Origin of the sequence: Pseudomonas sp. SMV71, assembly GCF_052042015.1 — a bacterium.
Lineage (GTDB): Bacteria > Pseudomonadota > Gammaproteobacteria > Pseudomonadales > Pseudomonadaceae > Aquipseudomonas.
Map to the genome: position 1 here is coordinate 1 of NZ_JBKGGU010000026.1, position 55066 is coordinate 55066.

53 protein-coding genes and 1 pseudogene (1 of these 54 cut by a window edge) are annotated in these 55066 nt (G+C 62.3%); 23 read left to right on the forward strand and 31 right to left on the reverse strand.

Translation table 11 applies throughout. From position 1 onward, the window contains the following. Window positions 1-75 (reverse strand): annotated as a pseudogene (locus tag ACLEJQ_RS22540) (carbon starvation CstA family protein); the annotation flags it as partial. 158 nt (window positions 76-233) lie between these two features. Between ACLEJQ_RS22540 and ACLEJQ_RS22545 the strand changes: the two are divergent. Continuing rightward, window positions 234-590, forward strand: coding sequence for a PilZ domain-containing protein (locus ACLEJQ_RS22545; protein WP_440798600.1), 357 nt, complete (start codon window positions 234-236; stop codon window positions 588-590). A gap of 168 nt (window positions 591-758) precedes the next feature. Here ACLEJQ_RS22545 and radA read toward each other — a convergent pair whose 3' ends face one another. The 3 genes from radA to katB all read right to left on the reverse strand — a co-directional run bounded on the left by radA (window position 759) and on the right by katB (window position 4444). Further along, on the reverse strand, window positions 759-2126 hold the full coding sequence (radA, locus tag ACLEJQ_RS22550; protein ID WP_440798602.1) for a DNA repair protein RadA: 1368 nt from the start codon (window positions 2124-2126) through the stop codon (window positions 759-761). A 42-nt stretch (window positions 2127-2168) separates the two neighbouring features. Next, window positions 2169-2720 (reverse strand): ankyrin repeat domain-containing protein, encoded by a 552-nt coding sequence (locus ACLEJQ_RS22555; RefSeq protein WP_440798604.1) that lies wholly within the window; start codon window positions 2718-2720, stop codon window positions 2169-2171. Window positions 2721-2902: 182 nt separating this feature from the next. After that, window positions 2903-4444, reverse strand: coding sequence for a catalase KatB (gene katB, locus ACLEJQ_RS22560; protein ID WP_440798606.1), 1542 nt, complete (start codon window positions 4442-4444; stop codon window positions 2903-2905). A 283-nt stretch (window positions 4445-4727) separates the two neighbouring features. Here katB and mscL point away from each other — a divergent pair, with 283 nt between their 5' ends. Next, window positions 4728-5141, forward strand: coding sequence for a large-conductance mechanosensitive channel protein MscL (gene mscL / locus ACLEJQ_RS22565; protein ID WP_440798608.1), 414 nt, complete (start codon window positions 4728-4730; stop codon window positions 5139-5141). Between the two features lie 160 nt (window positions 5142-5301). On the opposite strand, the gene ACLEJQ_RS22570 is transcribed toward mscL, so the two are convergent. Then, window positions 5302-6078 (reverse strand): ferredoxin--NADP reductase, encoded by a 777-nt coding sequence (locus tag ACLEJQ_RS22570; RefSeq protein WP_440798610.1) that lies wholly within the window; start codon window positions 6076-6078, stop codon window positions 5302-5304. Window positions 6079-6330: 252 nt separating this feature from the next. Here ACLEJQ_RS22570 and ACLEJQ_RS22575 point away from each other — a divergent pair, with 252 nt between their 5' ends. Together ACLEJQ_RS22575 and ACLEJQ_RS22580 are read left to right on the forward strand one after the other, a co-directional pair. Then, window positions 6331-7071, forward strand: a complete 741-nt coding sequence (locus ACLEJQ_RS22575; protein WP_440798612.1) for an autoinducer binding domain-containing protein — start codon at window positions 6331-6333, stop codon at window positions 7069-7071. A gap of 182 nt (window positions 7072-7253) precedes the next feature. Further along, the gene (locus tag ACLEJQ_RS22580) at window positions 7254-8378 is read left to right on the forward strand and encodes a methyltransferase (protein WP_440798614.1); all 1125 of its coding nucleotides are present in this window, start codon (window positions 7254-7256) and stop codon (window positions 8376-8378) included. A gap of 83 nt (window positions 8379-8461) precedes the next feature. On the opposite strand, the gene ACLEJQ_RS22585 is transcribed toward ACLEJQ_RS22580, so the two are convergent. The 3 genes from ACLEJQ_RS22585 to ACLEJQ_RS22595 are packed head-to-tail and all read right to left on the reverse strand — an operon-like array spanning window position 8462 to window position 11097. After that, window positions 8462-8632: a DUF2474 domain-containing protein gene (locus ACLEJQ_RS22585; protein WP_440798616.1), complete on the reverse strand. Its 171-nt coding sequence runs from the start codon at window positions 8630-8632 to the stop codon at window positions 8462-8464. Window positions 8633-8646: 14 nt separating this feature from the next. After that, window positions 8647-9654 (reverse strand): cytochrome d ubiquinol oxidase subunit II, encoded by a 1008-nt coding sequence (gene cydB, locus ACLEJQ_RS22590; RefSeq protein ID WP_440798618.1) that lies wholly within the window; start codon window positions 9652-9654, stop codon window positions 8647-8649. Between the two features lie 3 nt (window positions 9655-9657). Next, the gene (locus tag ACLEJQ_RS22595; protein ID WP_440798620.1) at window positions 9658-11097 is read right to left on the reverse strand and encodes a cytochrome ubiquinol oxidase subunit I; all 1440 of its coding nucleotides are present in this window, start codon (window positions 11095-11097) and stop codon (window positions 9658-9660) included. A gap of 475 nt (window positions 11098-11572) precedes the next feature. Between ACLEJQ_RS22595 and ACLEJQ_RS22600 the strand changes: the two genes are divergently transcribed. Beyond that, window positions 11573-12823, forward strand: coding sequence for an MFS transporter (locus ACLEJQ_RS22600; RefSeq protein ID WP_440798622.1), 1251 nt, complete (start codon window positions 11573-11575; stop codon window positions 12821-12823). 138 nt (window positions 12824-12961) lie between these two features. On the opposite strand, the gene ACLEJQ_RS22605 is transcribed toward ACLEJQ_RS22600, so the two are convergent. Genes ACLEJQ_RS22605 through ACLEJQ_RS22615 form a run of 3 tightly spaced genes read right to left on the reverse strand, consistent with a single transcriptional unit; the run spans window position 12962 to window position 16682 of the window. Further along, on the reverse strand, window positions 12962-15163 hold the full coding sequence (locus ACLEJQ_RS22605) for a xanthine dehydrogenase family protein molybdopterin-binding subunit (protein WP_440798624.1): 2202 nt from the start codon (window positions 15161-15163) through the stop codon (window positions 12962-12964). Continuing rightward, window positions 15163-16152 (reverse strand): FAD binding domain-containing protein, encoded by a 990-nt coding sequence (locus ACLEJQ_RS22610; protein WP_440798626.1) that lies wholly within the window; start codon window positions 16150-16152, stop codon window positions 15163-15165. The genes ACLEJQ_RS22605 and ACLEJQ_RS22610 overlap by 1 nt, the downstream gene beginning before the upstream one ends. After that, window positions 16149-16682, reverse strand: coding sequence for a (2Fe-2S)-binding protein (locus ACLEJQ_RS22615; protein WP_440798628.1), 534 nt, complete (start codon window positions 16680-16682; stop codon window positions 16149-16151). Before ACLEJQ_RS22615 ends, ACLEJQ_RS22610 begins: the two co-directional genes overlap by 4 nt. A gap of 200 nt (window positions 16683-16882) precedes the next feature. Here ACLEJQ_RS22615 and ACLEJQ_RS22620 point away from each other — a divergent pair, with 200 nt between their 5' ends. Both ACLEJQ_RS22620 and ACLEJQ_RS22625 read left to right on the forward strand, forming a co-directional pair. Beyond that, window positions 16883-17161 carry a type II toxin-antitoxin system RelE/ParE family toxin gene (locus ACLEJQ_RS22620; protein WP_440798723.1) on the forward strand — a complete coding sequence of 93 codons (279 nt, stop codon included), beginning with the start codon at window positions 16883-16885 and terminating at the stop codon, window positions 17159-17161. A 15-nt stretch (window positions 17162-17176) separates the two neighbouring features. Then, window positions 17177-17464, forward strand: coding sequence for a HigA family addiction module antitoxin (locus ACLEJQ_RS22625; RefSeq protein ID WP_440798630.1), 288 nt, complete (start codon window positions 17177-17179; stop codon window positions 17462-17464). A 6-nt stretch (window positions 17465-17470) separates the two neighbouring features. Here the strand turns inward: ACLEJQ_RS22625 and ACLEJQ_RS22630 are convergent, their stop codons facing one another. Both ACLEJQ_RS22630 and ACLEJQ_RS22635 read right to left on the reverse strand, forming a co-directional pair. Next, on the reverse strand, window positions 17471-18037 hold the full coding sequence (locus ACLEJQ_RS22630) for a DJ-1 family glyoxalase III (protein ID WP_440798632.1): 567 nt from the start codon (window positions 18035-18037) through the stop codon (window positions 17471-17473). Window positions 18038-18284: 247 nt separating this feature from the next. Then, entirely contained in the window at window positions 18285-18731 is a 447-nt protein-coding gene (locus ACLEJQ_RS22635) for a DUF4879 domain-containing protein (protein ID WP_440798634.1), read from the reverse strand. A 214-nt stretch (window positions 18732-18945) separates the two neighbouring features. Here ACLEJQ_RS22635 and ACLEJQ_RS22640 point away from each other — a divergent pair, with 214 nt between their 5' ends. The 4 genes from ACLEJQ_RS22640 (at window position 18946) to ACLEJQ_RS22655 (ending at window position 22922) form a co-directional block, all read left to right on the forward strand. Continuing rightward, window positions 18946-20241, forward strand: a complete 1296-nt coding sequence (locus ACLEJQ_RS22640) for an NCS2 family permease (RefSeq protein WP_245139705.1) — start codon at window positions 18946-18948, stop codon at window positions 20239-20241. Then, window positions 20238-21317, forward strand: a complete 1080-nt coding sequence (gene trmA, locus ACLEJQ_RS22645) for a tRNA (uridine(54)-C5)-methyltransferase TrmA (protein ID WP_440798636.1) — start codon at window positions 20238-20240, stop codon at window positions 21315-21317. The genes ACLEJQ_RS22640 and trmA overlap by 4 nt, the downstream gene beginning before the upstream one ends. Window positions 21318-21624: 307 nt before the next feature. Beyond that, window positions 21625-22065, forward strand: a complete 441-nt coding sequence (gene aroQ / locus ACLEJQ_RS22650; protein WP_245139699.1) for a type II 3-dehydroquinate dehydratase — start codon at window positions 21625-21627, stop codon at window positions 22063-22065. 5 nt (window positions 22066-22070) lie between these two features. Then, a complete protein-coding gene (locus ACLEJQ_RS22655; RefSeq protein WP_440798638.1) occupies window positions 22071-22922 on the forward strand; it encodes a shikimate dehydrogenase in 852 nt (283 codons plus the stop codon). Between the two features lie 154 nt (window positions 22923-23076). On the opposite strand, the gene ACLEJQ_RS22660 is transcribed toward ACLEJQ_RS22655, so the two are convergent. Together ACLEJQ_RS22660 and quiC are read right to left on the reverse strand one after the other, a co-directional pair. Next, on the reverse strand, window positions 23077-23754 hold the full coding sequence (locus ACLEJQ_RS22660; protein WP_440798640.1) for a TetR/AcrR family transcriptional regulator: 678 nt from the start codon (window positions 23752-23754) through the stop codon (window positions 23077-23079). A gap of 102 nt (window positions 23755-23856) precedes the next feature. Then, entirely contained in the window at window positions 23857-25758 is a 1902-nt protein-coding gene (quiC, locus tag ACLEJQ_RS22665) for a 3-dehydroshikimate dehydratase QuiC (RefSeq protein ID WP_440798642.1), read from the reverse strand. Between the two features lie 270 nt (window positions 25759-26028). Here quiC and ACLEJQ_RS22670 point away from each other — a divergent pair, with 270 nt between their 5' ends. After that, on the forward strand, window positions 26029-27366 hold the full coding sequence (locus ACLEJQ_RS22670; protein ID WP_440798644.1) for an MFS transporter: 1338 nt from the start codon (window positions 26029-26031) through the stop codon (window positions 27364-27366). Between the two features lie 139 nt (window positions 27367-27505). Here ACLEJQ_RS22670 and ACLEJQ_RS22675 read toward each other — a convergent pair whose 3' ends face one another. Together ACLEJQ_RS22675 and ACLEJQ_RS22680 are read right to left on the reverse strand one after the other, a co-directional pair. Beyond that, complete coding sequence (locus ACLEJQ_RS22675; RefSeq protein WP_440798646.1) at window positions 27506-28384, reverse strand: DMT family transporter; 879 nt, start codon at window positions 28382-28384, stop codon at window positions 27506-27508. A gap of 73 nt (window positions 28385-28457) precedes the next feature. Then, the gene (locus ACLEJQ_RS22680) at window positions 28458-28607 is read right to left on the reverse strand and encodes a hypothetical protein (protein ID WP_440798648.1); all 150 of its coding nucleotides are present in this window, start codon (window positions 28605-28607) and stop codon (window positions 28458-28460) included. Between the two features lie 79 nt (window positions 28608-28686). Here ACLEJQ_RS22680 and ypfJ point away from each other — a divergent pair, with 79 nt between their 5' ends. Both ypfJ and ACLEJQ_RS22690 read left to right on the forward strand, forming a co-directional pair. Continuing rightward, window positions 28687-29571, forward strand: coding sequence for a KPN_02809 family neutral zinc metallopeptidase (ypfJ, locus tag ACLEJQ_RS22685; RefSeq protein WP_440798650.1), 885 nt, complete (start codon window positions 28687-28689; stop codon window positions 29569-29571). After that, the gene (locus ACLEJQ_RS22690) at window positions 29572-30519 is read left to right on the forward strand and encodes an alpha/beta hydrolase (protein ID WP_440798652.1); all 948 of its coding nucleotides are present in this window, start codon (window positions 29572-29574) and stop codon (window positions 30517-30519) included. It abuts the gene before it with no gap. Between the two features lie 143 nt (window positions 30520-30662). On the opposite strand, the gene ACLEJQ_RS22695 is transcribed toward ACLEJQ_RS22690, so the two are convergent. From ACLEJQ_RS22695 to ACLEJQ_RS22705, 3 genes are all read right to left on the reverse strand, one after another. Continuing rightward, window positions 30663-31256 carry an HAD family hydrolase gene (locus tag ACLEJQ_RS22695; protein WP_440798654.1) on the reverse strand — a complete coding sequence of 198 codons (594 nt, stop codon included), beginning with the start codon at window positions 31254-31256 and terminating at the stop codon, window positions 30663-30665. Further along, entirely contained in the window at window positions 31253-32122 is an 870-nt protein-coding gene (tesB, locus tag ACLEJQ_RS22700) for an acyl-CoA thioesterase II (RefSeq protein WP_440798656.1), read from the reverse strand. Before tesB ends, ACLEJQ_RS22695 begins: the two co-directional genes overlap by 4 nt. A 106-nt stretch (window positions 32123-32228) precedes the next feature. After that, window positions 32229-32798 (reverse strand): GNAT family N-acetyltransferase, encoded by a 570-nt coding sequence (locus tag ACLEJQ_RS22705; RefSeq protein ID WP_440798725.1) that lies wholly within the window; start codon window positions 32796-32798, stop codon window positions 32229-32231. Between the two features lie 72 nt (window positions 32799-32870). Here ACLEJQ_RS22705 and ACLEJQ_RS22710 point away from each other — a divergent pair, with 72 nt between their 5' ends. Both ACLEJQ_RS22710 and ACLEJQ_RS22715 read left to right on the forward strand, forming a co-directional pair. Beyond that, window positions 32871-33791, forward strand: a complete 921-nt coding sequence (locus ACLEJQ_RS22710) for a histone deacetylase family protein (protein ID WP_440798658.1) — start codon at window positions 32871-32873, stop codon at window positions 33789-33791. Window positions 33792-34073: 282 nt separating this feature from the next. After that, window positions 34074-35318 (forward strand): TIGR03862 family flavoprotein, encoded by a 1245-nt coding sequence (locus ACLEJQ_RS22715; protein WP_440798660.1) that lies wholly within the window; start codon window positions 34074-34076, stop codon window positions 35316-35318. A 106-nt stretch (window positions 35319-35424) separates the two neighbouring features. Here the strand turns inward: ACLEJQ_RS22715 and ACLEJQ_RS22720 are convergent, their stop codons facing one another. Together ACLEJQ_RS22720 and yedA are read right to left on the reverse strand one after the other, a co-directional pair. Continuing rightward, window positions 35425-36762 (reverse strand): DEAD/DEAH box helicase, encoded by a 1338-nt coding sequence (locus tag ACLEJQ_RS22720; protein WP_440798662.1) that lies wholly within the window; start codon window positions 36760-36762, stop codon window positions 35425-35427. Window positions 36763-36821: 59 nt separating this feature from the next. Then, a complete protein-coding gene (gene yedA, locus ACLEJQ_RS22725; protein WP_440798664.1) occupies window positions 36822-37724 on the reverse strand; it encodes a drug/metabolite exporter YedA in 903 nt (300 codons plus the stop codon). Window positions 37725-37886: 162 nt separating this feature from the next. Between yedA and ACLEJQ_RS22730 the strand changes: the two genes are divergently transcribed. Beyond that, complete coding sequence (locus ACLEJQ_RS22730; protein WP_440798666.1) at window positions 37887-38339, forward strand: Lrp/AsnC family transcriptional regulator; 453 nt, start codon at window positions 37887-37889, stop codon at window positions 38337-38339. Between the two features lie 127 nt (window positions 38340-38466). Here ACLEJQ_RS22730 and ACLEJQ_RS22735 read toward each other — a convergent pair whose 3' ends face one another. From ACLEJQ_RS22735 to ACLEJQ_RS22745, 3 genes are all read right to left on the reverse strand, one after another. Next, window positions 38467-39078 (reverse strand): 3'-5' exonuclease, encoded by a 612-nt coding sequence (locus ACLEJQ_RS22735; RefSeq protein WP_440798668.1) that lies wholly within the window; start codon window positions 39076-39078, stop codon window positions 38467-38469. Between the two features lie 22 nt (window positions 39079-39100). After that, complete coding sequence (locus ACLEJQ_RS22740) at window positions 39101-39580, reverse strand: LabA-like NYN domain-containing protein (protein ID WP_440798670.1); 480 nt, start codon at window positions 39578-39580, stop codon at window positions 39101-39103. 126 nt (window positions 39581-39706) lie between these two features. Beyond that, window positions 39707-40474, reverse strand: coding sequence for a DUF2076 domain-containing protein (locus ACLEJQ_RS22745; protein WP_440798672.1), 768 nt, complete (start codon window positions 40472-40474; stop codon window positions 39707-39709). Window positions 40475-40648: 174 nt separating this feature from the next. On the opposite strand from ACLEJQ_RS22745, the gene ACLEJQ_RS22750 reads away from it, so the two are divergent. Together ACLEJQ_RS22750 and ACLEJQ_RS22755 are read left to right on the forward strand one after the other, a co-directional pair. Then, window positions 40649-41311, forward strand: a complete 663-nt coding sequence (locus tag ACLEJQ_RS22750) for a YciC family protein (RefSeq protein WP_440798674.1) — start codon at window positions 40649-40651, stop codon at window positions 41309-41311. Between the two features lie 82 nt (window positions 41312-41393). Beyond that, complete coding sequence (locus ACLEJQ_RS22755) at window positions 41394-42473, forward strand: endonuclease/exonuclease/phosphatase family protein (RefSeq protein ID WP_440798676.1); 1080 nt, start codon at window positions 41394-41396, stop codon at window positions 42471-42473. A gap of 140 nt (window positions 42474-42613) precedes the next feature. Here ACLEJQ_RS22755 and hrpB read toward each other — a convergent pair whose 3' ends face one another. Further along, window positions 42614-45130, reverse strand: a complete 2517-nt coding sequence (hrpB, locus tag ACLEJQ_RS22760) for an ATP-dependent helicase HrpB (RefSeq protein WP_440798678.1) — start codon at window positions 45128-45130, stop codon at window positions 42614-42616. A gap of 96 nt (window positions 45131-45226) precedes the next feature. On the opposite strand from hrpB, the gene ACLEJQ_RS22765 reads away from it, so the two are divergent. Together ACLEJQ_RS22765 and ACLEJQ_RS22770 are read left to right on the forward strand one after the other, a co-directional pair. After that, the gene (locus ACLEJQ_RS22765; protein ID WP_440798680.1) at window positions 45227-45646 is read left to right on the forward strand and encodes a polyribonucleotide nucleotidyltransferase; all 420 of its coding nucleotides are present in this window, start codon (window positions 45227-45229) and stop codon (window positions 45644-45646) included. Between the two features lie 28 nt (window positions 45647-45674). Further along, a complete protein-coding gene (locus ACLEJQ_RS22770) occupies window positions 45675-46568 on the forward strand; it encodes a cation diffusion facilitator family transporter (RefSeq protein ID WP_440798682.1) in 894 nt (297 codons plus the stop codon). Window positions 46569-46730: 162 nt separating this feature from the next. On the opposite strand, the gene ACLEJQ_RS22775 is transcribed toward ACLEJQ_RS22770, so the two are convergent. Beyond that, window positions 46731-47741: a DUF6515 family protein gene (locus ACLEJQ_RS22775; RefSeq protein ID WP_440798684.1), complete on the reverse strand. Its 1011-nt coding sequence runs from the start codon at window positions 47739-47741 to the stop codon at window positions 46731-46733. Between the two features lie 415 nt (window positions 47742-48156). On the opposite strand from ACLEJQ_RS22775, the gene ACLEJQ_RS22780 reads away from it, so the two are divergent. Both ACLEJQ_RS22780 and ACLEJQ_RS22785 read left to right on the forward strand, forming a co-directional pair. After that, complete coding sequence (locus tag ACLEJQ_RS22780; RefSeq protein ID WP_144929880.1) at window positions 48157-48636, forward strand: Lrp/AsnC family transcriptional regulator; 480 nt, start codon at window positions 48157-48159, stop codon at window positions 48634-48636. A gap of 244 nt (window positions 48637-48880) precedes the next feature. Continuing rightward, window positions 48881-49090 carry a DUF2788 domain-containing protein gene (locus ACLEJQ_RS22785; RefSeq protein ID WP_003228500.1) on the forward strand — a complete coding sequence of 70 codons (210 nt, stop codon included), beginning with the start codon at window positions 48881-48883 and terminating at the stop codon, window positions 49088-49090. Here the strand turns inward: ACLEJQ_RS22785 and ACLEJQ_RS22790 are convergent. From ACLEJQ_RS22790 to ACLEJQ_RS22805, 4 genes are all read right to left on the reverse strand, one after another. Continuing rightward, entirely contained in the window at window positions 49085-49651 is a 567-nt protein-coding gene (locus ACLEJQ_RS22790) for a pseudouridine synthase (protein ID WP_440798727.1), read from the reverse strand. The genes ACLEJQ_RS22785 and ACLEJQ_RS22790 overlap by 6 nt on opposite strands. A 149-nt stretch (window positions 49652-49800) precedes the next feature. Continuing rightward, window positions 49801-51300, reverse strand: a complete 1500-nt coding sequence (gene amn / locus ACLEJQ_RS22795) for an AMP nucleosidase (protein WP_440798687.1) — start codon at window positions 51298-51300, stop codon at window positions 49801-49803. Between the two features lie 347 nt (window positions 51301-51647). Then, window positions 51648-53297, reverse strand: coding sequence for an acyl-CoA dehydrogenase family protein (locus ACLEJQ_RS22800; RefSeq protein ID WP_440798689.1), 1650 nt, complete (start codon window positions 53295-53297; stop codon window positions 51648-51650). Window positions 53298-53371: 74 nt separating this feature from the next. Further along, window positions 53372-55066, reverse strand: the 3' portion of a protein-coding gene (locus ACLEJQ_RS22805; protein WP_440798691.1) for a hybrid sensor histidine kinase/response regulator. The gene runs 690 nt beyond the window's last position; the window shows 1695 of its 2385 coding nt (coding positions 691-2385); the start codon falls outside the window, past its right edge — the gene reads right to left on this strand; the stop codon is at window positions 53372-53374.

Consider the following 55066-nt stretch of genomic DNA (forward strand, 5'->3'; position numbering starts at 1 on the left):
GCCCAGGGCGCACGCTCCCAGGACGGCCAGCAAGAGCCAGGGAATATGGCGCAGCAGGCTATTATTGTTTGTCATTTTTATATTCCAGCCAGGGTGGACAAGAAGGTTAGCCACCGGAGTTTAGCGCTAACCGTCGCAAAGGCCATACCCGACATTCGTCTGCCACCGGCCGAACGGTGCCGGTGACGCGCCAGTTGGGTCTATAGTCAATGAATCTCCGGAGGGAATGCGTAATGAGCGAACGTCGCCGCTTCGTACGAATCGAATTTCATGCACGGACTGAACTGAGCCAGGGGCCCTATATCTGGCCGGTGAAACTGCTGGACCTGTCTCTCAAGGGCCTGCTGATCGAAAAGCCCGAGCCCTGGCTTGGCAACCCTGAAGAACCCTTCATGGCCGACATCCACCTGAGCAATGAGGTGGATGTGCAGATGGAGGTTCGTCTGGCCCACGACGATCACGGCCACCTGGGTTTCGTCTGCGAGCATATCGACCTGGACTCCATCGCGCATCTGCGTCGGCTGGTGGAACTGAACCTGGCCGATCATGACGAACTGGAACGGGAGCTGGCGGCGTTGATCCAGATTTGAATCGCCAGAGCTTCCGTGGCGAAGGCGCTTGCTCCCGCTGGGCTGCGCGACAGCCCCAAGTCCAGCAACACCAAGCCCAGCAACCCGGTGTGTCAGAAAAATTGAGTGAAGTTTCCGGGCCTGCTTCGCAGGCCAGCGGGAGCAAGCTCCCTCGCCACGGGGAACGCGTTACTCAAACAACGCATCCAACGCCTGTTCCAAACGTGTCACCGCGATGATCTGCAACCCCACCGGTGCCTCCTTCGGCGCATTGCCCTTGGGCACGATGGCGCGTTTGAAACCGTGCTTGGCCGCTTCCTTGAGCCGCTCCTGCCCGCTGGGCACGGGGCGGACTTCGCCCGACAGTCCCACTTCACCGAACACCAGCAGGTCATGGGGCAATGGACGATTACGCAGGCTGGACATGACCGCCGCCATCAACGCCAGGTCAGACGCGGTCTCCAGCACCTTGACCCCGCCCACCACGTTCAGGAACACGTCTTGGTCGTGGGTCGGAATGCCGCCGTGCCGATGCAACACGGCCAGGAGCATGGCCAGGCGATTCTGGTCCAGGCCCAGCGTGACCCGGCGCGGGTTCGCCAGGTGGCTGTCGTCCACCAGCGCCTGCACTTCCACCAACATCGGGCGAGTGCCTTCCCACGTTGCCATGACCACACTGCCCGGCACTTCTTCCTGGGCACGTGTCAGAAAGATCGCCGAGGGGTTGGAGACTTCTTTCAGCCCCCTGTCGGTCATGCCGAACACGCCCAGCTCGTTGACGGCGCCGAAACGGTTCTTCACTGCCCGTAACAGACGCAGGCGCCCATCGGATTCACCTTCGAAATACAACACGGTGTCGACCATGTGCTCCAGCACCCGCGGGCCCGCCAGCGCGCCTTCCTTGGTCACGTGGCCCACCAGGAAAATCGCCGTGCCGCTCTGCTTGGCGTAACGCACCAGCAACGCCGCACTTTCGCGAACCTGGGACACACCGCCCGGGGCCGACTGGAGTTGCTCGGTGAAAATCGTCTGGATCGAGTCGATCACCATCACCTTGGGTTTTTCCAGGCGTGCCGTGGCGATGATGGTTTCAATGCAGGTTTCGGTCATGACCCGCAGCTGGTCCTGGGGCAACCCCAGGCGTCGGGCGCGCATGGCGACCTGTTGTTGCGACTCTTCACCGGTGACGTACAGCGCCGGCATGCGCGTGGCAATGTTGCACAAGGTTTGCAACAGGATGGTGGATTTACCAATGCCCGGGTCCCCGCCGATCAGCACCACCGAACCGTCCACCAGACCGCCACCGAGCACGCGGTCCAGCTCGCCGGAGGCGGTGGAGAAGCGCGGGATTTCCTCGACGCTGACTTCGGCCAGGGTCTTGATCTGCGCCTGCTGGCCGGCCCAGCCCGTGCGCCCGGTGGGCGCCGCTGCGCCGCCGCTTTCCACCATGGTTTCGGTCAGGGTGTTCCAGGCCCCGCACTCACTGCACTGGCCGGCCCATTTGGGAAAGGTCGAGCCGCACTCGGTGCAGCCGTACATGCGCTTTGCCTTGGCCATCTGAACCCCCGGGAAAAACCGCGATGATAGCCCAGGCGGAGGTCAACGAGGGGCCGGCATTCTGATTTCACCCTTGGCCAGATCCGTCGCGGTATTGCCCAGCGGGTCGGCGGCATCCAGGTCAGCGCCTTTGGCTTTCAAGGCATCCAGCAGTTCGACACGCTTGAACAGCCCGGCGTACATCGCTGCGGTCTGCCCTGCCGCGTTGCGCTGGTCGGGACTGCACTCGGTGGATAACAAGCGGCGGGCGATCTGCACCTCGCCCTTGAAAATGGCCCCCATCAGCGCTGTGTTACCGCGCTTGTCCTGGGCACAGGCATCGGCGCCGGCCGACAGCAGCCGCTCCACCGCAGGGCCCTGACCGTGATAAGCCGCCAGGATCAACGCGGTGTAGCCCTTTTCATCCTGGGTATCGAGGGCGTAGCCGGCCTCGATAAAGGTGTCGAGCATCGGCACGTCGCCCCGGCGGGCGGCGTCGAAATAATAATTTTGCAGTTGTTCCCGTATGGCAGCCGGGTCGGCCGGCACAGGCTGGTCGGCCAGCACGCCCGCCGACCAGATCGCAACTATCGATAATAGAAACCTGACCTTCATGAAATCTCCTTAAACGCGCTCCCACAGGGAATCGGGGGTGAGCAAATCCTCAGACCACACAAAGCCAATGTGGGAGCGAGCTTGCTCGCGATTGCGGTCTGTCAGCCGAATCTTCGCCGACTGGCCCACCGCTTTCGCGAGCAGGATCGCTCCCACAGGGTTAACCCCCTGCTGGCAGTCGGTCAATCGGTCAGTTTTTCCGCCAGTGCCTTGACCCGGGACAGGTCGCCCTTGGCGACACGGGCCACGCCAGTGCCGTATTCAGGATCAGCCTTGTAGAGGAACGACAGGATGATGTGCTTGCTTTCATCATCGGTGGTCGCCAGGGAGCCGCCGAAGCTTTCGATCAGATCGTTGCGTTCTTTCTGATTGAAGGAGCGGTACAGGTCACCGGCCTGCTTGAAGTTCTGCTCGCGCTGAATCTTCGCCTGCTGGGTACTGCCGCTCAGCGCGGTCTGGCTATAGCGGGCCGCCGGCTGTTCGTCGCGGGGCTCCAGCCGGCTCGGCTGGTAATTCACGCCGGTGCTGGTGCTGCCGGGGTTCATCGCACCATCCTGGTTACCGTTGTTCACCGCGACCTTGGGCGCGTTGATCGGCAACTGCAACGCATTGGCGCCCAGCCGATACATTTGCGTATCGGCATAAGAGAACACCCGGCCCTGAAGCAGCCGATCTTCCGAAGGCTCGATGCCCGGCACCAGATTGGCTGGGGCCATCGCCACCTGTTCGGTTTCCTGGAAAACATTCGCCGGGTTGCGGTTCAGAACCATCTGCCCGACTTTGCGCTCAGGCACCCCCGGCCAGATCTTAGTGGCGTCCAATGGATCGAAGTCGAACTTTGCCAACTCTTCAGGCTTCAATACCTGAACGTACAGATCCCACTTTGGAAAGTCCCCCTTGTTGATATGGCTGACCAAGTCGTTAGTCATATGACTGTAATCTTGCCCTTGAACTTTCACGACTTCTTTCGGATCGAGGTTTTTCAGCCCCTGCAAACTTTTCCAATGAAATTTCACATAGTGAATATCACCCTTGGCATTCACTAACTTGTAGGCGTGTACACCATTGCCATCCATTTCGCGGTAACTGGCCGGCGTACCGGAGTTGGAATACAGCTCGGTCAGAGTACGTGTCGCCTCTGGGACATGGGAGAAGAAGTCGAAACGACGTGAATCGTCGTCCAGATTGGTCCGCGGGTCCGGCTTGAAAGCGTGGACCATATCGGGAAACTTGATGGCGTCGCGGATGAAGAAGGTCGGGAAGTTGTTCCCCACCAGATCCCAGTTACCGTCGGCGGTGTAGAACTTGGTGGCAAAGCCACGAGGGTCGCGCAGGGTCTCCGGTGAATGGTTGCCATGCACGACCGCCGAAAAGCGCACGAACACCGGTGTGGTCTGGCCTGCGGCGAAGACCTTGGCCTTGGTCAGGTCGCTGAGGTCGTCGGACACCGTGAAGGTACCATGGGCGCCCGTGCCCCGGGCATGTACCACGCGCTCGGGAATGCGTTCACGGTCGAAGCGCTGGAGCTTCTGAATCAATTGCACGTCCTGCAGCAAGGTCGGGCCGTTGGGCCCCGCTGTCTGCGAGTTCTGGTTATCGCCGACCGCGGCACCGTTATCCCGGGTCAAGGTCGCGGCGTTGACGGAAAAAGACAGCAGGCCCGCCGTCAGCGCAAAAAGGGCACGACGGTGGGAAAACGTTCCGCCGCCAAGGGAAGTATTCATAGAAATTTCCTCTGATGTTATAGAGCGCATCCGTGTGCGCCCTTCAGAGGCTAGTGCTCGAAAATCCAAAACCTAAATAGAAAAGCCGTACCGCTTCGATAGAAAAAACGTTGTGGGGGATCGGTACTGAACCCAGTATCACGCGCGATTGATGGCACTTTGTAAACTTTTCGGCAGGCACTGGGTCGATAACTGAAGCTTTGTAAGCGGGCGTTTCAAGCGGGACGCGTCTGGCTGAATTACACTGCCACTCAAACTCATCTGTCACAAGGAACAATAACTCATGGGCGTGCTAAGCGAGTTCAAGGCCTTCGCGGTCAAAGGCAATGTCGTCGACATGGCCGTCGGGATCATTATCGGTGCCGCTTTCGGCAAAATCGTCTCGTCCTTCGTCGGTGATGTGATCATGCCGCCCATCGGTCTGCTGATCGGCGGAGTCGATTTCAGCGATCTGGCAATCACGCTCAAGGCCGCCCAGGGGGACACGCCTGCAGTGGTGCTGGCCTACGGCAAATTCATCCAGACCACCATCGATTTCATCATCGTGGCGTTCGCGATTTTCCTGGGCGTGAAAGCCATTAACCGCCTCAAGCGCGAAGAAGCCGTGGCGCCCAGTGCCCCTCCGGTTCCGAGCAAGGAAGAATTGCTCCTGACCGAGATCCGCGACCTGCTCAAGGCCCAGAACGAGCGGCCCTGAGCCCTCGTCAGAAGCAAGCTGGGCCGCTCAGATCTGTGGCGAGGGAGCTTGCTCCCGCTGGGCTGCGGAGCGGCCCCGGCTCTTTGCGATTGCTGCGCAATCGAGCGCGAGCAAGCTCCCTCGCCACAGGGGCGCGCGCTGAACTCCTGGGCGCACTCTCCTACCAATAGTTTTCCACCGCCACTTGGCCCGGCCGACGCGTAAGGCTCAGTTGCAACCCCCTGGCCTTGAGCAGCTTGCGCGTGTCGTCGATCATCTGCGGATTGCCGCACAGCATCACCCGTGAATGCTCCGGCGTCAGCGCCACACCGGCCGCACGTTCAAGTTCGCCGTTCTCGATCAACGCAGTGATCCGCCCATTGAGGGTCCCCGGATGCGCCTCGCGAGTCACGGTCGCAATGAAGCGAAGCTTGTGGGCGTACTCCGCCAGGTACTCGCGTTGGGCCAACCCTTCGATCAGCGCCTGATACGCCAGCTCACGGGCCTCGCGGACGCTGTACACCAGGATGATCCGCTCGAATCGTTCCCAGGCTTCGAAATCCTGGAGGATCGAAAGAAACGGCGCGACGCCCGTCCCGGTGGACAACAGCCACAGGTCCCGGCCGTCGACAAAACGATCCAGTGTCAGGTAGCCGAAGGCCTGGCGCTCCACCAGCAGGCTGTCACCCGGCGCCAGGCGACTCAGCTCGCTGGTGAACTCACCCTGCGGGACCACGATGGAAAAGAACTCGAGGAATTCGTCGAAGGGTGAAGACACCATCGAATAGGCCCGCCAGACGGTGGTGCCATCCGCCTTTTCCACACCCAGCCGAGCGAACTGGCCGGCGCGAAAGCGAAAGCCGCGATCACGGGTGGTGCGCAACGTAAACAGATGAGCGGTCACTGGTTGAACGTCGAGCAGGGTTTGGCGGGTGAACTTTTCTTCGCTATCGGTCATGGGCCACTCCAACAAAACTAGGCCTGTAGTGTCCCGCAAAGCGTGTATTTTAACCACCGAACAATTAGTGGCGGTTTAATAGCAATCGCCGCATTTTCGCGCCATAAATCAACAAAACTTATACAATTCAACACCATTTGTAATGCCTGATGATTCAAGATATATCTACCCCCGACCAAATCTGTTCAAAAAAACCTACGCGAAGTTAGGAATGGTCCTACACTGAATTTTCGCATCATGGATTGGATCCGCATGGACGAATCAACCCAGGAGAAAGCGATGGACAAGTGGAAGGACTTGCAACTGAAGAAGTTATCCTGCGAAAAAGATTTGCAGGCGGCTTATCGCCTGGTCCTTAATTTCTTTAACAATCAAGGCTTTGAATATTGCGCGTTTGCCACTTACCTCGGCAGCCCTGACAAGCACACCGGTAAGGTCAACCTGAATAATTACCCTTATGGATGGGACAGGTTCTATGAACAGAACGGTTACGCTTCAAACGATCCAGTAATAGCACATTGCAATCAATCAACGTTGCCGATTTTATGGAACGAGGGTGTTTTTGCCCGAGCCCCCAAGTTATGGCGCGAACTTAATCGACAGGGACTCAAACACGGCTGGACTCAGGCCATCCATGATGAGCACGGTATCCATTACATTCTGTTCAGCCTCGCAAGGACCCATTGCCCAATCGATATAGAGGAGCATTATGGCAACCTCGGCTACGCCATCTTCGCCAGTCAGCGTCTGCATGCCCTGGCCAGCAAGAAGCTGTCGGATGCCAACGCTGTCACCCACAAATATCATTTATCACCCAGGGAAATCGAAGTGCTGCGCTGGTCTGCCGAAGGCAAGACGGCCTCGGAGGTAGGCAGGATCCTTTGTCTTTCCGAGCGGACCGTGAATTTCCATGTGTGCAGTTGCATGCGAAAACTGAACGTCAGCAACAAGATTTCAGCGGTGGCCAAGGCAGCCCAGTTCCATGTGATCTGAGGAACGCAGCAGCCGCGAGGAGCAGAAAAACCCGCAAGTAATGTGCAGAAAAAGAACGTACCATTTACGGCTCCACTTGAATGATGACGCTGCTTGTACGCGACGCAGTTCATTCAAGCGGTCCCGCACAGACACCTCCATCCAGGCCGCGGGACTTTCGTTGATCTCCAGAGCCCCCAGCCATGCCCTTGCTTGACAGCCCCTTCGCCCGACTCGACCTGATCCGCCAGCCCGAACAGCAGAACGAACCGTTGCAAGCCTTCGATGCGGCCGACGAATACCTGCTCGCGTACCTGGCCGAACAACAACCCGCCCCGCAAACCCGGGTGCTGGTTCTCAACGACGGCTTCGGCGCCCTTGCAGCGAGCCTGGCCGGCAAGGTGGCGGTGCTCAGCAGCGGCGATTCGTTCCTGGCGCTGCAAGCGCTGGAGAAGAACCTGGTGCGCAACGGCCAACCTTTCGACGCGGTCCCGACATTGCCAGCGAGCGAGCCGCTGACCGGCCCGTTCGACCGGGTCTTGATCAAGGTGCCCAAGACCCTGGCCCTGCTCGAGGAACAGCTTATCCGTCTGCAAGGCCAACTGGCGCCAGGGGCCCAAGTGATAGCCGCCGCGATGATCAAACATCTGCCCCGGGCCGCCGGAGACCTGTTGGCACGCTACATCGGCCCCGTGCAGGCGTCCCTGGCGGTGAAGAAAGCCCGGTTGTTGATTGCGACCCCGGCCGTCGTGACACGGGCCGTATCGCCCTACCCGACCCGCTATTGGCTGGACGAGCCGAAAATCGAGCTGCTCAATCACGCCAACGTGTTCTGTCGCGAAGGGCTGGACATCGGCACCCGCGCATTCCTGCCGCACCTGCCGAAAAACCTGGGCCAGGCCCGGGTCGCGGACCTGGGTTGCGGTAACGGCGTACTGGCAATTGCCAGCGCCCTGCACAATCCCGAGGCCCACTACACGTTGGTGGACGAGTCCTACATGGCCGTGCAATCGGCCGCTGAAAACTGGCGGGCGGCCCTCGGCGAACGCGAAGTGACGGTCCGTGCCGGCGATGGCCTGGCCGGGCAACCCTCGCAATCATTGGACGTGGTGCTTTGCAATCCACCCTTCCATCAGCAGCAAGTGGTGGGCGACTTCCTGGCCTGGCGCATGTTCCAGCAGGCCCGCGAAGCGCTGGTGGTGGGTGGTGCGCTGTACATCGTCGGCAACCGGCACCTGGGCTATCACAGCAAGCTGGCGCGGCTGTTCCGGGGCGTCGAGCAAGTGGCCTCGACCCCGAAATTCGTGATCCTCAAAGCTCGCAAGTAAATAGCTCGCAAGTAATCTTTCCACTGTAAAAAACCCTCCTTTCGGAGGGTTGAAACCGTGCCGCAAGGCAACGGGATGGGAAATCAGTGGGTGGTCAGGCCGGCGGCGTTCATGAACATCCGCATCAGGCTGGCGACTACGAACAACGCCAGGACACTGCCGGCCCAGATCGCCGCCAGCCAGCCGAGCCGTTGCCAGAGCGGTTTTCGTTCGGCGGCCTCGATGTCTTTCAGATCAGGTTTGGCCATGTTCATCGCCTCGCAGTGGATCAGTGGTAACCGTCATCGTGGGTCACCTTGCCGCGGAACACGTAGTAGCTCCAGAAGGTGTACACCAGGATCAGCGGGATGATGAACAAGGTCCCGACCAACATGAAGCCCTGGCTCTGGGGCGGCGACGAGGCGTCCCAGATCGAGATCGACGGCGGCACGATGTTCGGCCACAGGCTGATGCCCAGGCCACTGTAGCCAAGGAAGATCAGCACCAGGGTCAAAATGAATGGTGTGTAGTTGGCGTTGCGGGCCACCGCCCGGAACAACCCGTACATGGTCACCAGCACCAGGATCGGCACCGGCAAGAACCAGAACAGGTTGGGCAGGGTGAACCAGCGCGCCGCAATGTCGGCATGGGCCAGCGGCGTCCAGATGCTGACAATCCCGATCACCGCCAGCACCACGAATGCCAGGGGTCGTGCCAGGTCATGCATCTGCTCCTGCAATTTGCCCTCGGTCTTCATGATCAGCCAGGTACAGCCGAGCAACGCATAGGCGGCAATCAGTGCCAGGCCGCAGAACACCGTGAACGGCGTGAACCAGTCCAGGGATCCGCCAGCATACTGGCGATTGACCACCTCGAAGCCATCGATAAACGCCCCCAGCGCAACGCCCTGGAAGAACGTGGCCGTCAGCGAACCGCCGATGAACGCCTTGTCCCAGAGGTGGCGTTTCTCGGCCTTGGCCTTGAACCGGAATTCGAAGGCCACGCCACGGAAGATCAGGCCGATGAGCATCAGGATCAGCGGCAGGTACAGTGCCGACAGCACCACCGAATAGGCCAGCGGGAACGCCCCGAACAGGCCGGCACCGCCCAGCACCAGCCAGGTCTCGTTACCGTCCCAGACTGGCGCCACGGTGTTCATCATCACATCGCGGTCGCGCTCGCCCTTGACGAAGGGGAAGAGAATGCCGATCCCCAGGTCGAAGCCGTCCATGATCACGTACATCATGATGCCGAAGATGATGACCACGGCCCAGATCAGCGGAAGATCAATACCCATGGCTCAATTCCCCTTGTTCGAGCGGTCGTTGTGGTCGGCTTCGTCGTCGCCTTCGTTGGCGGCCGACAATGGACGGGCCGGGGTGCGTTTCTGGCCCGGACCGCCATCGGTCGGCTCGGCCTCGTGGGCCACCGGCCCCTTGCGCACCAGGCGCATCATGTAGCTCAGGCCGGCGCCGAACAGCGCGAAATACACCACCACGAACAGCACCAGGGTGATGCTCATCTGGGCGAGGCTGTGGCCGGACGACGCGTCGGCCGTGCGCATCAGGCCATAGACGACCCAGGGCTGGCGGCCGATTTCCGTGGTGAACCAGCCGGCCAGGATCGCGATCAGCCCGGACGGCCCCATCCACAGCACCAGGTGCAGGAATGGTCGGGACTGGAAGATCCGGTCGTTGCGGCGCAGCCACAAGCTGCACAGGCCGGTGAAAATCATCAGCAGCCCGAGGCCGACCATGACCCGGAACGACCAGAACACGATGGTCGAATTGGGCCGGTCTTCAGGTGGGAATTCCTTGAGGGCCGGCACCTGCTTGTCCAGGCTGTGGGTCAGGATCAGGCTGCCCAGGTAAGGAATTTCCACGGCGAAGCGGGTCTTCTCGGCCTGCATGTCCGGCAGCCCGAACAGGATCAACGGGGTCGGCTCATTGCCGACGTTTTCCCAGTGGCCTTCGATGGCGGCGATTTTCGCCGGTTGATGCTTGAGGGTATTGAGACCGTGGAAATCGCCGATCACGGCCTGTATCGGCGCGACGATCAAGGCCATCCACATCGCCATCGACAGCATGCGGCGAACGGCAGGGTTGTCACGCCCGCGCAGCAAATGCCAGGCTGCCGACGAGCCAACGAAGAACGCCGTGGCAACGAACGCTGCGGTGGACATGTGCAGCAGGCGATACGGGAACGAGGGGTTGAACACCACCGCCAACCAGTCCACCGGTATCACCCGGCCATCTACGATTTCATAGCCTTGGGGGGTCTGCATCCAACTGTTGGAAGACAGGATCCAGAAGGTCGAGATCAAGGTGCCGATCGCCACCATGACCGTGGAAAAGAAGTGCAGGCCGCGACCGACGCGATTCCAGCCGAACAGCATCACACCGAGGAAACCGGCTTCGAGGAAGAACGCCGTGAGCACTTCGTAAGTCAGCAGCGGCCCGGTGACCGCGCCGGCGAAGTCCGAGAAGCGACTCCAGTTGGTGCCGAACTGATAAGCCATCACCAACCCGGAGACCACGCCCATGCCGAAGTTGACGGCGAAGATCTTCGACCAGAAATGGTACAGATCGCGGTAGGTGTCATCGCGGGTCTTGAGCCACAGGCCCTCGAGCACCGCCAGGTAACTCGCCAGGCCAATGGTGATGGCCGGGAACAGGATGTGGAACGAGATGGTGAACGCGAACTGGATTCGGGCGAGATCGAGCGCCTCCAAACCGAACATAAGTCTTCCTCTGTCAGGTAAAACCGGCTGCGGGTGGGGCCTGCATCACGGCCCCAGTGATATGGAGTGCAATGCTTTTCAAATCGTTCTTTTTAAAACCGTTACCACGCAGGATGCTGGCCGGATGGCCGCCAGTTCAGCGCCCAAAAGGGAATTGATCTGGGTCAAGCAATGCGTAAAGAGTAGTCGGATTATTGCCGATGAACGGCGTGGTCTTTTGTCGCGTGACAGGTTGTCTCAGTGCGGTTACCGGTCAATGGCACGCGCACCTGTGGCGAGGGAGCTTGCTCCCGCTCGACTGCTCAGCAGTCGCAAGATTTCAAGTCCGCTACGCAGCCCGGCGGGAGCAAGCTCCCTGGCCCAAGTATGCGGAACACCGGATATCGATGTTTGGCTAACTATTTTTCCAGTGGTCGTACCTCTTGGTTACAGCTCGGTGATAATCTCGATGCCTTCATCACCGGACCCATCATAGATGCCAAGCCAAGCGCCGTTGCTGCTCCGTCACCACCGCCCTTTCATTGCCTTCTGGCTGGCGCGGATCTTCACCGCCAGCGGCTTCCAGATGCTCACCGTGGCCATTGGCTGGAACCTCTATCAACTGACCGGCAACGTGCTGGACCTCGGCCTCGTCGGCTTGGTGGAGTTCGCGCCGCGCGTGCTGTTCATGCTCCACACCGGGCACGTCGCCGACCGTTATGACCGGCGCAGGGTCGCGGCGATCTGCCAGTCGTTGCAGGCGTTGATTGCCCTGGCGCTGGTGATCGGCAGCGCCACCGATCAGGTCACCCGGGAAATGATCTTCATCCTCGCGTTTTTGCTGGGCGCGGCCCGCTCCTTCGAGATGCCGACCACCCAGGCGCTGCTGCCGAGTATCGTGCCCGCCGCGCTGTTTCCCAGGGCGGTGGCCGCCGCGCAATCGGCCCAGCAATCGGCCACCATCGTCGCCCCGGCACTCGGGGGATTGCTCTATGCCTTCGGCAGCGTCTGGGTCTATGGACCGACTGTGCTGCTCTATGTCATTGCCTGTTGCCTGATGCTCAACCTGCCGGCCCGGCAAACCCCGTTGAACAAAGGCAAGGCGACCCTGGATTCATTGCTCGCCGGGATTCGCTTCATCCGCAGCCGGCCAGACATTCTCGGGGCGATCTCCCTGGACCTGTTCGCGGTGTTGCTCGGCGGCGCGACGGCCCTGCTGCCGGTGTTCGCCAAGGACATCCTGCTGACCGGTCCCTGGGGCCTGGGCCTGTTGCGCTCGGCGCCGGCGGTCGGGGCCTTGTTGATGTCGCTGTGGTTGGCGCGGTTCGCCGTGGAGCGCAAGGTGGGTCGGGTGATGTTCACCGCCGTGGGTGTGTTCGGCGTCGCCACCATTGCCTTCGGTCTCTCCACTTCGTTCTGGTTCTCACTGGCGGTGCTGGTGGTGCTGGGCGCGGCGGACATGATCAGCATGGTGATCCGCGCCTCGTTCGTGCAATTGGAAACACCGGATGAAATGCGCGGGCGGGTCAGCGCGGTGAATGGCCTGTTCATTGGCGCGTCGAACCAGCTGGGCGAGTTCGAGTCCGGCCTCACCGCCCACTGGTTCGGCACCGTGCCGGCGGTGGTCATGGGCGGGATCGGCACGCTGCTGGTGACCGGGGTCTGGATCAAGCTGTTCCCGACCCTGGCCAACCGCGACCGGATGCATGAGCCGGTGCACGAGGCGCCGGAAGCGACGAAAGCCTAGGGTTGTACGAAAAGTCGCCGAGCGGCGATCAGGCAAGGCGAAAACAGGCGAGGAAGCGGAGTTTACTGGTTGTAAATGAGCATTCCGAGCCTGTTTTCAACGCAGCATGATCGTCGCGCAGGCACTTTTCCTACAAGCCTAAAGCAACTTGTCGAGGGTGATGGGAAACTCCCGCACCCGCTTGCCGGTGGCATGGTAAATCGCATTCGCTACCGCTGCCGCAACCCCGACGATGCCGATTTCACCCACGCCCTTGGACCCCAGCGCGTTGACGATCTCGTCGTGTTCCTCGACGAAAATCACCTCGATTTCGCCAATGTCAGCGTTGACCGGCACATGGTACTCGGCCAGGTTGTGGTTCATGTGCCGACCCAGGCCATGATCGGTCAGGGTTTCTTCGTGCAGAGCCATGCCGATGCCCCACACTACGCCGCCGAGGATCTGGCTGCGGGCGGTCTTGGGATTGATCACTCGTCCGGCAGCGATAGCGCTGACCACCCGATGAACCTTCACGGTGCCGAGGTCTTCATCCACGCGGACCTCGACGAACACCGCCGAGTGTGTGGCAGTGGCGTAGGCTTGGCGTTTGTCGTCCGGTCCAGCCGTGACCTCAGCCTGCAAGGGCGTCTCCCCGCTGTTTTGCGCCAGCTCGGCCAACGCCACACTGGCCTCGCCCAGGCGTAGTTGGCCATCGGCGAAGGTCACTTGCTCGATGGTCGCACCGCTAAAGGCCGGGCAAGTCTGCCGGGCCACGGCCAACAGCTTTTCCTTCAAGGCCTCGCAGGCCTGCTGCACGGCGGTGCCCACGGAGGAAACAGTGAACGATCCGCCCTGCAAGGGCGCAGTCGGCAAGGATGAATCACCGAGGACAAAGGTCACGTTCTCAAGGGGAACGCCTGACGCCTCGGCGGCGATCTGGGTCATGACTGTGTAAGTGCCAGTGCCGATGTCGGTCGTAGCACTGCTGACCGTGAGCTTGCCGTTCGCATCCAATGAGGCGCGGGCACTGGCCTTTTGCTGCATGGCCTCCCACACACCGCCGGCCATGCCCCAACCCACCAGTTGCCGGCCTTCACGCATGCTGCGCGGTTCCGGGTTGCGCTTGTCCCAGCCAAAGCGAAGTACGCCTTCGGCGTAGCATTCGCGCAGCGCCTTGCTGGAATACGGCTTGCCTTCGTTCTCGTTGCGTTCGGCGTAATTGATCAAGCGCAGTTGAACCGGATCGATCGCCAACGCGCACGCCAGCTCGTCCATGGCGCATTCCAGGCCGATCAAGCCGAGGGCGGCACCGGGAGCACGCATGTCCAACGGCGTGTAGACGTCCAAGGGCGCCAGCTTGTAGGTCAGTTCCACGTTGTCGCAGTGATAGAGCATGCCACTCCACTCCACCACGTGCTCGGTGAAATCCTCGAAACGCGAAGTCTGGCCGACGGCGCTGTGGGCCAACGCCAGCAAGCGCCCGTTGGCCGCGGCGCCCAAGCGCAAGTGCTGGAAGGTCCGCGGACGATAGCCGAAGGTAAACATCTGCTGGCGCGTCAGGCTGACCCGCACCGAGCGTTTGAGCGCCAGCGCCGCCATCACCGCCAACGGCAGCTGGTATTGCGGCCGCAGGCCGGAACCGAAGGCGCCGCCGACAAACGCGGCAAACACCCGCACCTGTTCTTTCTCAAGACCGAAGACTTTCTGTATGTACGACTGACAGTTCTGCGTGCCCTGGGTCTTGTCGTGGATGTGCAGGCTGCCGTCAGGCTGGTAGAGCACGGTGGAAGCGTGCGGCTCCATCGGGTTGTGGTGTTCGATGGGGGTGCTGTAGGACACATCCACATTCAACGCCGCACTGGCGTATTCGCCCTGAAAATTCCCACGAGGCTTGGGCAATTCGGCCGGCGCCGGATGGGCTTCGTTTTGCAGGATCGTCAGATCGGTCTGATGGTCCTGAACCTCGTATTCGATTTCAACCAGCGAACCGGCATAGCGCGCCAGCTCAAGATTTTCCGCGACCACCAGGGCCAAAGGCTGGCCGCTGTAGAGCACCTGATCGTTGTACAGCGGCCGGAACGGCGAACCGTCCGCTGCGTCGGCATCCTGGTAGGGTTCGTCGTAGCTGGCGATCCGTGGCCGGTTGGTATGGTCGATCACCGCAATCACACCGGGCAACGCCAAGGCGCGGGAGGCATCGATGCGCAGCACGCGACCGCGAGCGACGCTGCCGGACACGACGCTGCCATGCAGCAGGCCGTCCTCGGGATATTCAGCGGCATAACGGGCCTGGCCTGTTACCTTGAGCAGACCGTCGACCCGGTCCAGCGGCTGCCCTATGGTTTTGCTTGAAACGTTCATCAGGCTTGCCCTCCCGACAGTGCCGCATCACCCAAGGCGCGGATCACCGCACGGCGCGCCAGCCTGACCTTGAAACCGTTGTGCGCCAGCGGCTCGGCATTCTGCAACAGCGCATCGGCGGCGGTGGTGAAGGTCTCGCGGCTGACGGTCTGCCCGGTCAGCCAGCTCTCCACGGCCCGGTCCCGCCACGGCTTGTGTGCTACACCGCCGAGAACCAGACGTGCTTGGCGGATCACCGGTCCATCGAGTTCCAACGCGGCCGCCACGGAGACCAACGCAAAGGCGTAGGACGCTCGGTCGCGGATCTTCAGGTAATGACTATGTTCAGCGAAACCAGCGGCGGGCAACTCGATACCGGTGATCAACTCATCATCGGCCAGTTGGTTGTCTCGCTGCGGGGCATCGCCGGGCAGGCGATGAAAGTCGGCGAATTCGATGGTCCGCGCACCGCCCCGCCCCAACACATGAACCACCGCCTCCAGGGCGGCCAGGGCCACGCACATATCCGAAGGATGCGTCGCGACGCATTGCTCGCTGGCGCCGAAAATCGCATGGATCCGGTTCAACCCATCCCGGGCGGGGCAGCCACTGCCGGGCTCGCGTTTGTTGCACGGCACGCTGGCGTCATAGAAGTAATAACAACGCGTACGTTGCAGCAGGTTGCCGCCGGTACTGGCCATGTTGCGCAACTGCGGCGACGCGCCGGCCAGGATCGCCTGGGACAGCAACGGATAGCGCCGCTCGATCCACGGATGCCAGGCCAGGTCGGCATTGCTCACCAAGGCGCCGATCATCACTCCGCCGGACGGGGTTTCGCTGAGGTCAGCCAAGGGCAGTCCGGTGATGTCGATCAGGTGTTCAGGGTGGGTGAGGTTTTCCTTCATCAGGTCCAGCAGGTTGGTGCCGCCGGCGATGAAACGTGACACAGGGCTCGACAGCTCGACGGCCGCCTGCACGGTATCGGGCTTGCTGTATTGGAAAGGGTTCATCGGTCATCTCCCTGTTCCGACGGTTGCTGGCAGAGCGGCAGCGCTTCTTCGATGGCATCGCGAATGTTGTTGTAGGCACCGCAGCGGCACAGGTTGCCGCTCATCCACTCGCTGATCTGTCCAGGCGTCCGGGCCCTGCCCTCGTTGGCCAAGCCCACCGCCGAACAGATCTGCCCCGGCGTGCAATAACCGCACTGGAACGCGTCGTGCCGGATGAACGCCTGCTGTATGGGGTGCAACCGGTCGCCGTCGGCCAGCCCTTCGACAGTGGTCAGCCGGGCGCCATCGCACATCACCGCCAGCGTCAGGCAGGCATTGATCCGCTTGCCGTCGCGCAGCACCGTGCAAGCGCCGCACTGGCCGTGATCGCAGCCCTTCTTGCTGCCCACCAGGTCCAGCTGCTCACGCAGCAGGTCCAGTAACGTGGTCCAGGGCAAGACCTGCAACTCGCGCATCTGACCATTGAGTGTCAGACGGATCGGATGACGGACAAAGGACGCCTGCGTCGCATCGGACAGGGTCGCGCTCATAAACACCTCACGGTTGGTCGTACTCGCGGCGTTTTGGGAAACCGCCGTCATAAGGGGTACGACTTCAGGGTGAGGTGAGCGTTCAAGGCGATTGCGAGGTCTCGGAAAAACCGGGCGATCAGGCAAAGCACAGGTTTGTCGAGCCTGTGCGGTACATAGATACCGCATCCAGTGTAATGTATCGCCTTACACTCGATTCCATGATTAAATCCTTCCAGCACAAAGGCCTCAGGATCTTCTATGAAACGGGTTCAACCCGTGGTATCCGGGCCGACCATGGCAAACGCCTGGCTCGCATGCTCCAGTTCATGGATCGGGCGCAGGCTCCGCACGACCTGGACATTCCTGGATGGCGATTGCATCCGCTCAGGGGTGAGCTGACCGATGACTGGTCGCTCAGCGTCTCAGGAAACTGGCGGATGATTTTCCGTTTTATCGGATCCGATATCGACCTGGTCGATTATCTGGACTACCACTGATCAGGAGGCTGGAACATGCCCATGCACAATCCGCCACACCCTGGCGAAACATTGCTGACGGACGTGTTACCCGAATTGGGCATCACGGTCACCGAACTGGCCCGACATTTGGGCTTCGCCCGGCCTCATCTTTCCCGAGTGTTGCACGGTCACGCGCCCATCAGCCCCGATCTGGCCGTGCGCCTGGAGCGTGCCGGGATCGGCAAGGCCAGGGTCTGGTTGGGCGTCCAGACCGACTACGATCTGTGGCAAGCCGAGCAGCGCGAACAACCGCTGATCGAACCCTTCCCACTACACGCTTGAGGTCCGTCAGGCCAACAACTCCGCCGCCACGACACTGCGTACGCCCTTGCCGCTGAGCTGCTCCACCAGCGTCAGGGCAAACGCCAGGGCGGCGGCCGAGCCTTGGGCGGTGATGCAGTTGCCGTCCACCACCACGGGTTGATCGACGAAGCTGCAACCGGCCAACTGCTGGCTCACCGCCGGAAGGCAGGTCATGCGTCGTTGGCGCAGCACGCCGAACGCCTGCAAGGCCAGGGCCGGGGCTTCGGCGATGGCGGCGAAGAAACGGCCGGCGGCGGCCTGATCCTTGATCAGTTGCTGCAACGGCTGATGCGCCGCCAGGTGCTGGGCGCCGATGATGCCGCCGGGCAGGACGATCAGGTCGAAGTCCTGTGCCAGCAGGTCCACCAACATGCCGTCGGCGGTCAGGCGCGTGCCGCGGGCACAGGTGAGCATGCGCCGCCCTTCGATGCTCGCCACCACCACTTCTACCTGGGCCCGGCGCAGCACATCGATCAGGGTCACGGTCTGCAAGTCGTCGACACCTTCGGCGGCGGCAATCAGGGCTCGGGGGATCTTGGTTCCGGGAATCATGGGCTCTCTCCGCTGGGGTGTTCCTCAAAGCCTAGGCTATGTACGAAATAGCTTGAAACTTGGTTAGGCGGCGTTAAAAACCGGCTCGTGCGCGAGTCCGATCGGAATGCTCATTGACAACCAGTCAAGTCGAGCGCGACCCCGGCCGTTCCTCGCCGGTTTTTGCCTTGCCTAACCTGCGTTTCAAACTATTTCGCACACAGCCTAGTCACGTTTGCCGGACTGCGTCGGTGTCAGGCAGACGCCATCACTTGATGTACAACTCGGTGGACATCCGATTGCCCGGCGCATTGATCGAGACATTGCTGAAGCTGAACGTACCTTCCTGCTTGCCCTTCAGGTCGAAGACATACAGGTAGCCGACGATTTTGGTTTGGGTGGAACAATCGTTGAGATTGCCATTGCTGAACGCGCACACCGGCGAGCGGGTACCGTCGACTTCAAAACCATCCAGGGTGACATGCGGCTGGCGCCCATAGCCGACCTCCAGCACGTAGACCTTGATATTCGAGCCACTGTGATTACAACGGGTCTGCGCTTGCCCCGGGGCAATGTCCTCGAAGCCACAGGCCGGCGATTCGACCTTGAGCACTTTGACTTCGCTCAACGGCGGCGCCGATGCGGCACTGGCGGTTGTAGCCGACAACCACAGGCCCAGCACGCAACCCAATGCCGCCATCCAATTATCTGTCATACGCCACCTTCAGATCTCCCGGAAACGGTGGGCAGTATGGCCCACTTGTTGCTTTGGCAAAACATCGACGAGGATCGCAGCCACATCGCCGCGCTGCTGGTATGATGCGCGGCTTTTTCCGACCTGCAGAAAATTCCCGGGCGCCGCTGGCGGCCTGTGCTTTGCTGTTGAGGTCGATACATTCACGGCGCCCGGCGCGCCACGGGGAGCAGACATGCTGGAAAGGCTGTTTCAACTCAAGGCACATGACACCAACGTGCGGACCGAGATTCTGGCGGGCGTCACGACCTTCCTGGCCATGGCCTATATCCTGTTCGTCAATCCGAGCATCCTCGGCGAGACCGGCATGGACAAGGGCGCAGTGTTCGTCGCCACCTGCCTGGCGGCGGCCATCGGCTCCACGGTCATGGGCCTGATCGCCAACTACCCGATCGCCCTCGCACCGGGCATGGGCCTGAATGCCTTCTTCACCTACACCGTGGTCCTGCACATGGGTCATACGTGGCAAGTGGCGCTGGGCGCGGTGTTCGTCTCCGCGGTGCTGTTCTTCCTGCTGTCGATCTTCCGCATCCGCGAGTGGATCATCAACAGCATCCCGTTGCCGCTGCGTTCGGCCATCGCTGCCGGTATCGGCCTGTTCCTGGCGCTGATCGCCCTGAGTAACGCAGGCATCGTGGTGAAGAACCCGGCGACCATGGTCGGCCTCGGCGACCTGAAACAACCGGCACCGATTCTGGCAACGCTCGGCTTCGTGCTGATCGTCGCCCTCGAAGCACTGAAAGTGCGCGGCGCGGTGCTGATCGGCATCCTTGCGGTGACCATCGTCTCGATCCTGATGGGCTTCACTCCATTCGCCGGCATCGTCTCCACGCCACCGTCCCTGGCCCCGACTTTCCTGCAACTGGACATCAAAGGCGCCCTGGACATTGGCCTGGTGAGCGTGATCTTCGCCTTCCTGTTCGTCGACCTGTTCGACAACTCCGGCACCCTGATCGGCGTCGCCAAGCGCGCCGGGCTGATGGGCAAGGACGGCCACATGCCGAAGATGGGCCGTGCACTGATCGCCGACAGCACCGCCGCCATGGCCGGTTCGCTGCTGGGCACCTCGACCACCACCAGCTACATCGAGTCGGCGGCGGGCGTCAGCGCCGGCGGTCGCACCGGCCTGACCGCCATCGTCGTGGCGATCCTGTTCCTGCTGGCGCTGTTCTTCTCGCCACTGGCGGCCAGCGTCCCGGCCTTCGCCACCGCGCCGGCCCTGCTGTTCGTCGCGGTGCTGATGACCTCGGGCCTGGCGGAGATCGACTGGGACGACATCACCGTCGCCGCGCCGGTGGTGATCACCGCGCTGGCGATGCCGTTCACGTATTCCATCGCCAACGGCATCGCCTTCGGTTTCATCGCCTGGACCGCCATCAAGCTGGTGTCCGGCCGTGGCCGTGAGCTGAACCCGGCGCTGGTCATCCTGTCGATCCTGTTTGTGATCAAGTTGGGTTGGTTCAACGCATGACTTTCGATTCCCAGGCCTACGCCGCCCAGCTCCAGGACAAGGTCACTCGCCTGCGTGAACTGCTGGCTCCGTTCGATGCACCGGAGCCGACGGTGTTCGACTCGCCGCTTGCAAACTTCCGCCTGCGCGCCGAATTCCGCCTCTGGCGCGAGGCCGGCGAGCGGCATTACGCGATGTTTTCCCAGGACGACAAGCGCACGCCAATCCTGATCGAGGAGTTTCCCATCGCCAGCCTGCGCATCAACCAGTTGATGCCGCAGCTCAAGGCCGCCTGGCAGGCCAGCGCGCCGCTGAGCCACAAGCTGTTCCAGGTGGAATTCCTGACCACCCTGGCCGGCGATGCGATGATCACTCTGTGTTATCACCGCCCGCTGGACGAGCATTGGCAGGCGGCGGCTGCGAAGCTGGCGAGTGACCTGGGCGTGCATGTCATTGGCCGCTCCAAAGGCAAGCGCGAAGTGATCGGCCACGACTACGTGGTGGAGAAACTCGACGTCGGCGGCCGCACCTTCAGCTATCGCCAGCCTGAAGGCGCGTTCACCCAGCCCAACGGTATGGTGAACCAGAAAATGCTGAACTGGGCGTACGACGCCCTGGGCGATCGCAGCGACGACCTGCTGGAGCTGTACTGCGGCAACGGCAACTTCACGCTGCCCCTGGCGACCCGGGTGCGCAACGTGTTGGCAACCGAAATCAGCAAGACTTCGGTGAACGCCGCGCTGAGCAACCTCAGCGAAAACGCTGTGGATAACGTCACGCTCGTGCGCCTGTCCGCCGAAGAGCTGACCGAGGCCCTGAATGAAGTCCGGCCGTTCCGTCGCCTGCATGGCGTGGATCTGAAAAGCTACGACTTCGGCAGCGTCTTCGTCGACCCACCCCGTGCGGGCATGGACCCGGACACCTGCGAGCTGACCCGACGCTTCGAAAACATCCTCTACATTTCCTGCAACCCTGAAACCCTCGCCGCCAACATCGCGCAACTGCACGACACCCACCGCATCACCCGCTGCGCCTTGTTCGATCAATTCCCCTGGACCCATCACATGGAATCCGGGGTCTTGTTGACCCGGCGCTGAGCCAAGCCCCTCACCACCTATCTCAGACCGTGGCGAGGGAGCTTGCTCCCGCTGGACTGCGCCAGTCCCAAAACCCAGCTTCACTTAACTGAGATACCGGAGTGACAGAACTCGGGGCTGCTTTGCAGCCCAGCGGGAGCAAGCTCCCTCGCCACGGGTTTGACCTCGGAAGTTGCGGCTGTTCGATCACCGAACACTTATTGCCCATCACCGCCGGCTTCGTTTGAAAAAATTAACCGCCTAGTACAATTTATCCCCACGGCGAAAACCTGCCGAAGCCAACAACAAAAAATGGGGAGAAATTGCGATGCCTCCAATCGTTCTGGTGCTCAACGGCCCGAACCTCAACCTGCTCGGCACCCGTGAACCGGCGACCTACGGCCATGAAACCCTGGCGGATATCTCGGCGCTGTGCGGTCGTACGGCCGAAGAACTCGGCCTGGCGGTGGAGTTTCGCCAGACCAACCAGGAAAGCGAACTGATCGACTGGATTCACGGTGCCCGTGGCCGCTGCGCCGGCATCGTCATCAACCCGGCAGCCTGGACCCACACCTCGGTGGCCATCCGTGACGCCCTGGTCGCCAGCGAAGTCCCGGTCATCGAAGTGCACTTGTCCAACGTCCACGCCCGGGAAACCTTCCGCCATCACTCCTTTGTCTCCTCCATCGCCATCGGCGTGATGTGCGGGTTTGGCAGCCATGGCTATCGCCTGGCCCTGGAACATTTCAGTCAGCGGTTGAAGGGTTGATGAGCATGTCGAATATCACTGTGCTCGCCGGGCTGATCGGTGCCGGTATCCAGGCCTCCCGCACCCCTGCGCTGCATGAGCACGAAGGCGACGCCCAAGGCATGCGTTACCTTTATCGGCTGATCGACCTCGACGCGCTGAAACTCGACAGCGGCGCCTTGTCTGAGCTGCTGAGCGCCGCCGAACGCATGAGCTTCACCGGGCTTAACATTACTTTTCCCTGCAAGCAGGCGATCATCCCGCTGCTCGATGAACTGTCACCCGAGGCCCGTGGCATCGGCGCGGTGAACACCGTGATGTTCAAGGATGGCAAGCGCATCGGCCACAACACCGATTGCCTGGGGTTCGCCGAGGGTTTTCGTCGCGGCCTGGGTGACGTTTCCCGCAAACACGTAGTCCAGATGGGCGCTGGCGGTGCCGGCGCGGCGGTTGCCCACGCGCTGTTGGCAGAAGGCGTACAGACGCTGAGCATTTTTGATGTCGAGGTCAGCCGTGCCGAAGCATTGGCGAACAATCTGAACCAACATTTCGGCGCAGGCCGCGCCAGGGCCGGACACGATTTGCGCAGCGCCATGGCCGAGACCGACGGCCTGGTCAACACCACGCCCATGGGCATGGCGAAACTGCCGGGTACGCCGGTACCCGTGGAGTTGCTACGGGGCGAGTTGTGGGTCGCGGAAATCGTCTATTTCCCGCTGGAAACCGAACTGCTGCGCAATGCCCGGGCACTTGGCTGCCGTACGCTGGACGGCGGCAACATGGCGGTGTTCCAGGCGGTGAAGGCGTTTGAGCTGTTCAGCGGCGTGGCGCCGGATGCGCAGCGGATGCTCAGGCATTTCCAGAGCATGAATCACTGAAATCCTGAGCAGATCCCCCTGTGGAAGATCCCCCTGTGGGAGCGAGCCTGCTCGCGATAGCGTTCGATCAGCTTGCATTAATGTTGCTGACACATCGCAATCGCGAGCAGGCTCGCTCCCACAGGAAAGTTTTCCCACCGGAAATTCTGTTTATTCAGGCTTGTAGATACCGCAACACCGACTCACAAATCATCTCGCGGTGGCGCCGCTTGACCTCTTCATCCGACAGGTCGATCTGGAAAATCTCGCCGAACGTCTGGCGGTTGGAGACCCGGTAAAAACTGAACGAGTTGATCAGCAAGTGCACATCCAAGGGTTCAAGGCCGGCGCGGAACACGCCCTCTTCCACGCCCCGGCGCAGGATAACGCCCAGGGCATCGAGGATGGTGTTGGTCATCGCCTTGAGCGCAGCGGATTGCTTGACGTATTCGGCGTTGTGGATGTTTTCGATACAGACGATGCGCACGAAATCCACGTTGCGGTCATGGTGGTCGAAGGTGAACTCCACCAGGCGCCGGATCGCCTCGATCGGTGCAAGCTCGGCCAGGTGCAGGGCACTCTCGGTGTGGCGGATGTCACCGTAGAGTTTTTCCAACACCTCGACATACAACTGCTCCTTGCTGCCGAAGTAGTAATAGATCATGCGCTTGGAGGTGTGGATGCGCTCGGCGATGGCGTCGACCCGGGCACCGGCCAGGCCCTGCTGGACGAACTCGACGATGGCTTCCTGGAGGATGTTTTCCCGGGTCTTCTGCGGGTTGTTCTTGCGACTCTTGCGCGGTGCGGCGACAGGAGCGTCGGGCACGGCGGATAGCTCTGGATTCATAGTCATTGCGGGCTCACGGCCGTCACTGCACAGACTGGCGATTATGGGCCGCACCTTGCGGCGACGAAAGCCACCGCACCACCCATTACCGCCGCGGTTACGATTTCCCTACAATTTGGCGTGTCGCAAGCCACCGCTGCGGGATTTCGCCATGGCCGCCAGCCGTACCGCGACGTTGGCCGCGCCATAGCCGGCGTAACCGTTCTTGCGCTGGATGATTTCGAAGAAAAACCGCCCCTCGAACGGCTCGGTGTAGACATGAAACAACTCGCCGCCCTGGGCGTCACGGTCGTATAGCACGTTGAAGTAGGCCAGCTCGCTGAGGAACTCGTCGTCGAAATCGAAGCGCGCCGCCAGGTCGTCGTAATAGTTGAGCGGAATGTCCAGCAACGGCACACCGGCCTCCTTGGCGCGGCTGACCTGGGCAAAAATATCATCGCAATCAAAAGCGATGTGATGCACGCCAGAACCGCGATAACTCGACAGGGCGTGTGAGATCGCGGTGTTGCGGTTTTCGGAAATGTTCAACGGCAGGCGGATCGAACTGCAACGGCTACGCAGCGCACGGCTTTTGACCAGGCCATACGGGTCGGGCAATACCACTTCATCGTCAGCCTCGAAATCCAGCAGGCTCTTGTAGAACAGTACCCAGCTGTCGAGGCTGTCGGCCGGCAAGGCCATCGCCATGTGGTCGATGCGCTTGAGTCCGGCACCGATGACAGCGCCGGGCTGCAAGTTGAAATCGGTGCCATAAACGTCGGCGTCCTGATCCACCAGGTAAATCAGACTGCCATCCGGGGCACGCACCGCCGCCAGTTCCAGCTCATTGGGCCCGACCAGGCCGCGGTAGGGCTGGCCCTTGTAGGCCACGGCCCGCGCCAGGGCGCTGGCGCTGTCCTTTACCCGCAACGCCGTGGCGCACAACGACGGGCCATGGGCGTCGAAAAAGTTGTGAGCGAAGGAGTACGGTTCGCTGTTGAGGATCAGGTTGATGTCGCCCTGACGCAACAGGCTCACATTCTTGGAGCGATGCTGGCCGGCCTTGACGAACCCCAGCCGCTCCAGCCAGTGGGCCAGCTTGGCGCCGAGGTCATCGTCCACGGCGAACTCCAGGAATTCGATACCGTTGTATTCGCTGGCTGGCGGCGTGGCGAACAGGATGTCGGCATCAGGGATGGACGGCACTTGCTGCGCCAGGCGCTGGCGGGTCTTTTCTTCCAGGTACAGCAACGAGCGCAAACCATCGGCGGCGTTGGCCCGTGGCGGTGCAGCGCGGAAGCCGTCGTTGAAGATCTCCAGCGAAAGCGGCCCGATATAGCCGCTCTTGATGATCGGCGCGAGGAAACCCGGCAAGTCAAATTCGCCCTGGCCCGGGAAGCAGCGAAAATGCCGGCTCCACTCCAGGACATCCATCGCCAAAATCGGCGCGTCGGCCATTTGCACGAAGAAGATCTTGTCGCCGGGAATCTCGGCAATGGCGCTCGGGTCGCCCTTCAGTGACAAGGTATGGAAGCTGTCGAGCAATACCCCGAGGCTGGGGTGGTCGGCCTGGCGCACGATGTTCCAGACCTGTTGATACGTATTGACGTGCCGCCCCCAGGCCAACGCCTCGTAGCCGATGCGCAAGCCCCGCGCCCCGGCCCGCTCGGCCAGTAAACGCAGGTCGTCGACCAGTATCTGCTCATCGCCGAGGCTGTCGGCCGCTGCATTGCTGCACACCAGCACCAAATCGGTGCCCAGTTCCTGCATCAGGTCGAACTTACGCTCGGCTCGCTCCAGGTTGCGCGCCAGCCGATCGCGACGGCAGCCCTCGAAGTCGCGAAATGGCTGGAACAAGGTGATGGCGATGCCCAGGTCGGCGCACATCTGGCGGATTTCCCGCGGGCTGCCGTCGTAGTAAAGCAGGTCATTCTCGAATATTTCCACACCGTCGAAACCGGCGGCGGCAATGGCCTCAAGCTTCTCCGGCAGGGTGCCGCTCAAGGATACGGTGGCAATGGAACGCTGCATGACTTCGGCTCCCGGGACAGGCATCGGCTATAGCTGGTGCGCCGTTTTTTTAGGTTGAGCCGATTATTGGGTTGTCGGTTTCTTTGGGCAATTTAATATGTACCACCCAGTTAGTTTTCTGGGCGATTATCGAACAGAATGCCGGATGCCGAATTGACGATTTTTTGTCCACTGCGCACCATCGGCTCCACATTGACGCAGGCCAGATCGCCGGTATCGATGGATGAAAACCCCGATCACCCCATAAGAATTCCAAAACGGGTAAACGCTATGAATCCTTCCCAAAGTTCCCCCTTAAGCCCAGGCATGGGCGTCACGACCGGTGGTATCGGCGACAAGATCCGCGGTGCCCTGGCCGTGGGCAAGACCCGTTGGGGCATGCTCGCGCTGGTGTTCTTCGCCACCACCCTGAACTACATCGACCGGGCCGCCCTGGGCGTCATGCAGCCTATCCTCGCCAAGGAAATGAGCTGGACGGCGATGGACTACGCCAACATCAACTTCTGGTTCCAGGTCGGCTACGCCGTCGGCTTCGTGCTGCAAGGCCGGCTGATCGACCGGATCGGCGTCAAGCGGGTGTTCTTCTGCGCGGTGCTGCTTTGGAGCCTGGCGACCGGCGCCCACGGCCTGGCGACCTCGGCGGTGGGCTTCATGGTCTGCCGCTTCATTCTCGGCCTGACCGAAGCCGCCAACTACCCGGCCTGCGTGAAGACCACGCGGCTGTGGTTCCCGGCCGGCGAACGCGCCGTTGCCACCGGCATTTTCAACGCCGGCACCAACGTCGGTGCGATGTTCACCCCGATGCTGCTGCCGCTGGTGCTGCACGTGTGGGGCTGGCAGGCGGCGTTCCTGTGCATGGCTGCGCTGGGCGGGGTCTGGTTGCTGTTCTGGGGGCTGAAATATTTCAACCCGGAAGATCACCCCACCGTCAAATCGTCGGAGCTGGCGTACATCCAGGCTCAGGACGAACCGGACCAGGCCCGCGTGCCCTTCACCCGGATCCTGCGCATGCGCGGTACCTGGGCCTTTGCCCTGGCTTACTCGATCACCGCGCCGGTGTTCTGGTTCTACCTCTATTGGCTGCCACCGTTCCTGAACCAGCAATACAACCTGGGCATCAACGTGACCCAGATGGGCATTCCGCTGATCATCATCTACCTCACCGCCGACTTCGGCAGCGTGGGCGGCGGGATCCTGTCCTCATTCCTGATCGGTCGCGGGCTCAACCCGATCAAGGCACGACTGATTTCCATGCTGTTGTTCGCCTGCTGCATCGTCGGCGTGATCCTGGCCGCGGGTGCCAGCAACCTGTGGATGGCGGTGTTCGCCATTTCCCTGGCCATCGGCGCGCACCAGGCCTGGACCGCGAACATCTGGAGTCTGGTGATGGACTACACGCCCAAACACATGATGAGCACGGTGTTCGGCTTCGGCGGCATGTGCGCGGCCATCGGAGGGATGTTCATGACCCAGTTGGTAGGCCATATCCTGACCGTGACCAACAACAACTACACCGTGCTGTTCACGCTGATCCCGGCCATGTATTTCACTGCCCTGATCTGGTTGTACTTCATGGCTCCGCGTAAGGTGCCGACCCTGGAAAACTGATTGGCACCCGTGGCGAGGGAGCTTGCTCCCGCTCGATTGCGCAGCAATCGCAAAAAAGCGAGGGCCGCTTCGCAGCCCAGCGGGAGCAAGCTCCCTCGCCACAGGGGACTGTCTGGTCAAAAAGGATTCTGTGTGGCGGCTACTTGCGGCGTTGCTGCCACGCCGCCGCCAACCCGCTCAGGCAAATCAGCACGATGCCGACCACCGTGGTCAGTGTCGGCGTATGGTTGAACAGCAACCACCCCAACAGCCCGGCAAACACGATCTGGCAATAGCCGAACGGCGCGAGCAGCGCCGGGGCGGCGAAGCGGAAGGCCTGGGTCAGCATCAGGTGCGCAGTCATTCCGCAAGCTCCCAGCGCCAGCATCATCGCGCCGTGCGTCAGGCTCGGCACCTGCCAGAAGAACGGCACTAGGGCACTCATCACCAGGGTATTGCACAGACCGGCGAAGAAGTTGCTGGTGGTCGGACTATCGATCTCGCTGAGTTTGCGCGTGAGCAACTGGTAGAAACAGAAAAACAGCGCCGAGCAGAACGGCAACAGCACCGCTGGCGTGAACAGGTCTCCACCAGGGTGGACGATGATCAGCACCCCGATGAAACCGAAGATCACCGCGATCCATTGCCCACGCGTGACGCGCTCGCCCAGCAACGGCACCGACAGCGCCGTCACCAGCACCGGAGCCAGGAAGTTCACCGCCGTGGCCTCCGCCAACGGGATGTACAACAGCGCCGTGGTGAAAAACAAGCTGGTGCCCAGCAAACACAGTGCCCGGATCACTTGCCACAACGGACGCTTGGTCCGCAGGACCCGCAAGCCCGAACGCGGCAGGAAAATCCCGGCCATCAGCAGCGTATGCACCACGTAACGCGCCCACACCACCATGATGATCGGGTAGAAACCCGAAAGGTATTTGGAGATCGCATCGTGACTGGAAAACAGGAACGTCGCGGTCAGAATCAGCAGGATGCCTTTGAAAGCCTGATTGACGCCGGAAAGCGGAGTGCTGACGGTCATGTACGAATCCCGTATTGCGTGATGTAGGAAGCAAAGCATGCTGGCGACGAATAAGCGATAGCGCATCGCGTCGTTAAGGCCGTTTCAGTTTGACTGGCATCCACGAAAGATTCGCAGCCATGTCGAAAATCAAATGATGCGCAGCGTAAAGCAATTGCAGGATCGATGCGTTTCTCTCGGTTGATGAACCAAAATCCAGCTTGATTGCCTGAAGCTCAGGCATGGCGCGCACCTTGGGCCTGCGGACGCTAGACTCAAGGCAGCAGTAGCACCTTCCCACCGGTCATTCAGAGGATTCCCACATGCTATGGAAAAAAGGTCGCCGCAGCGACAACGTGGTGGACGCCCGTGGTGATGGGGGCGGCGCAGGCGGCATGCGCTTCGGCGGCGGCAAGGGATTGAGCCTCACGGCCATCCTGCTGATCGTCGGCATCGGTTGGATCACCGGCCAGGACCCGATGCAGATTCTCGGGCAACTGGCCGGACAGATGGACCAGTCCGCCCCCGCCTCGTCACAGACCCGCCAGGCACCGCCGGCCAACGACGAACAAGCCGAGTTCGTGCGCTCGATCCTGGGTGACACCGAGGACACCTGGGGCCAGGTCTTCCAGCAGGCCGGGCGCCAGTACCAGCAGCCGAAACTGGTGCTGTTCAGCGGGCGGGTCAATTCCGCCTGTGGCCTGGCCTCCTCCGCCACCGGCCCGTTCTACTGCCCGGCGGACCGGCAGGTCTACCTGGACATGAGTTTCTTCAAGGAAATGTCGCAACGCTTCTCTGCCGCCGGGGACTTCGCCCAGGCCTACGTCATCGCCCATGAAGTCGGGCACCACGTGCAGACGCTGCTCGGGGTCTCGGCGAAAATCCAGGAGGCGCGCCAACAGGGCCGGCAAATGGAAGGCGACGGTGGCCTGTTGGTGCGTCAGGAATTGCAGGCCGACTGCCTGGCCGGCGTCTGGGCCAACCATGCGCAGAAACGCCTGAACTGGCTGGAACCCGGCGACATCGAGGAAGCCCTGAACGCCGCCAACGCCATTGGCGATGACCGGTTGCAGCAACAGGGCCAGGGCCGGGTAGTGCCGGACTCCTTTACCCACGGCACCTCGGCACAGCGGGTGCGCTGGTTCAAGACCGGCTTCGCCCAGGGCCAGGTCAGCCAGTGCGACACCTTCGCGGCGAAAAACCTGTAGATGAAGTGGGGCGCATTGCTGGCACTGGTGCTGTTGTGCTCCACTGCCCAGGCCGATGAGCACGGCGTCAACGTCGTCGCCCAAGGGCGCCTGCAACTCAAGGGCGGCGCCCTGGTGGTCGGCGTCAGCCCGCCCCCGGCGTCGATCCAGCGCGTACTGATCATCGTCCATGGTCGGCTGCGCAATGCCGAAACCTACCTGCACAGCGCCGAGAAAGCAGTCATCGAAGCCGGTCAGCAGGCGACGACGCTGATCATTGCCCCGCAGTTTCTCAACCAGCAGGACGTGGCGCGTCATCAGTTGCCCAACGACCTGTTGCGCTGGCAAGGCAACGACTGGATGGCCGGAGGTTTATCCACCGGGCCGAACGCGGTCAGCTCGTTTCAGGTGCTCGACGACATCATTGCGCGGGTCAGCGACGTCCAGCAATTTCCCGAGGTGAAGGAGATCGTCATCGCCGGGCATTCCGGTGGCGCCCAGGTCGTGCAGCGCTATGCCCTGCTCGCCCACGGCCAGTTCCGGATCAGCCCGCGCTTTGTCATCGCCAACCCGTCGTCCTATGCCTACTTCGATGCCCAGCGGCCCATGGCGTTCGACGCGGCGGGTTGCCCCGGCTTCAATGATTGGAAATATGGTCTGCAGAAGCTGCCCGCTTACGCTGGCGGACAAACGCCGAAGCAGTTGGAGGATAACTACGTCAAACGCGACATCGTCTATCTGCTGGGACAACAGGATGTCGACCCCGAGCACCCGGCGCTGGATAAAAGCTGTGAGGCCCAGACTCAGGGCCCGTACCGGCTACTGCGCGGGCATTTCTTCTTCGACTACCTGACCCGGCGCCATCCGGTGGGGCTGAACCAACGGCTGATCGAAGTGCCCGGGGTCGGGCATGATGGGGACGGGATGTTCAATTCGGTGGAGGGGCGCAGGACGTTGTTCGGGCAGTGAGTTCTATAGTGAATGATAGGGCCCTATCGCGAGCAAGGTCGCTTCCACAGGGGATCTGCAGTGGATATGGATTCTGTGATCATCACCGATCTATTGTGGGAGCGAGCCTGCTCGCGATAGCGATTTATCAGCCAACTGGCCATTCAAGCGAACAGCATCCGCCGCAACTCAACACAATCCTGCGCATGCCAATCCGTCAGTTCCGGCCATGGATTGTCCGGCAGGTTCACCAGCACCGTCCGCGCCCCCGCGGCCCGACCACAGTCCAGGTCGAAGCGGTAGTCACCGACCATCACCAGCGCATCGGGCGCCACGTTCCAGGCTTCGGCCAGCTTGAGCAGGCCGCCGGGATGCGGCTTGGGCGGTGCTTCGTCACGGCCCAGGACGTCTTGCACGGCGAAACAATCGGCCAGGCCGATCGCCTCCAGCGTAACGTGGGCCAGCTCGCGGGCGTTGCGGGTCAGGATACCCAGCCGATCGCCGCGCTCCGCCAGGGCACGGACCAGCTCCACCGCCCCCGGCGCGGGCCGTGAGCCCAGGGCCAGGTCGCGCTCGTGTTCGAGCAACCAGGCATGCTTGGCCGCCGCCTCGTCAGCCGGCAATGCCGCCAGGTGAGTCAGGATGTCTTCCTCGGCCGGAATGGCCAGGGCCACGCGGATCGCCGCGAAATCATGCACGGCGATGGTCAGCGTACCGTCCATGTCGAACACCCAGTGCCGCACATCGGTCAGGCTCATGCCCAGTCCTTGCGATGGCGAATCAGCCCTTCCTGGGTCACCGATGCCACCAGTTGCCCGGCGCGATTGAACACGCTGCCCCGGGAAAAACCACGGGAGTTGCCAGCCCACGGGCTGTCCATGGCGTAAAGCAGCCAGTCGTCGGCCCGCAGGTCGGCGTGGAACCACAGGGCATGGTCAAGGCTGGCGACCTGCATGTCCTTGTGCCAGACCGACTTGCCATGAGGCAACATCGAGGTGGTCAACAGACCGAAGTCCGAAGCATAGGCCAGCAGGTACTTGTGCAAGGCCGGTGAGTCCGCCAGGGCGCCATCGGCGCGGAACCACACATATTTGATCGGATCGGCCGGCTGCGGATTGTAAGGATCCTTTTCCGTGACCGGGCGCACCTCGATCGGCTTGGGGCACAGCAGCTTTTCGCGCATGTGTCCGGGCAGTAGATGCGCACGCTGCTGGGTCAGCTCCAGCTCGGACGGGAGGTTTTCCGGCCCGACCACCTGCGGCATGCTGCCCTGGTGTTCGAAGCCCAGTTCGTCGTACTGGAACGAGGCGCTGCAGGTGAAGATCGGATGGCCCTTCTGGATCGCCGTGACTCGGCGGGTGCTGAAACTGCCGCCGTCACGCACGCGGTCCACTTGGTACACCACCGGCAGGGCCGCGTCACCGGGACGCAGGAAATAGCCATGCAACGAATGCACATGGCGCGCCTCTTCCACGGTCTGGCTGGCCGCCGACAAGGATTGGCCGAGCACCTGGCCGCCGAACAACTGGCGAAACCCCAGGTCCTGGCTGCGACCGCGAAACAGGTTCTCTTCGATCGGTTCCAGGGTCAGCAGGTCGACCAGATCTTCCAACACGTGGCTCATTTAAGACGTTCCTCACACAGCGCAAATACCGCGCAGTCTGTGCTGCGGCGGTGGGATCGATTGTTGGCCCGGGCCAATGGGCGGGCAGTATAAACGTCCGTGTCGGCTAAGCGTGCAGGGTCTGGAGCCACTGCTCACGATTGATGCGATAGAGCACATGGTGACGCAATGGATGGTCAACTGCGAGTTTTGGGTGCTCGAAGTCGTCCGCCGGATCGTGGTGCATGCCGATTGCCTGCATGACTTTCTGCGAGGGCAGGTTATCCACCGCGGTGAATGCCACCACTTCGTCCAGCTTCAATTGTTCGAACGCACAACGCAGCGCGGTCCACGCCGCTTCGCTGGCATAGCCCAGACCCCAATGTTCGTGGGCCAGCCGCCAGCCGATCTCGATGGCCGGCGTGAACGGCGCGTCGAACCCGACCAATCCAAGCCCGGTGAAACCGATGAAGGCCCCGGTGTCCTTGCGCTCCAACGCCCACAGACCAAAACCATGTTCGGCAAAATGCCCGCGCACACGCCCGATCAGGGCCGCGCTTTCCAGGCGGCTCAAGGGCGCAGGGAAATAGCGCATCACCTGTGGATCGGCGCACATGGCGGCGAACTCCGGCAAATCGTCGTCGCGCCATTGCCGCAATATCAGTCGCGCGCTTTCCAGCTCCAGTATCGGCTCCATCTTCATACCCTCTCCATGCCTTGAGTCTACATCGCTGGTAGGATCCGTCACTCGATCACCACTGAAAACACTATGCCGCTACCGCTGATTTATCACGAAGACTACAGCCCCGAATTCCCGGCGGAGCACCGCTTCCCCATGGACAAGTTCCGCCTGTTGCGCGATCACCTGGTGGACAGCGGCCTGACCCGCGACGCCGACCTGCTGCGCCCGTCGTTGTGCCCACCAGACATCCTCACTCTGGCCCACGACCGCGGTTATATCGAACGCTACATGGGCGGCGAGTTGTCCCGTGAAGACCAACGGCGCCTTGGCCTGCCCTGGAGCGAGGCCTTGGCCCGCCGAACGGTACGCGCCGTGGGCGGTTCGCTGCTGGCGGCCGAGCAGGCCCTCGAGCATGGCCTGGCCTGCCACTTGGCTGGCGGCACCCACCACGCCCACTACGATCACCCTGCCGGGTTCTGCATTTTCAATGACTTGGCGGTGATCAGCCGCTATTTCCTGGCCAGCGGCCGGGTCTCGCGGGTGCTGATTTTCGACTGCGACGTGCATCAGGGCGACGGCACCGCCCGAATACTCCATGACACCCCGGACGCGGTGACAGTTTCCTTGCATTGCGAAAAGAATTTTCCTGCACGCAAGGCCCACAGCGACTGGGACATACCATTGCCGATGGGTATGCAGGACGCCGCTTACCTCAAGGTGGTGGACGATGCCCTCAATTACCTGCTGCCGCTCTACCAGCCGGACCTGGTGCTGTACGACGCTGGCGTCGATGTGCACAAGGACGACGCCCTCGGCTACCTGAAGCTGACCGACGAAGGCCTCGCCGCCCGGGACGAAAGCGTCATGCGCCATTGCCTGGGCCGCGACATCCCGGTGGTCGGAGTGATCGGCGGCGGCTACAGCAAGGATCGCCGGGCCCTGGCCCGCCGCCATGGGATCCTGCACCACAGCGCGCAAAAGGTCTGGGTGTCATCAGGATGTCACTGAATTCTGGGCGCGTTACCCACATCCGCTGTGGAACGGCCTGTGGATAACCTGAGCGAAACGGCCTACAGCCTATGCTGTGTATAGCTTCCAGAGCCCTGGTTGTTTTTTGACCACCATCTCAGCGACGCCTTCATTCCCCTGTGGGAGCGAGCCTGCTCGCGATGACGGCGTATCAGGCAACACATTTGTCTCTGATCCACCGCAATCGCGAGCAGGCTCGCTCCCACAGGATTTTTGTGCTGATAGAATGCCGCGCTCAACCCCGCCTCTGCAGTTCACGCCATGACCTCGACCGCCCCATCCAACATTCCAACCGTCGCCATCATCGGCGGCGGCCCCGCCGGTCTGATGGCGGCCGAGGTGTTGAGCCAGGCCGGCGTCCGGGTCGATCTGTACGACGGCATGCCGTCGGTGGGCAGGAAATTTCTGCTGGCCGGCGTGGGCGGCATGAACATCACCCACTCGGAAGCCTTCCCGGCGTTCCTGGCGCGCTACGCCGAACGTGCGCCGAACCTCGCCCCACTGCTACGGGCATTCGGCGCCGATCAGCTGTGCGGATGGATTCACGGCCTGGGCATCGACACCTTCGTCGGCAGTTCCGGCCGGGTGTTCCCCACCGACATGAAGGCCGCCCCGCTGCTGCGCGCCTGGCTCAAGCGCTTGCGCGAAGCGGGCGTGGCTATCCACACGCGTCACCGCTGGCTCGGCTGGAACCCGGACGGCAGCCTGCGGATCGCTTCCCCCGAAGGTGAAAAAGCCTTACAACCCAGTGCGACATTGCTGGCCCTGGGCGGCGGCAGTTGGTCGCGCCTGGGCTCGGACGGCGCCTGGATGCTGCCGCTGGAGCAGCGCGGCGTGGCCCTGGCGCGGTTGCAGCCGAGCAACTGCGGGTTCGACGTGCCAGGCTGGAGCGAGCTGATGGTCAACAAGTTCGCCGGCGCCCCGCTGAAGAATATTGCCATCGGTCTGAACGACGACGTGCCGCGCCTCGGCGAATGCGTGATCACCGCCACCGGCATCGAGGGCAGCCTGATCTACGCACTGTCGGCGCCGATACGCGAGGCCATCAACCAGCACGGCAGCGCAACCCTGCACCTGGACCTGCTGCCGGGCCGCCCTGTGGATAAGATCCAACAAGCCCTGGCGAAACCTCGCGGCTCACGCTCCATGGCCAAGCACTTGCACAGTCAGCTGGGGATCGATGGGGTCAAGGCGGCGCTGCTGCGCGAGTGCACAACGGCTGACGATTTCGCTGATCCGGCGCGGCTGGCCCAGACGATCAAGGCCTTGCCGATCACCTTGGTGAAAACCCGCCCGCTGGATGAAGCCATCAGCAGCGCGGGCGGCGTGACATTCGAAGCCCTGGATCAACGGCTGATGCTCAAGGCCGTGCCTGGAGTGTTCTGTGCCGGGGAAATGCTCGACTGGGAAGCGCCGACCGGTGGCTATCTGTTGACCGCGTGCTTTGCCAGCGGACGGGCGGCGGGGTTGGGGATGTTGGAGTTTCTTCGAAACGGCGGCGCTTAAGCTGCGAGCTACAAGCTACAAGCTACAAGCTACAAGCTACAAGCCTAGCGCGTCTGCTTGCAGCTCGAAGCTTGCCCCTTGCAGCTTGCCCTTCGCAACCGCCCTTCTACGGCTTCCGCTTACGCGGCCCGGTATTGAACACCGGCACTTTACGCACAGGCTTGATCGAAGGCTCCACCGGCGCCGCGTCGCCACTGTCGACCCACTTGCCCAGGTTGCGCTTGCCGCCACCGCCGGCGGTTTTCGGTTTCTTCGGTTTTTTCGGTTTCTTGATCACCTGGCCGCTGGCATCGGTGTCCGGCACCCGGTGCTCTGGCTCGAAGTCCTGTTCCATCTGCCGAGGCAATGTTTGACGGGTCAGCATCTCGATGGCCGACAGCAGATTCACCTCATCGGCGCAAACCAGGGAAATTGCCTCCCCGGTCGAGCCCGCCCGGCCAGTACGGCCAATACGGTGGATGTAGTCTTCGGCGACAATCGGCAAGTCGAAATTGACCACCAGCGGCAAATCTTCGATATCCAGACCCCGGGCGGCCACATCGGTCGCCACCAGGATCTGCACCTCACCCAATTTGAAACGGTCCAGCGCCCGTTGCCGGGTGGCCTGGGGCTTGTCGCCGTGGATGCCGTCGGCGTTGACGCCCAAGCCCTGGAGTTTTTCCACCAACGCATCGACGCCGTTGCGAGTCTTGGCGAACACCAGCACCTGCTTCCACTTGTTCTTGCGCATCAGGTGCACGAACAGCTCCGGCTTGCGCTTCTTGTCCACCGTCACCACCCATTGCTTGACGGTGTTGGCGGCCACGTTGCGCGGGCTGACTTCAATGCTCAGCGGGTCATTGAGCATCTGCCCGGCCAGCAGGCGGATGGCGTCGGAAAAGGTCGCCGAAAACAGCAGGGTCTGGCGTTTTTTCGGCAGCGCCTTGTAGATATTCGCCAGTTCCTCGGAGAAGCCGAGGTCGAGCATGCGGTCGGCTTCGTCCAGCACCAGGGTCTGGAGCTGGTTGAACTTCAGCGCATTCTGGCGGAACAGATCGAGCAGGCGCCCCGGCGTGGCGACCAGCAGGTCGATGCCCTTGCGCAGCTTCATCATCTGCGGATTGATACTGACGCCACCGTACACCGCGTAAGTGCTCAGTGGCAGGTTCTGCGCGTACTGACGGACGCTTTCATGGACCTGCTCGGCCAGCTCACGAGTCGGCACCAGGATCAGCGCCCGCACCGAGTTAGAGGCCACCTTCGGCCCTTCGGTGGTCAACAATTGCAACAGCGGCACGGCGAAGCCGGCGGTTTTGCCGGTGCCGGTCTGGGCCGCCGCCATCAGGTCACGGCCGGCCAGTACCGCCGGCATGGCCTGGGCCTGCACCGGGGTCGGGGTCTGGTAGCCGAGCGTGTCGAGAGCGCGCAGCAGGGGTTCGATCAGGCCAAGGGAGGCGAAAGTCATGGAATTACCGTAGGAAAATCAGCGCAAGGTGTATGCAATGCGCGGCAGTTTACCCTAAATCACGATACGGTCGGCGCAGGCTTGGGCTTGCGCCACTGCGGCAACCCGATCAGCACCACCGCACTGATGATGACCAACATCGCCACCGCCTCTTCGACGCCAATGCTTTCGCCGGCGAAGACGATGCCCAGCAGCACCGCCACCGCCGGGTTGACGTAGGCATAGCTGGTGGCCGCCGCCGGACGCACGTGCTTGAGCAGGTACATGTAGGCATTGAAGGCAATGATCGAACCGAAGAAGGTCAGGTAGGCCAGGGCGAACCAGCCTTCGAACGGCGGCACCTGTTCCAGGCGTTCACCGCTGGCCACGCTGCCGATCAACAGCACCACACCGCCCACCAGCATCTCCACGGCACTGGCCATGGCCCCGGCCGGCAACGGCACGTGCTTGCTCAGCACCGAACCGAAGGCCCACGACGCCGCCGCGAACACCAGCAGCGTGGCGCCCAACGGACTCGATTGCAGGTTGGAGCCCAGGTTGAGCATGGCAATGCCGATCAGCCCCAGGACAATCCCCGCCCATTCCAGACGGGTATTGCGCGCCCCCCAGAAATACCCGCAGAGCAAGGTAAACAACGGCACCGTCGCCACGGCCAACGCCGCCACACCGGAGGCCACGCCGGTGTGTTCGGCCACGCTCACCGCGCCGTTGCCAAAACTGAGCAACAACACGCCAATGACCGCCCCGGCCTTCCATTGCGCCCAGGTCGGTGCCGGCGCCCCACGCCAGCGCAGGAAGCCGTACATCAGGGAGCCTGCCAGCACAAAGCGAATCCCGGCCAGCAACAGCGGCGGCCAATGTTCCACGCCAATGCGAATCACCAGGTAGGTCGAACCCCAGATAACGTACAAGGCGAAAAAGGCAGCGATCAATGGCAGAGGGAAACGGCGTAGGCCCGGCATGGTTGGCTCGAAGTCAGGTCAATGAAGAGAGGTTATTCTAGAAAGGCGACCGGCGGAAAATAAGCTACAAAACCTGTTTATCCGAGCCATACACTTTTCAAAACACGGAGATCAACGCTATAAACCGTGCTTTCGAAAGTGCCCCTCTCTGGAAGCCATACCGTGGACAAATACGACCGCATGCTGCTCGCCGCCCTGCTGGAAAACGGCCGTGCGTCCTACGCCGACCTGGCCCGTAAAGTGAACCTGTCAGCCCCGGCGGTGGCCGAGCGGGTCAGCAAGCTGGAAGCCAACGGGGTGATCACCGGTTACCAGGCCAAAGTCGACATGGCGAAGATCGGCCTGCCGGTGCAGTGCGTGATCGAACTGCGGATGAACCAGCACGGCAACCAGAAGACCTACGACGAACTGTGCAAGATCCCACAACTGACCGAGTGCCACCGGGTCACGGGGGATCCCTGCGTGATCATGCAGGCAGCCGTCGGCTCGATGCCGGAGCTGGAGGAACTGATCAACCGTATTGCCAAGTTCGGCTTCAGCAAGACCTCGATCGTGCTCTCCAGCGCCATTGAAAAGCGCGTGCCGTTGGGGCAGTTGGAAGGCAATGGCAAATAGCAGATTCAACACAAATCAATATTGTGGGAGCGAGCCTGCTCGCGATTGCGGTGTATCAGATACGAATATGCTGCCTGACACTGCGCTATCGCGAGCAGGCTCGCTCCCACAGGGGTAGGTGGTGCGTTCAGACTACGCGATAGCGCTTGAGATGCTCATTGATCTTCGCCGCCGGCACTTTCTGCAAGCTGCACAGCAAGTCATGGGACAACTCCCGCAGCCCATGTTTCTGCCGCAGTTCGCCGGCCAGATGGGCGGTCAGGTTGGCGGCCATTTCGGCGTCGGCCATGGCCCGGTGAGCCTGGCCGGTGTGGGGCAAGCCGGCGAAGCGGTTGAGGGTGCCGAGCTTGTGGTTCGGTGCTGCCGGCATCAGGCGTCGGGCCAGCAACAATGAGCAGGCGAAGTTCTGCAATCGGGTGCGCTTGATTCGTCCCAGTTCGAAGTCCCAGAACTTCTGGTCGAACGCAGCGTTATGGGCCAATAGCGGCGTGATGCCGACGAACTCGTTGACCTCGTTCATTACCTTTTCCGCCGGCGGTGCGCTGCGCAGCATGGCGTTGCTGATGCCGGTCAATTGCTCGATGAAGGCCGGCACGCGCACGCCGGCGTTCATCAGGCTCTGGTAACGGTCGACAATCTGCCCACGTTCGAGAATCACCACGGCGATTTCCGTGGCCCGGCAACTGCTGCTCGGGGTGATGCCGGTGGTTTCAAAGTCGATGACTGCAATGCGTTCCAAACCTGTCTGAACTCCGTATGAATCAATTCTTGAGCAGCAACGCGCCTTCGATAGGCACGTAGCGGCTGGCGGCGCGGATCAGCGAGTTGGCCGTCAGCCCAGGCACGCCATAGGCCACCGCTTGCACCCCATGCTTGCTGATGATGCGTTCGAGCAGCATGTCGAAATCGCCATCGCCGGAGGCCAGCACCACTTCATCGACGTGATCGGCGGCGTCCATGATGTCCAGCGTGATGCCCACGTCCCAATCGCCCTTGGCCGAGCCGTCACTGCGCTGGATGTAGGGCTTGAGCTTCACGACGAAGCCCAAGTTGCGCAGGATCTGCTGGAATTGCTGCTGTTTGCTGTCGCCACGGTCGATCGCATAGGCGTAGGCCTCGACGATCTGCCCCTGCCTGCTGACATCGGCCCACAGCGCGGCGTAGTTGAAATGGCAGCCGTAGGCCTGGCGCACGGTGTAGTAGAGGTTCTGGACGTCGGCGAACACTGCAATTTTTTTCACCGCGGTTCCTCTTGGATGCACGAGCGCAGGCCGGCGGGCCCGTAAAGGCGCTCAGTATGCCAGCCCAAAGGAACGTCACGCGAATAATCGGTCCGAGGCGCACGGGCGCCCCGGACGAATGGCAGGTCAGACGAAAGAGTCGTCGTCGCTGAAGAAGGACGAATCGTCGTTGTAGTCGGCGTCGCTGAAACCTCCCTGGTCGCTGCCATAGTTATCGTTGTCGGCAACGCGCTGATCATCGCCCCAACCGCTGTCGCCACTGTTGCCGGTGTCATTGACCGGTTGGGCCGGCTCCTCGCGCAGGATCTCGACGATTTCCTGCGGTTGCTGGTTGTTGTGGAACAGGCTGCTGATACCTTGGGCCAGCATCACGCCGCCGGCCACGCCCGCTGCGGTCTTCAGTGCGCCACCGAGAAAGCTGCTCGCTGCCGGGGCTTGCTGCTGCGGCGCGCCGTAGCCCGCAGGCGGTGCGCTGAACCCTTGCTGGGGCGCAGCCGAGCTGAACGACTGCCGCCCCGGTTCCCGCCAGCCGCCGGACGCCGGGGCGCTTGGGGCAGGCGCCGGGCGCGAGTCCCGATTGCTGCCGCCGAAAATGCTCGACAGGAAACCACCGCCGCCATTGCTCGACGCCGGCGTCTGGCTGCGGGCCTGTTGCAGTTCGGCCTGCAATTGCTCGACCTGCTGGGTGAGCTGCTTGTTCTGCTCATCGAGGCGCTTGATCGCGGCCTCCTGCACCAGAATCGCCTGGGCCATGAAATAACCGGCCGCAGGCTGGTTCGCCAGGTGCTCCTTGATCCGCGCCTCGGCCTGGGCGTCGCGCGGGGCTGAGTCCTTTTCGGCTTGTTGCAGCCGTGAAAACAGTCCATCGATCAGGGTTTGTTCTTCGCTGTTCATGGCGACCTCATCAGATTGCCGGGTAGAAACCATTCCGATCCCAAGACCGGTGCGAACCAGTTATGGGGCTCGTCCGCATGGTTTCAACGGTCTTTACCAGATGTTTACGTTTGCTTGTGCGGGGGCCCGATCGGTTAAAGTGTCGGACCGCTTTTTAAACTGCGATACCGAGCCATGAATCCGTTTGACGTGCTGCGCGACTCCCTTTATTTCTTCAAGCGCCATCTGGGCCGGATCGCTCAGCTGTGCCTGCCGTTGGTGATACTGGAAGCGCTGCTGCAACAAGGCGTGGACAGCGCGGTCGGCCCCGAAGGTTTTCCCGGCTACAGCCTGATCGTCGGATTGCTGGTGTACCCGCTATACACCGCCGCGCTGATCCTGTTTCTCGACGCCCGCAGTCGTGGCGATGCGCCACACTCCCGTGATCTGCTGGCCACGGCGCTGACCCTTTGGCCGCGTTTTGCCCTGCTGACGGCCCTCAACACGCTGCTGATCCTGGTCGGCATCTCGTTATACGTACTGCCAGGCTTGTGGTTGATGGTGACCCTGGCCTTCAGTGAGTACCTGCTGGTCCTGAGGGGTTTGACGCCGCTGGCGGCGATGAGGGAAAGCATGAAAATGAGCCGCGGTAATTTCTGGCGGATCCTGGTGTGCATCCTCTGTGTAATGGGCCCGTTGTGGCTGCTCAAGGGCGTCAGCGTCTCGGCGTACCCGCCGCCTCAGAATCCCTTGCTCAGCTTGTTGATCGACAGTGTCCACAGTTTCCTGCAGCTGTTCACCAGCGTGGTGCTGTTCCGCATGTTCATGCTGCTCGAAGGGAAACCGGACAACCGCTGAGGACGTCCCCCAGGGCTTGGGCTCGGGAAGCGCTCTCGGTTATGCTCGGGCTCACTTTTGTGTTTCGCCCATAAGCCGAGCCATGACCCGTCTATTGCGCTACATCCTGCTGGGCCTGCTGTCGATCGTCAGCCTGGCCGCCCTGTCGATCTACGCCCTGGCCTGGCGTCCGCAGCCCCGGGAAGCGATGCCGGTCAGTTGCGCGGCCAACGCAGCGCCGCTGATGCCCGGCCAGGCTCTGAAAGTGATGACCTGGAACGTGCAGTTCCTGGCCGGCAAGCGCTATGTGTTCTGGCATGACCTGGCTCAGGGCGACGACGAAAGCCCGACCCTGGAAGACATGGCCTTCAGCCTCGATGAAGTGGCGCGGGTCATTCGCGACGAACAACCGGACGTTGTCCTGCTCCAGGAACTGGACAACGGCGCCAAGGCCAGTGACTACCAGAACCAGCTCAAGTTGCTGCAGGAACGCCTGGCCGATCTCTACCCGTGCAGCACCAGCGCCTTCGACTGGAAGGCCGATTTCATACCCTCCCCGCACATCTTCGGCAGCGTCGGTCGGCAATTGGCGACCTTGAGCCGCTACCGCATCGACCGCGCCGAACGGGTCCAGCTGCCGGTGGCCGACGCCAATTTCATCAGCCGTCAGTTCCAACCCAAGGACGCCTTGCTGGTGAGTTACCTGCCGCTGAATGACGGCGGCCAACTGGCGGTGCTCAACACCCACCTGGAACGGGCCGCCAAGGCGGATGAAACCCTGCCCGCACAAGTCAGCGCCGTGGCCAAGGCGCTGGACAAACTCGAATCCGCCGGCACGCCGTGGCTGATCGGCGGTGACTTCAACTTGCTGCCCCTGGGCCAGTACCGGCGCCTGCCCGTCGAACAGCGCACGCCCTACTCCGCCGACAGCCCGCTGCACCTGCTGTGGGACAAATACCCGATGATCCCCACCAACAACGAGGCCAGCGGCATCGACCGCGAGCACTGGCTGACCCACTACCCGAACGACCCCGGCCTCAACGGCCCCGACCGCACTGTCGACTACCTGTTCTACAGTCCACGGATCAAACGGGTCGAAGCCCAGGTGCGGCAGGACGATACCCTGCGGATCTCCGATCATCTGCCGGTCATTGCGCGGTTCTTGTTGCCGGCTGCGCCGTGATCTGAGAATCACCGCCGAATCCCTTGTGGGAGCGAGCCTGCTCACGATAGCGTCAGGTCAGCCAGCAATGATGTAACTGACACACCGCAATCGCGAGCAAGCTCGCTCCCACAGAATCTGTGTTCAATTGCGCAATCAGCTCACTTACGCGGCTTCGCCCGCGCCGTGGCCTCGGCCACCAACGGATCATCCGGCCAGTAATGCTTGGGATACCGTCCTTTCAAATCCTTCTTCACCTCGGCGTAGGTGCTGCGCCAGAAGTTCGCCAGGTCCTGGGTCACCTGCACCGGGCGGCGCGCCGGGGATAGCAGGTGCAGCTTGACGATCTGGCGGCCGCCGGCGATGCGCGGGGTGTCGGCCAGGCCGAACAGTTCCTGCAAGCGCACCGCCAGAATCGGTGGATGCTCGCTGTAGTCCAGGCGGATCGACGAACCCGACGGCACGCTCAGATGGTGGGGAGCCAGTTCGTCCAGGCGCTGCGGCAACGGCCAGGGCAGCAGGTTGTGGACGATGCTGGAAAGATCCAGGTTGGCGAAGTGACTGAGGCGCGACACCCGTCCCAGGTAGGGCATCAACCAATGTTCGAGGCTGCCCAATAGCGCCGTGTCGCTGACGTCCGGCCATTCGCTCTCGCCTTTGGCGTCCAGGTCCAGGCGGCGCAACAGCGCCACTCGCGCCTGCCATTGGCGCAGCTCCGGGGTCCACGGCAGCAGTTCCAGGCCCTTGCGGCGCACCAGGTTCACCAAGGCCTGGCTGCGGGCGGCTTCATCAAGGCCGGTCAGTGGCTCGCGACTGAGCACCAGTTCGCCGACCTTGCGCTGGCGCTCGGCCCTCAACACGCCTTCGCGTTCGTCCCAATCCAATTGATCCACGGTGCGCACCTGCTCGGCCAACACCGAGTCGAACAGCGCCGGGTCGAAATCGCTTGCCAGGTAGATCCGCTCCTCGCGCTGGCCCTGGCGACTGCCCAGGTCGGCGACCACCAGCCACGCTTGTTTCATCAGGCTGTCAGCCTCGGCGAACAGCGCGGCGCGACCGTTGGCCAGGCGATATTCCGCCCCGCCCGGTCGGCGCTGCTGGGCAACGCGGTCCGGGTAGGCCAGTGCCAACAGCGCGCCAAGCCAGCGCGGATGATCGGGATCGGCCACCGCTTGCTCGGCCTTGCCGCGCAAGTAGCCGCGATATTGCCGGGCCAACTGCCGCGCCCGCTGAACGCCACCCTGTGCCCCGCGCGCGGCCCGTTCTTCGCCCGACAACAAGGCCAGGCGACTGTGCAGATCCGCCCCGGCACCGCGCAGAATGTCACGTTCGCCCAACAGCGCCGCAACGTTGCAGGCCATGTCCGCGAGGCCCAGCGCCTGGCCGCGCAGCAGTAAATGGGCGATTCGTGGATGAGCGGGCAACTCGGCCATGGCCTGGCCGTGGCGAGTCAGTTGCGCACCGTCCAGCGCGCCCAGGCGCTGCAGCAGGTCTTGGGCCTGGGCATACGCGGCGGCCGGAGGAATGTCGAGCCAGACCAATTGCTGCGGGCTCACGCCCCAACGTCCCAGTTGCAACGCCAGGCCGGCCAGGTCCGCCGAGAGGATTTCCGCACTGCCATAAGCGGCCAGTTGTTCGTGCTGGTCTTCGGACCACAACCGGTAGCACACCCCCGGCTCCAGACGCCCGGCGCGACCGGCGCGCTGGGTGGCGCTGGCCCGGGAGATACGCTGGGTGTCGAGCCGGGTCATGCCGCTGCCCGGATCGAAACGCGGCACCCGGGCCAAGCCAGCGTCGACCACCACCCGCACGCCGTTGATGGTCAGGCTGGTTTCGGCGATGTTGGTCGCCAGCACCACTTTGCGTTTACCGGAGGGCGCCGGATCGATGGCCGCGCGTTGGGCTGCCAGGTCCAATTCGCCGTGCAACGGACAGAGCAGCACATCGGTGTTCTCGCCTAACGCGTCGGCCAGTTGCTGATGGACGCGACGGATCTCTGCCTGCCCCGGCAGGAACACCAGCACACTGCCGTCTTCATCGTGCAGCGCTTGCAGCACTGTCTGCACCAGTCGCGGCTCGATGAACTCACCGGGCTGGAACGGACGGCCCCAGCGGACGCTGACCGGATACATCCGCCCTTCACTGCGCAGGATCGGCGCGTCGTCCAACAGCCCGGCCAGGCGCTCGCCTTCCAGAGTGGCGGACATCAGCAGGATCTTCAGCGGCTGGTCCTCGCGAAACAGTTCCCGGCCGTTGAGACTCAGGGCCAGCGCCAGGTCGGCGTCGAGGCTGCGCTCGTGAAACTCATCGAAAATCAGCAGGCCCACGCCTTCCAGCGCCGGGTCGTCCTGCAAGCGGCGGGTGAGGATGCCTTCGGTGACCACTTCGATGCGGGTGTTCGGGCCGACCTTGCTGTCGAGGCGGATCCGGTAGCCGACGGTTTCACCGACTTTTTCCCCCAACTCACTGGCCAGTCGCTCGGCCGCCGCCCGAGCCGCCAGGCGCCGGGGTTCGAGCATCAGGATGGTCTGCCCGGCGAGCCAGGGCTCGTGCAACAGGGCCAGGGGCACGCGGGTGGTTTTACCGGCGCCGGGCGGCGCTTCGAGCACGGCTTCGTGGCGCGACGCCAGGGCTTGACGCAAGGCGGGTAAAACTTCATCAATCGGCAAAGAAATCATGCTGGCTCCAGAACAGAGGGCCGAGTATAACGGCGAACTGTTTGGCGTGGTCTGGACTCAAACCAGCAATGCCCCCTACCTGCTCAGGAGATTGTTATGCGTATGCCCTTTCGCGTGATTGGCGGCGTCCTGGTCGCCACCCTGCTGACCCAGGTCACCGCCTGCGGTTCGATCTTCTACCCCGACCGTCGCGGCCAGATCGATGGCAAGATCGACCCGGCGATTGCCGCCCTCGACGCCGTCGGCCTGCTGTTCTACATCATCCCCGGCTTGATCGCCTTCGCGGTGGACTTCGCCACTGGCGCCATCTACTTCGAACCAGGCAGGACCGCCCAGATTGCCCCGGAGAAACTCAAGCCGGCGATCAACGCCGACGGCAGTGTCGACAACCACAAGCTGCAGGCGATCCTGGAAAGCGAACTGGGCCGCAGCTTCCCGCTGGATGATCCACGGCTGATCCAGCACAAGGGCAGCGCGCAGCAACTGGCCGCGCTCGGGCTCAAGCCTGCCGCGTGATGGGCGCCACTGAAGGAACGACCGCGCCATGACCACCAGCACCGAACACGCTCGTCTATTGCGCCTGGCGACCCGGGCGTCGGTGGGCGTGGCGCTGATCCTGATTGTCGCCAAGGCGCTGGCCTGGTGGTTGAGCGGTTCGGTGAGCATGCTCGCCGGCCTGACCGACTCGGCATTGGATGGCGTCACTTCGCTGCTCAATCTGCTGGCGGTGCATTACGCGCTGCGCCCCGCCGACGATGACCATCGCTACGGCCATGGCAAGGCCGAGTCCCTGGCGGGCATGGCCCAGGCGCTGTTCATCGGCGGCAGTGCGGTGTTGATCGCCTTGCAGGCCTTCGAGCGTTTGCAACACCCAGTGCCGGTGGACGCGCCGTGGCTGAGCGTCGGCGTGATCGTTTTTTCCCTGGCGCTGACCCTGGCGTTGCTGGCGCTGCAACATAAAGTCGTCCGCGCCACCGGCTCCAACGCCGTGCGCGCCGATTCGCTGCACTATCGCTCCGACCTGTTGCTCAACGGCAGCATCCTGGTGGCCCTGGTGCTGGCCGGCTTCGGCTGGTACCAGCTCGACGCCTGGTTCGGCCTGGGGATCGCCGCGTACATTCTCTGGAGCGCGGTGCAGATCGCCCGGGAAAGCTTCGCGGTGTTGATGGATGAGGAACTGCCGCCCGACGTCAGCCAGCACATGCTGGAACTGGCCTGCGGCGTACCCGGCGTGCTCGGTGCCCATGACTTGCGCACGCGGATCTCCGGCAACCATTGGTTCGTGCAATTGCACCTTGAACTGCCCGGCGAGCTGACCCTGTCAGTGGCCCACGGCATCAGCGACCAGGCCGCCGATGCCATCCACCGCGCCTATCCGAAGGCCGAAGTGCTGGTGCATGCCGATCCTTCGGAGGTAGTGAAAAACACCCGCACCTGATTCCTGACCACCACCCTGTGGCGAGGGAGCTTGCTCCCGCTCGGTTGCGCAGCGACCGCAAGATCCTTGGGCCGCTTCGCCCGAGGCGTCGGACCGTCCCAGCGGGAGCAAGCTCCCTCGCCACAGGGGAACGCGTTCTCACTACAAGGGACCGCATTGCGCTCAGTAACTCACCTGATACCCCCGGCTACTCAAGCAACTGCCCTGGGCCTGCCGATAGGTCTGCACCACCTCCGGCGCCGGCGGGTAGGTGTAGTTGCGCGGGTCGAAGCCGCTCTGTTGCACGGCCCAGCGATAGCAATCGTAGCCATCCTGATTGACCTGCTCGGGTGACTGGCCGTTGGCCGGATACGCCACCACATCGTAGCTGTTGCCCTGGGGTTGCGGCTGCGGGTTGGCAACGGGCGCATCGACCACCACGTAATCCTGGGTGTTGGCTTCATAGATGTAATAGGCCCCGGCGGCGAGGAAAAACAGCGAGCTGCCGATCCACACTTCCCGGGCGTAGTCGGGCAGGTAGCGGGTGCGAATACCCCGTGGCGGCTGGACCACGACATAGCGCGGACCCTGTGGGCGATACCAGTAGCCGCCCGAATAGAAATAGTCCTGCCCGCGATAGGGCACGCGGTAATTGCGATCCGGGAAGCGATCGATCACATACCCCGGACGATATTGCGGCCCAGGCCCCCAACCGTTGCCATGGCCGTCCGGCTGTCCCGCCCAATGCGGGTCAGGGCGGTTGTCATGGCCCGGTCCAGGACGCGGCCCACCGTTGGGATAGCCGTCGTTGCGGCGCGGAATATCGCGGTAATAACCCGGTTGCGGTTCCCGGGTCTGGGTCACGCTGTCGGGACGTCCCTGGATCGGTAGATTATTGCCCGGTTGCTGCGGCGGCCGCCCCTCGCCGTTAGGGTCGTGAGGCGGCCGATAGTAGTTTTGCCCGCCCTGACGCTGGGCACCGGGTTCGAACTGGCGACTATTGTCGCCCCGAATGATCTCGTTGCTCTGGGGCCGAGGCTGGCCTGAATACCCCTGGCCGTTGCCGCCTCGCCCATCGTGATCGCGCCCACCGTCAGGACCACCACGGTTCTGCTGATCATCGGCCAATCCCTGCGCACTGACACTTGCCCACAACAGACCAACACCTGCCAAACGCCAGATGCGCGACTTCATGTTATTCCTCACGACGGTTCAGGGCCTGATGATAAGACTGGAGAAAGCCCAGGCCGGTTCGGCGACAGATTATCAGCCGTTGGGTTTATTTCGCAGGCATTAAAAAAGGGAGACCCGTCGGCCTCCCCTTGAGAACTTCGTCCGTGCGCGACGCTTTTGACGTCGGCTCACCTCACGCCGTCTTCTGGACAGTGTGCAGCTCGGGGGGCGCCAGCTACCTGTAGGTGCCGCGACCGCAGCCGGCCTGATTGGGCGGGCTGCACTGGACTGTTTGTCCGAGCAGTGATCTTGGTGATAAGAATAGGCCTGGCGCGCCGACAGATGATTGCGAAGATTGCGTAAATAAACATCACTTGCGCAATTTTTAACCCCGGATAGATAATCTGTCGCAATTATCAAGATAAAGGCCCGACCGATGAGCAAACTCGACCGTTACGACCTGAGCATTCTGGCGGAATTGCAGCGCGACGCACGCATCTCCAATCAGGAACTGGCCGAACGCATCGGCTTGTCGCCTTCTCCCTGCTCGCGTCGGGTCAAGCAGTTGGAGGACGACGGCTACATCACCCGCCAGGTCGCCCTGCTCGATCGCAAGATGCTCGGCCTGAGCCTGACCGCCTACGTGCTGATCGGCATGGACCGCCACACCCCCGAGCGTTTCGAGAACTTCGAAGCGGCGATCCGCAACCTGCCGCAGGTGCTGGAATGCAGCCTGGTGACCGGCATGGATGCCGACTATCAACTCAAGGTCGTGGTGCCCGACATGGACCACTACCAGAAATTGCTGTTGGGACACCTGACCCGGATCGACGGCGTCACCAGCGTGCGCTCCAGCTTTGTGCTCAACCAGGTGCTCAGCAGCACGGAACTGCCGTTGACTCACCTGCGCAACTGAAGCCGCCAAGCCCTTTGTGGGAGCCGAGCTTGCTCGCGATAGCGGTGGCACAGTCACACCTTTGTTGACTGACATGCCGCCATCGCGAGCAAGCTCGACTCCCACAGGGTCCAGGCAGGTCAAAAAACAACATGGTCACAAGGCGATGAACAGCTGCGACACACCGCCGCAGGCCAATCCCTCGCTCATCCCCCATGCCGTATAATCGCCCGGCCTTTCAACCCCGCCACGCCGGAGTATCCCGATGGATCCTGCTGTTTTCGAAGAGTGGATGATGACCGGCCTGGTCAGCATCCTGATCATTTTCATGGGCTTCATCGTCTGGGATTTGGCGAAGAAATCCAAGGCCGGGCGCTTCGGCTCGTTCATCCTGTTTTTCGTACTGGGCCTGGGCGTGGCCGCCTTCATCATCAAGAGCGTGGTGATCGGCCTGATCGAATCCGGGGCGTTATAAGCGCGCCGGTACTTCCTTCCACTGGCCCTGGTCCAGCCCTTCGAGGGTCCAGTCGCCGATTCTGACCCGCACCAGTCGCAGCGTCGGTAACCCCACCGCAGCGGTCATGCGCCGCACCTGGCGATTGCGCCCTTCACGAATCACCAGTTCCAGCCAGCTCGTTGGAACACTTTTACGAAAACGTACCGGCGGATTGCGCGGCCACAGTTGCGGCTCATCCAATGGGCGGGCCTCGGCGGGCAAGGTCATGCCGTCGTTCAACTCCACCCCATCGCGCAGGCGCTGCAACTGCTCGGCACTCGGATCGCCTTCCACTTGTACCCAATAGGTCTTGGCCAGTTTGTGTCTGGGATCGGCGATACGCGCCTGCAGTTGCCCGTCGTTGGTGAGCAACAGCAACCCTTCACTGTCACGATCCAATCGTCCAGCCGGATAGATACCGGGCACGTCGATGTAATCCTTGAGCGTCGCCCGCCCTTCCCCGTCGCTGAACTGCGTCAGCACATCGAAAGGTTTGTTGAACAGAATCAGCCTGGGCTCGGCCGGTGGAGCCTTGGCCACCCGACGCGGGGCGCTGGCTTGGGGCCTGGCGCCAGGACGGCGTGAAGCGGGACGTGGAGGACGGGGCATGGCGATTACAACATCTAACGGTCAGGGCCGACCATGCTAGTGGCCCGACCGTTAAATAACCACTGCCCGTCAACAGGGCATCAGCGGAACGGCGGCTCGTCGAAGCTGCGCAGTTTGCGTGAGTGCAACGAAGTGAGTTCGGTGCGCAGCAGATCCAGCGCCTCGATACCGATCTTCAGGTGCTGGTTGACCGCACGCTCATAAAACGCGTTGGCCGAGCCCGGCAGTTTGATTTCGCTGTGCAACGGTTTGTCCGACACGCACAACAACGTGCCGTACGGCACCCGCAGGCGATAGCCCTGGGCGGCGATGGTGCCGCTTTCCATGTCCACCGCCACGGCACGGGACAGGTTGATCAACGGCCGCTCCTGGGCCCAGCGCAGTTCCCAGTTACGATCGTCGTAGGTCAGCACGGTGCCTGTGCGCAGGCGTTTTTTCAGCTCATCGCCCTTCTCGCCGGTGATGTTCGCCGCGGCCTGTTGCAACGCCAGCTGCACCTCGGCCAGGGCCGGGATCGGAATGTTCGGCGGCACCACCCGGTCAAGGATGCCATCGCGACGCATGTAGGCGTGTGCCAGCACGTAGTCGCCAATGGTCTGGGACTGCCGCAGCCCGCCGCAGTGACCGATCATCAGCCAGCAATGCGGGCGCAGCACCGCCAGGTGATCGGTGATGTTCTTGGCGTTGGACGGACCGACGCCGATGTTCACCAGGGTCACGCCATGACCATCGCTGGCCTGCAGGTGATAGGCCGGCATCTGGTAACGGTGCCAGACCACGCCGGCGGCGATGGCCGACGCTTCGCCGTGGTCCATGTTCTTGTCGATGATCACGTTGCCCGGCAGGACCATGCGCACGAAACGCGGATCGCTGCGCAGTTGCTCCAGGCCATGGACGATGAATTGGTCGACGTAGCGGTGATAGTTGGTCAGCAGGATCCACGGCTGCACATGGCGCCAGTCGCTGCCGGTGTAATGCACCAGGCGCCTCAGCGAAAAGTCCACGCGAGCGGCGTCGAACAGCGCCAGGGGCAGCGGGTCGGTATTTTCCCAGTCGTACAGGCCGTCGGCGATGCCATCGGTGGCGGCCGACAGGTCAGTGCTGGGGAACACCCGCGCCAGCACCGCAGCGGTCACGCCGGAGCCGGCCAGCTCATCGCCCTGCTCCACCACGTACGGGTACGGGATATTCTGCTCGCTGACGCCGACTTCCACGGTGACCGTAAAGTCGTGCATCAGCGGGACCAGTTGTTCCAGCAGGTATTTGCGGAACGCGGCAGGATGGGTGACGGTAACGCAGTAAGTGCCCGGCAACTGGACCTTGGCATAGGCGCGAGTGGTTTGCGGGACTTCGCCATGGCAGTGATAGGTCAGGCGCAGGGCCGGGTAGCGAAACAACGCCCGTTCCTCGGCACTCGGCTCGACACGGTCCTTGAGATAACGCATCAGCGCCTGGTTCAGCGCGGTGGTCGCACGCTCGTGCAGGGCCGCCAGGCGATCCACGGCTTGTTCGGCGGTTTGAACGACAATAAACGCTTCGGTCACGATCAGCTTCCTGTGTTCTGACTTGCAGGCCTTCATCTTGCCTGCATCGTCGTCTTACGGGAACAGTGGCGTAATGGGCGCTGTTGGGCAGCCGCTCATCCCAACGCCACAGAAATCCCCTGCGGGAACGAGCCTGCTCCGGGCGGCGATCCGACGATGGCGTCGGCACATTTAACATCAATGCAAGCTGACCCACCGCTATCGCGAGCAGGCTCGCTCCCACAGGAATTTGTATTGGACAGAGGATCCGCAAACACCGCCAGACCATGTGGGAGCGGGTTTGCTCGCGAAAGCGGTGGGTCAGTCATGCAGAAGCTGAAAATGTCATCGCCTTCGCGAGCAAGCCCACTCCCACAAGGAATCTGGCGCTGATCAAGAATGACTCAGAAACCTTGCGGCGTGGAGCGCGTCACGATGGCTTCGACATTCAGCCCCCGCGGCAAGCTGCCGTAGGCTCGCCCGGTCGAGCCGAGGCGGCTGGCGATGAAGGCGTCGCTGATGTCGCTGTTGCCCGCTTCGAGCAGCAGCCTGCCTTGCAAGCCGACGGCGATGTCTTCGGTCAGTTGCCGGGCGCGGTACTGGATGTCATCGGTGTCCTTGAACGCCGCCTGCAACCGGCCGATATGAGCGGCCAGGCGTTTATCGCCATGGCCGTCGCCTAGTTCGCTGAACAGCACCTCGAGCACCCCGGGCTCCTTGGACAGGGCACGCAGCACGTCCAGGCATTGCACGTTACCGGAGCCTTCCCAGGTCGAGTTGACCGGCGCCTCGCGGTACAGGCGCGGCAGGATGCTGTCTTCGACGTAACCGGCGCCGCCCATGCATTCCGCCGCTTCGTTGATCATGGCCGGGGCGCGCTTGCAGATCCAGTACTTGCCCACCGCCGTCACCAGCCGGGCGAATCTGGCTTCGTGCTCGTCATTCAAATGGTCCAGCGCCCGGCCCATGCGCAGGCTCAAGGCCAATGCGGCCTCGCTTTCCAGCGCCAGGTCGGCCAGGACGTTCTGCATCAGCGGCTGTTCGCTCAACAGCTTGCCGCCGACCTTGCGATGGGCACAATGGTGGCTGGCCTGGGTCAGCGCCTGGCGCATCAGGGCGCTGGAGCCGACCATGCAATCGAAGCGGGTCATGGCGACCATCTCGATGATGGTCGGCACGCCGCGCCCTTCTTCACCGATCATCCAGGCCAACGCGCCACGAAATTCCACTTCGCTCGAGGCATTGGAGCAATTACCCAGCTTGTTCTTCAGCCGTTGGATATAGAACTGGTTACGGCTGTCGTCCGGACGATGGCGCGGCAGCAGGAAACAGGTCAGGCCCTTGTCGGTCTGGGCCAGCGTGAGGAAAGCATCGCACATCGGCGCTGAACAGAACCATTTGTGCCCCACCAGCTCATAGGCCTGGCCCGGACCACTGGCACCCACCGGGTAGGCCTTGGTGGTGTTGGCCCGCACGTCGGTACCGCCCTGCTTCTCGGTCATCGCCATGCCCAGGGTGACCCCGGCCTTGTGGGTCATGCCGACATTGCGCGGGTCATACTCAGTGGCAAGCACCTTGGGCAGCCAGCGCTCTGCCAGGTCCGGCTGCAAGCGCAGCGCCGGCACGCTGGCGAAGGTCATGGTCAGGGGGCAGCCAGTGCCGGCTTCGGCCTGGCTGTGCAGATAGGTCATCGAGGCACGGGCGACATGAGCGCCGGGTTGCGGATGAGCCCAGGGCAGGCTCGGCAGGCCATGCTCGACGGCGGTGCGCATCAGTTGGTGGTAGGCCGGATGAAATTCCACCAGGTCGATCCGATGCCCATAGCGATCATGGCTGGAAAACACCGGTTTGTTCTGGTTGGCCAGGAATCCCGCCTCCATCAGCGGCCCGCCGGCCAATGCCCCATACGCATCGATCCGCTCCTGTGCCCAGCCCGCGCCGAAGCGCTGCGACCACTGTTGCAATGGCAGGTCGATGCGGTACAGGTTGACGCCGTCCAGGGACGGCGGCTGATTGGTGACGGCGTGGGTTTCGGCGAACTGATGCAAGTTCATGACGGCGCTCCTCGGTCGGCCAGCAGGGACTCAGTTAAGCACCGCCTTCAGACCGAACAAAGTGTCATATCCGCCTAAATATCGGCGCTTTCACCCTGTTTCGGACAAAGCACGCGACGCTGTAGCACTGCCTGCAGCGCCTCGAATTTCACCGGTTTGGCCAGGAAATCGATCAACGCACCCGAAGGGCAAAAGCTTTGCTCGCGGTCCGGGCTGACCACCAGCACCGGCAGGTCCTCGCAGCCGACCAGCGTACGGATCTGGCAGCAGACCGACGCCCCGTCCAACGGCGGCGACTGACAATCGAGCAGCACTGCATCGAAACTCTCGTCGCGCAGCATATCCAGGGCCGCCAGCCCGCTGTCGGCGGTGCGCACTCGGTAGCCCAGCTTGAGCAACATGCCACGCATGACCAACTGATCGATGTTGTTGTCATCCGCCAGCAACACCGTGCAATCCTGCGGCAGACGAGAGTCCTGGTGCGCGCTGAATGAAAGCGATGAAGAGACGGCCTCGGGCACGGCCACTTCAAAGTCGACGTCCAGCTGAAAGCGGCTGCCGCGCCCAGGTTCGGAGGTATGGGTCAGGCGCCCGCCCAACAGTTCCACCAACTGTCGACAGATCGCCAGCCCGACGCCGAGCCCGCCGTACTCGCGGGTCATCGAACCGTCGAGCTGGAAGAAGCGCTGATACAAGGTCGCCTCCCCGAGGTCGGTAAAGCCGATGCCGGTGTCGACCACCGCGAAGGACAGCACCAACCGATCCAGCTCGGTCATCCTGCCATTGACCCGCAACACCACACCTCCGACCCGGGTGAACTTGATGGCGTTGTCCAACAGGCATTCCAGGCACTGGGTCAGCTTGCCGCTGTCGCCCACCAAACGGTCCGCCAGCCCGGACGCCATGTCGACCTTGAAGTCCAGCCCCTTGGCCGCCGCGCTGGCATCGAACTGCACTTGCAAGGCATCGATCACCCCGCGCAGGCTGAACGGTACCGGCCGGGCCTTGAGCTTGCCGGCCTGCAACTCGGTGAGGGTTAGCATGCCGTTGACCATGCGCATCATGTCCCGCGCCGAGCCGGCGGCGGTCTGTTGGTACTGGGTCAGTTCCTCGTCCATTTCGACCGTTTCCATCAATTCCAGGGAACCGATCACGCCATTCATCGGCGTGCGCAGTTCATGGGTCAGTGTGGCGAGGAATTCATCCTTGAGCTTGTTGCCCTGGGCCAATTGCTGGTTGAGCACTTCCAGCTTCTGCCCGGCATCGAACAGGGTCTGGGCCTGTTGCTCGCGCATGGCATTGATGCGGTCGGCCAGGGCCAGGGACAACAGCGCCACTTCGATGGCCGAGCCGATCTGGCTGGCGTACATGGTCAGGAACACATTGGGTAGATAGCCAAGCACCATCAATGTGTTGACGATGCCTCCCAGCAGAAACGCCGACCAGGCGATGATGAAGTAGCGCGCCACTCGCAGCCCACGCCACCAGGCGAACAGCCCGGCGGCGAAGATCACCACGGTGAACACCAGCGCCAGCAACGTCGCCAGGCGCAGCGCCAGGGCATAGCTGGTCATCAGCGACAGCCCCACCACCGTGGCGCTGTAAGCGATCAGGGCCAACAACAGGCGGTCAAGCCAACGGCTGTGCTGCGCCGTTTGCAGGAAGCTGCGGGCGAACTGACTGCCGAACAGGCCCGCGCAACCGATGAAAAACGGCGTCGCGGCGTTGGCCCACCAGGGATTGTCCGGCCAGAAATACTCCACGGCCGC

What these genes read in the sequence shown, in the direction of transcription:
- ACLEJQ_RS22545 (WP_440798600.1), top strand. Translation starts at nt 234, where the DNA reads ATGAGCGAACGTCGCCGCTTCGTACGAATCGAATTTCATGCACGGACT.
- radA (WP_440798602.1), bottom strand. Translation starts at nt 2,126, where the DNA reads ATGGCCAAGGCAAAGCGCATGTACGGCTGCACCGAGTGCGGCTCGACC.
- ACLEJQ_RS22555 (WP_440798604.1), bottom strand. Translation starts at nt 2,720, where the DNA reads ATGAAGGTCAGGTTTCTATTATCGATAGTTGCGATCTGGTCGGCGGGC.
- katB (WP_440798606.1), bottom strand. Translation starts at nt 4,444, where the DNA reads ATGAATACTTCCCTTGGCGGCGGAACGTTTTCCCACCGTCGTGCCCTT.
- mscL (WP_440798608.1), top strand. Translation starts at nt 4,728, where the DNA reads ATGGGCGTGCTAAGCGAGTTCAAGGCCTTCGCGGTCAAAGGCAATGTC.
- ACLEJQ_RS22570 (WP_440798610.1), bottom strand. Translation starts at nt 6,078, where the DNA reads ATGACCGATAGCGAAGAAAAGTTCACCCGCCAAACCCTGCTCGACGTT.
- ACLEJQ_RS22575 (WP_440798612.1), top strand. Translation starts at nt 6,331, where the DNA reads ATGGACGAATCAACCCAGGAGAAAGCGATGGACAAGTGGAAGGACTTG.
- ACLEJQ_RS22580 (WP_440798614.1), top strand. Translation starts at nt 7,254, where the DNA reads ATGCCCTTGCTTGACAGCCCCTTCGCCCGACTCGACCTGATCCGCCAG.
- ACLEJQ_RS22585 (WP_440798616.1), bottom strand. Translation starts at nt 8,632, where the DNA reads ATGAACATGGCCAAACCTGATCTGAAAGACATCGAGGCCGCCGAACGA.
- cydB (WP_440798618.1), bottom strand. Translation starts at nt 9,654, where the DNA reads ATGGGTATTGATCTTCCGCTGATCTGGGCCGTGGTCATCATCTTCGGC.
- ACLEJQ_RS22595 (WP_440798620.1), bottom strand. Translation starts at nt 11,097, where the DNA reads ATGTTCGGTTTGGAGGCGCTCGATCTCGCCCGAATCCAGTTCGCGTTC.
- ACLEJQ_RS22600 (WP_440798622.1), top strand. Translation starts at nt 11,573, where the DNA reads ATGCCAAGCCAAGCGCCGTTGCTGCTCCGTCACCACCGCCCTTTCATT.
- ACLEJQ_RS22605 (WP_440798624.1), bottom strand. Translation starts at nt 15,163, where the DNA reads ATGAACGTTTCAAGCAAAACCATAGGGCAGCCGCTGGACCGGGTCGAC.
- ACLEJQ_RS22610 (WP_440798626.1), bottom strand. Translation starts at nt 16,152, where the DNA reads ATGAACCCTTTCCAATACAGCAAGCCCGATACCGTGCAGGCGGCCGTC.
- ACLEJQ_RS22615 (WP_440798628.1), bottom strand. Translation starts at nt 16,682, where the DNA reads ATGAGCGCGACCCTGTCCGATGCGACGCAGGCGTCCTTTGTCCGTCAT.
- ACLEJQ_RS22620 (WP_440798723.1), top strand. Translation starts at nt 16,883, where the DNA reads ATGATTAAATCCTTCCAGCACAAAGGCCTCAGGATCTTCTATGAAACG.
- ACLEJQ_RS22625 (WP_440798630.1), top strand. Translation starts at nt 17,177, where the DNA reads ATGCCCATGCACAATCCGCCACACCCTGGCGAAACATTGCTGACGGAC.
- ACLEJQ_RS22630 (WP_440798632.1), bottom strand. Translation starts at nt 18,037, where the DNA reads ATGATTCCCGGAACCAAGATCCCCCGAGCCCTGATTGCCGCCGCCGAA.
- ACLEJQ_RS22635 (WP_440798634.1), bottom strand. Translation starts at nt 18,731, where the DNA reads ATGACAGATAATTGGATGGCGGCATTGGGTTGCGTGCTGGGCCTGTGG.
- ACLEJQ_RS22640 (WP_245139705.1), top strand. Translation starts at nt 18,946, where the DNA reads ATGCTGGAAAGGCTGTTTCAACTCAAGGCACATGACACCAACGTGCGG.
- trmA (WP_440798636.1), top strand. Translation starts at nt 20,238, where the DNA reads ATGACTTTCGATTCCCAGGCCTACGCCGCCCAGCTCCAGGACAAGGTC.
- aroQ (WP_245139699.1), top strand. Translation starts at nt 21,625, where the DNA reads ATGCCTCCAATCGTTCTGGTGCTCAACGGCCCGAACCTCAACCTGCTC.
- ACLEJQ_RS22655 (WP_440798638.1), top strand. Translation starts at nt 22,071, where the DNA reads ATGTCGAATATCACTGTGCTCGCCGGGCTGATCGGTGCCGGTATCCAG.
- ACLEJQ_RS22660 (WP_440798640.1), bottom strand. Translation starts at nt 23,754, where the DNA reads ATGACTATGAATCCAGAGCTATCCGCCGTGCCCGACGCTCCTGTCGCC.
- quiC (WP_440798642.1), bottom strand. Translation starts at nt 25,758, where the DNA reads ATGCAGCGTTCCATTGCCACCGTATCCTTGAGCGGCACCCTGCCGGAG.
- ACLEJQ_RS22670 (WP_440798644.1), top strand. Translation starts at nt 26,029, where the DNA reads ATGAATCCTTCCCAAAGTTCCCCCTTAAGCCCAGGCATGGGCGTCACG.
- ACLEJQ_RS22675 (WP_440798646.1), bottom strand. Translation starts at nt 28,384, where the DNA reads ATGACCGTCAGCACTCCGCTTTCCGGCGTCAATCAGGCTTTCAAAGGC.
- ACLEJQ_RS22680 (WP_440798648.1), bottom strand. Translation starts at nt 28,607, where the DNA reads ATGCCTGAGCTTCAGGCAATCAAGCTGGATTTTGGTTCATCAACCGAG.
- ypfJ (WP_440798650.1), top strand. Translation starts at nt 28,687, where the DNA reads ATGCTATGGAAAAAAGGTCGCCGCAGCGACAACGTGGTGGACGCCCGT.
- ACLEJQ_RS22690 (WP_440798652.1), top strand. Translation starts at nt 29,572, where the DNA reads ATGAAGTGGGGCGCATTGCTGGCACTGGTGCTGTTGTGCTCCACTGCC.
- ACLEJQ_RS22695 (WP_440798654.1), bottom strand. Translation starts at nt 31,256, where the DNA reads ATGAGCCTGACCGATGTGCGGCACTGGGTGTTCGACATGGACGGTACG.
- tesB (WP_440798656.1), bottom strand. Translation starts at nt 32,122, where the DNA reads ATGAGCCACGTGTTGGAAGATCTGGTCGACCTGCTGACCCTGGAACCG.
- ACLEJQ_RS22705 (WP_440798725.1), bottom strand. Translation starts at nt 32,798, where the DNA reads ATGGAGCCGATACTGGAGCTGGAAAGCGCGCGACTGATATTGCGGCAA.
- ACLEJQ_RS22710 (WP_440798658.1), top strand. Translation starts at nt 32,871, where the DNA reads ATGCCGCTACCGCTGATTTATCACGAAGACTACAGCCCCGAATTCCCG.
- ACLEJQ_RS22715 (WP_440798660.1), top strand. Translation starts at nt 34,074, where the DNA reads ATGACCTCGACCGCCCCATCCAACATTCCAACCGTCGCCATCATCGGC.
- ACLEJQ_RS22720 (WP_440798662.1), bottom strand. Translation starts at nt 36,762, where the DNA reads ATGACTTTCGCCTCCCTTGGCCTGATCGAACCCCTGCTGCGCGCTCTC.
- yedA (WP_440798664.1), bottom strand. Translation starts at nt 37,724, where the DNA reads ATGCCGGGCCTACGCCGTTTCCCTCTGCCATTGATCGCTGCCTTTTTC.
- ACLEJQ_RS22745 (WP_440798672.1), bottom strand. Translation starts at nt 40,474, where the DNA reads ATGAACAGCGAAGAACAAACCCTGATCGATGGACTGTTTTCACGGCTG.
- ACLEJQ_RS22750 (WP_440798674.1), top strand. Translation starts at nt 40,649, where the DNA reads ATGAATCCGTTTGACGTGCTGCGCGACTCCCTTTATTTCTTCAAGCGC.
- ACLEJQ_RS22755 (WP_440798676.1), top strand. Translation starts at nt 41,394, where the DNA reads ATGACCCGTCTATTGCGCTACATCCTGCTGGGCCTGCTGTCGATCGTC.
- hrpB (WP_440798678.1), bottom strand. Translation starts at nt 45,130, where the DNA reads ATGATTTCTTTGCCGATTGATGAAGTTTTACCCGCCTTGCGTCAAGCC.
- ACLEJQ_RS22765 (WP_440798680.1), top strand. Translation starts at nt 45,227, where the DNA reads ATGCGTATGCCCTTTCGCGTGATTGGCGGCGTCCTGGTCGCCACCCTG.
- ACLEJQ_RS22770 (WP_440798682.1), top strand. Translation starts at nt 45,675, where the DNA reads ATGACCACCAGCACCGAACACGCTCGTCTATTGCGCCTGGCGACCCGG.
- ACLEJQ_RS22775 (WP_440798684.1), bottom strand. Translation starts at nt 47,741, where the DNA reads ATGAAGTCGCGCATCTGGCGTTTGGCAGGTGTTGGTCTGTTGTGGGCA.
- ACLEJQ_RS22780 (WP_144929880.1), top strand. Translation starts at nt 48,157, where the DNA reads ATGAGCAAACTCGACCGTTACGACCTGAGCATTCTGGCGGAATTGCAG.
- ACLEJQ_RS22785 (WP_003228500.1), top strand. Translation starts at nt 48,881, where the DNA reads ATGGATCCTGCTGTTTTCGAAGAGTGGATGATGACCGGCCTGGTCAGC.
- amn (WP_440798687.1), bottom strand. Translation starts at nt 51,300, where the DNA reads ATGAAGGCCTGCAAGTCAGAACACAGGAAGCTGATCGTGACCGAAGCG.
- ACLEJQ_RS22800 (WP_440798689.1), bottom strand. Translation starts at nt 53,297, where the DNA reads ATGAACTTGCATCAGTTCGCCGAAACCCACGCCGTCACCAATCAGCCG.